The following is a 47955-nucleotide window of genomic DNA, read 5'->3' as shown; positions in this document are numbered from 1 at the left end:
GGCGCGAGCCGCTCTGACACGCGCGCCGCCTGTCGGCGACGGCGAACCGGGGCCTCGTTCAGACTTGCGAGAACTCCCACATCAGCCGGGCGCTGGCCAACGCCCCGCGCTGGAAGGCGTCCAGACTGAACCGTTCATCCGGGCTGTGCAGGCCGTCGCTGTTCTGGCCCCAGCCGAGCAGCAGCACCGGGCAACCGAGCGTTTCGCCCAGCGCCCGCACCACCGGGATCGTGCCGCCCTCGCGGATCATCACCGGGGCCGTGCCGAAGGCGTGCTCGACCGCTCGCTGGGCGGCCTCGAACGGGGCGGAGTCCGTGTCGAACCGCACCCCGGGGGTGCCGTGGAAGGGGGTCACCTCGACCCGCACGCCCGGCGGGCAGAGGCTCTGCACATGCTCGCGGACGGCGGCGAGGATCGCGTTCGGGTCCTGGTCCGGCACGAGGCGGAACGAAATCTTCGCCGACGCCTTCGCGGGGATGATCGTCTTCGGCCCCGGGCCCTGATAGCCGCTGGTCAGGCCGTTCACGTCGCAGGTCGGCCAGCCCCAGCGGCCCTCCAGCACGGTGGCGTCCGGCGGGGTGACCGGTTCCGGGGCGCCGGTCGTTTCGAGGAACGCCGCCTCGTCGAACGGCAGGTCCGCCCAGGCGGCCCGTTCCTCGTCGGTGGGGGGAATGACGGCGTCGTAGAACCCGGGCACGGCGACGCGGCCGTCGGCGTCGTGCAGGCCGGCGACGATCTTCGCCAGCGCGTTCGCCGGGTTCGCCACCGCCCCGCCGAACAGCCCGCTGTGCAGGTCGGCCTTCGGCCCGGTCACCGTCACCTCACAGGCGGTGATGCCCCGCAACCCGTAGCAGATCGCCGGCACGCCGGGGGCGAACTGGCTGGTGTCCGAGATCACCGCCGCGTCGCAGGCCAACTCGTCCTTGTGCGAGGCGAGGAACTCGTCGAGGTGGTCGCTGCCCACCTCTTCCTCCCCCTCGATCACGAAGGTCACGTTGACCGGCGGCCCGCTGGCGGCGGCGTGCCAGGCGGCGACGGCCAGCGGGTGGGTCAGCATCTGCCCCTTATCGTCCGTCGCCCCCCGGGCGTAGACGTGCTCGGTCCCGCCGGGGCCGGGCCGCACCGCGGGCTCGAACGGCGGCGTCGTCCACAGGTCCAGCGGGTCCGGCGGCTGCACGTCGTAGTGCCCGTAGACCAGCAGCGTCGGGGCGCCGGCGACCGGGGGCGTCTTGGCGAAGACGATCGGGTGCCCGGGCCGCTCCGCCGTGCCGGTGTCGACCAGCTCCGCGGTGCAGCCGGCATTCTGCAAGAGGTCCCGCACCCACCGGGCGGCGGACCGGCAGTCGTCCCGGTGGGCCGGGTCCGCGCTGACGCTGGGGATGCGGAGCAGTTCGAACAACCGCTCGCGGTTCGCCTCCGCATCGGCGGACAGGCGATCGGCGACGGGGGCGAAGTCTTGCGCCATAGGGGAAAAGGGAAAGTCGTAAGGGATAAGAGCGACAGGGGCGTCGCCCACCTTACGCCTTACGCCTCCCCCCTTCCCCCTTAGATTCAGATCGGCACGACGTCCGAGGAGCTGTCCGCCCCGGGTTCGCCGCCCGGGGGGACCGCGTCGGCGACGGTGGGGGCGATGGAGACGACGCCGCTCTGCGAGCCGTCCTGCACGGTCTCCAGGCGTTCCAGCCGGTAGCCGACGTCGCCGATCCGCAGCACGTCGCCGGGGACGAGAGGCGCCTCGCGGCGGACCGGGCGGTCGTTCACCCAAGTGCCGTTCAGGCTGCCCAGGTCCCGCACCCGCACCCGGCCGCTGGCCTCCGCGACGCAGCAGTGCCGGCGGCTCACCTTGGCGCTGCCCTGCGGGGAGACGTCGCAGTCCGGGTGCCGGCCGAAGAACAGCACCGGCCGGTCCAGCGGCACCGCCCGGTTGACCGGGGGCCCGCCGTTCGCCGGCGGCAGCGGGGTGAAGACGAGGCGCACGGCGGGGGCGGGGGAGGGCGGGGTCGGGGGAACGCGGGGCGGGCGGAGCCGACGCTCCGCATTATGCCTCCCGCGGGTCGCCGAGGGCGTCGATCTTCGCGGCGAGAATGAAGTCGTTCTCCGTCAGCCCGCCGACGGCGTGCGTCTTCAGCACGATCGCGGCGTGCCGGTAGCCGGTCAGGTGTAGGTCCGGGTGATGGCCCTCCGCCTCGGCGATCTCCCCGACGCGATCGAAGAACGCCAGCCCCTTCGAGAAGGAGCCGACGTTCCACTCCCGGCGGATCGCGTCGCCGTCGTCGGTGGTTTCCCACTCCGTCAACAGCTTGAGGCGTTCGGCGACCTCGCCCCGGGAGAGCGTCGGCACGCCGCCCTCGCAGGGTTTGCAGTGTCCGGACTTGAGCGAATCGAGGGTGGGCGGGGCGGCGTCGGCCATGGGGAAACTCCTGAGTGCGGGGACTTTGCGGGGCGAATTCCGAGAATCGGGCCGTTTTCCGACGAACCCGGGCTTCGGGGACCGGGTAAGTCTGTCGTGCCGGGCGTGCTTTCGCCCCCGCCCGGTACGCAATCGTCCGTCGTACCGAACCGCCCCGCCGATGACACTCCGACCGCTCGCCGCAGTCCTCACGCTCGCGCTGGCCCCGCTGCTGTCCGCCCCCGGCGCCGGCGGCGGGGGGGCCTACGCCGCGGAAACCGGCGGGGAGCCCGTCCGCGGCAACGGCGACGCGGCGATCATCGCGGAGATCGACCGGCTGATCGCCCGCAGCTGGGAGGACAACGCCGTCGAGCCCTCCCCCGTCGCCAGCGACTCGGAGTGGCTCCGCCGCATCTGGCTGGACCTCGGCGGCCACATCCCCGACGCCGACACCGTGGTCGAGTTCCAGCGGAACCGGTCGGAGAACAAGCGGGCGGAGATGATTCAAACCCTGCTGGACAGTCCGGATTACGTCCGGCACTTCAGCACCGTCTGGACGAACCTCGCCATCGGCCAGGGCGAACCGGAGAACACCAGCCGCCTGGGCATGCGGCGGTTCTTCCGCAACGCCTTCGCCCGCAACCTCCCGTGGAGCGAGGTCGTCTTCGAACTGATCACCGCCGAGGGGCACTTCGAGGAGAACGGGGCCACGAACTTCCTGCTGGCCCAGATGGTCGACAACGACGACGGCGTGCAGGCGACCGCCAAGGCGACCCGGCTGCTGCTCGGCATGCAGGTGCAGTGCACCCAGTGCCACAACCACCCGTTCAACGACTGGAAACAGGACCAGTTCTGGCAGTTCAACAGCATTCTCAAGTCGGCCCGCCGGGTGGACCACGAGGAGTTCGACGAGTCGACCGGCCAGAACGAGTTCGTCTACGCCGAGCTGGTCCGCCGCCCGCTGGAAGGTCCGGTGTTCTTCGAGAAGCGCAGCGGCCTGATGCAGGTCGCCTTCCCCGAGGCGTTCGGCAAGACCTTCGGCGAGGGCCGGGACACCGACCGCCGGGCCGCCTTCGCCACCGCCCTGACCGGGCTGGAGCCGGACGACGAGGGCTTCCCGCAGGCCAGCGAGTCCGCCCAGACCGTCACCGACCAGGTCGCCCGGGCCTTCGTGAACCGCACCTGGGGCCACTTCCACGGCTACGGCTTCACCAAGCCGGTGGACGACATGGGCCCCCACAACCCGCCCAGCCACCCGGATTTGTTGGATTTCCTGACCGAGAAGTTCATCGAAAGCAACTACGACGTCCGCCGGCTGATCACTTGGATCACCAACTCGCAGGCCTATCAGCTGACCAGCCGGTCCACCAAGGAGAACGAGTTCGACGACCCCGCCGCCGGCGAGCTGCCGCTGTTCAGCCACATGGCCGTCAAGCGGATGACCGCCGAGCAGCTGTACGACTCCCTGCTGATCGCCACGGAGGCCCAGAAGGCCGGCAACTCCGACTGGGAGGCGATCGAACGGCAGAAGCGCCAATGGCTCCAGCAGTTCGTCACCGCCTTCGGCACCGACGACCTGACCGAGTCCACCACCTTCAACGGCTCGATCCCGCAGGCGTTGATGATGATGAACGGCGAACTGACCTCCAAGGCGATCTCCGCCGAGCCCGGCAGCTACCTGAACCGCGTGCTGGGCTCGACGAACAAGCCGGAGGAGGCCGTCGACCGCCTGTTCCTCGCGGCGCTGGGCCGTCAGCCGACGAGCAAGGAGAAGTCCGCCGCCGCCCAACTGATCCGCGGCAGCGAAAAGCCCATCTACGGCTACCAGGACCTGTTCTGGGCCCTGCTGAACAGCAACGAGTTCGTGTTCGTGAAGTGAGTTCGGAACTCACGTCGCCCGCCGGACGGGACTAGCGAACCCGCTCGGCGTCCCCTGTCCCCCGCTCACTTCCCGATTCCCGTTTTCCGAAAGTCCGCCCCGATGTTCGCCACCGACCAGACCTCCCGTCGCCACTTTCTGCGGCACATGGCCGCCGGGGCCGCGACCGTGCCCGCCCTGCAGTTCCTCTCCCACCTGGAGGCGAACGCGCAGGAAGTGCGGCGGAACGGCAAGGCCGTGATCCTCGTCTGGCTCGGCGGCGGCGCCCCCACGATCGACATGTGGGACCTCAAGCCGGGCACGAACACCGGCGGCGAGTTCAAGCCCATCGACACCAAGGGCGACCTGCAAATTTCGGAGCACCTGCCGAAGACGGCGATGGTGATGGACGAGCTGTCCGTCGTTCGCTCCATGAGCAGCATCGAGGCCGACCACGACCGCGGCCGGTACTTCATGAAAACCGGCTACCGGCCGGAAGTCACCGCCACGCACCCGCACTTCGGCAGCGTGGTCAGCTACGAAATCGGTGCCCAGCGGCCGCAGTTGGAGATTCCCGCGTTCATCTCCATCTCCTCCGGCGGCGGCCAGAGCGGCTACCTCGGCATGCGGCACGCCCCGTTCGAGGTCTCCTCCAACGGCCAGATCCGCAACGCCTCCCTCGACCGCTGGACCAGCCCGCAGCGCCTCCAGAACCGGCTGGCGATGCTGAACGTGCTCGAAGAGAACTTCATCAAGAGCGGCCGCGGCGACGCCCCCCAGGCGCACGCCGACGTCTACGACAAGGCCGTCAACCTGATGACCTCCTCCCAGATGGACGCTTTCAAGGTCGAGCAGGAGGACGAGAAGACCCGCGAGGCCTACGGCACCAGCGGCCTGGGCCGCGGTCTGCTGATGGCCCGCCGGCTGGTCGAGCGGGGCGTCCCGTTCGTGGAGGTCGGCTACGGCGGCTGGGACCTGCACAACGACGTGTTCAACTCCCTGTCCACCGACAAGCTGCCCACGCTGGACGCCGGCCTGTCCGCCGTCACCGCGGACCTCAAGCAGCGCGGCCTGCTGCAGGACACCGTCGTCGTTTGCATGGGCGAGTTCGGCCGGACCCCGCGGATCAACCAGAACGTCGGCCGCGACCACTGGGCCCGCAGCTGGTCGGTGCTGATCGGCGGCGGCGGCCTCACCGGCGGCATCGCCGTCGGCAAGACCTCCGAGGACGGCATGCGGGTCGACGGCCCCAGCTACCTGCCGGGCGACCTCTGGGCGACCGTCGCCCAGGCGATCGGCATCCCGCTGAACACGGTCCACACCTCCAAAACCGGTCGGCCGATGAAGCTCGCCAACGGCGGCCGCCCCATCGCCGAATTGATCGGGTGATCGGGAGAGTCGACGTCGGGTCCGCTGTGCGGACCGCGAATCTCAATTCGCGACCGAATCTGCACGGTCCGCAGAGCGGACCCTACAAATGATGCACGAACCCGACGAGCAGTTCCTCCGTGACTTCACCGCGTCCCAGCGGCGGCTCTTCCTGACGATCCTGTCGCAGGTCGGCCGCCCAGCGGACGCCGAGGAGATCTTGCAGAACGCCAACCTCGCCATCTGGCGGAAGGCCCACACCTTCGAGCCGGGCACCAACTTCGCCGCCTGGAGTTCCACCGTGGCGACCTACGAGGTGCTGAAGTGGCGTGAGAAAAAAGGCCGCGATCGGCTGCGGTTCTCCGACGAGTTCGTCGCCGCCGTCGCCCGGGAGGCGGAGGCCGACCCCGGCCTCTGGGAGGAACGCCGCCGCGTGCTGGAGACCTGCGTGGAAAAACTGTCCGCCAAAGACCGCGACCTGCTGACCCGCCGGTACACCCCCGGCGCCGATGGGGAGGAGGTCCAGGGCAAGGACGTGGCGGCGATGCTCGGACGGCCGGTCAACGCGGTGTATCAGTCCCTCGGTCGAATCAAGAAAACGCTGGCGGAATGCGTCCGCCGGGAACTCACCCAACTCGGCGCCCCGACGACGGGGGTGGCGACATGAACCCCCTCTCCCCCGCCGATATCCCGAAAGAACTGGCCGACGCCGTGCACGCCCTGCACGAGGGGCGGCTGGACGAGGCCGGTCTGGCGGAACTGGAGGCCCGGGTGCTGGGCGACCCCGCGGCGATGCGGGCGTATCTCGATCTGACCGCGGTGCACGGCACGCTGTCGTACGCGGCGGGCACGCTCTCTTCCACGGCTCTGCCGGCCCTCACGCTGGCGGAGAAGACCCCGGAATCCCCCGAGCCGGCGAAGACGGCCCGCTGGCGGACGCCGCTGACGTTGGCGGCCTCCCTGGCGCTGCTGTGCGGGCTGACTTTCTTCCTGCGGCCCGCCGACGACGGCCCCCCGGCCGGCGTCGCCGCGGTCGCACCGCAGCCGGCGCCCGACGAGCCGACGCTCTCTCCGGCCCCCGGCGCGGCGGTCGCGGACGTCGAACCGCCCGCCCGACCGACGCCGGAGCTGTTCCCCGAACTCCACGGCGCCCCGGCGACCGACCCGGCGCCCGGCGCCCCGGCCGCCCCGACGACGCCCGCGGTCGCCTCGCGGGACGACGGGAAGGTCGTGCCGCCGGAGGAGGCCGCGGCGGCGATCGACGCGGCGCTCGCCCACGGCTGGGCGGAGGCGGAAGTTCCCCCCTCCCCCGAGGCCGACCCCGGCGAGTGGCTGCGGCGGGCGTGGCTGGATCTGGCCGGGCACGCCCCGCCGCCGGACCAGGTCGCCCGGTTCCTCAACGACGACCGCCCGGGCCGGCGGCAGCGAGAGTTGAACCGCCTGCTCTCCGGCGAACGGTTCGCGTCGCACCTCGCCGAACGCTGGACGACGGCCCTCGTCGGCCGGGCCCCGCGGCCGGGCGTGGACCGGGCCGGGCTGCGGGCGCACCTCGCGGACCAGTTCGAGCGGAACGTCGGCTGGGATCTCGTCGCCGCGGAGCTGATCGCCGCCACCGGCGACGTGCGGCAGTCCCCGGCGACGAACTTCCTCGTCGCCCACGTCAACAACCAGGCGGTGCCGGCGACGGCGGTCACGGCCCGGGTGCTGCTCGGTACGCGGGTGCAGTGCATGCAGTGCCACGACCACCCGCACAACGGCGGGGAGGAGTGGTCGCAGGAACGCTTCTGGGAGTTGAACGCCTTCTTCAAAGGCGCCGACGTCGTGCAACGGCCGACGGCCGACGGCGACCGCGTCGCGGCGCTGGAGTCGCGGGCGGAGGGCGGGCCGACCTTCTTCGAGGACCGCCGCGGCGTCATGCAGGCGACCTTCCCCAAATACGCCGGGGAGACGGTCGAAGCCGCGGACGGCCGCCGCGAAAAACTCGCCGAACTGCTGCTCTCCGACGACCGCCGGCTGCCGGCGAAGGCCTTCGTGAATCGGGCGTGGGCCCACCTGTTCGGGGCCGGGCTGGTCAATCCGGTGGACGACCTCGGCCCGCACAACCCGCCGTCGTACCCGGCGGTGCTGGAATCTCTCACCGACCGCTTCGTCGCCACCGGGTACGACGTGCAGGATCTGTACGCGACCCTGACGGCGACCCGGCTGTACTCGCTCAGCGGGGCGGCGACGGAGGAGAACGCCGTCGACGACCCCGCCGCCGGCGTGCCGCTGCTGTTCACTCGCTGCTACCCCAAGCCGTTGACGGTCGAGCAGACGTTCGACTCGCTGGCCGCGGTCTCCGGCCGGCCGCTCGACCTGCGGGCCCGGGACGCCTGGGTCGCCGGGTTCGTGCGGCCGCAGGCCAACGACGAGAACGGCGAGGACCTCGCCCCAGTGACCGACATCCCCCGGGCCCTGGCCCTGATGAACGGCGAGGCGCTCAGCGCCGCGGTCGCCGCGGCCTCGAAGAACCAACGTCCGAAAGACTTGGACGACGTCTTCCTCTCCGCCCTCTCCCGGCGCCCCACCCCCCGGGAGCGGCGCCGGCTGGCCCCGCTGGTGCGGGTCGACGGCGGACTGGAAGACCTGCGCTGGGCCCTGCTGAACAGCGGCGAGTTCGCCACCGTGCCCTGACGGACGCAACGGTCCGGGGCGGAGGCGGATACGGCGAACGCGATCCGGGCTCGGTCGCACGGCGGCGGGAGCGGGCGGTACATCGGAACGCCTCTTCGCCACCGCTCCCCCGCGGCTCCGCCCGATGACGACCGCCCCGCCGTCCGACGCGTCCCCCGCCGCCCCGACCGGCCCCGCGGCTCCGTCCGAGGCGGAGTTGAAGTCCGAGCTGGACGCCTTCCGCGAGGATTTCGCCCGGCTGCGGGCGGAGGTCGGCCGGGTGATCGTCGGCCACGCGAACATCGTGGACGGCACCCTCACCGCCCTGATCGCCGGCGGCCACGTCCTGCTCGAAGGCGTGCCCGGGCTGGGCAAAACGCTGCTGGTCAACACCCTGGCCAGCGCGTTGTCCGTCACCTTCGGCCGGGTGCAGTTCACCCCGGACCTGATGCCCGCGGACCTGGTGGGCACGAACGTCGTCACCGAGGACGAACACGGCCACAAGCGGTTCGAGTTCCAACGCGGCCCCATCTTCGCCCACGTCCTGCTGGCGGACGAGGTGAACCGGGCGACGCCGAAGACGCAGTCCGCCCTGTTGGAGGCGATGCAGGAAAAGAGCGTGACCGTCGGCGGGCACACGCACAAACTGCCCGCGCCGTTCCTGGTGCTGGCGACGCAGAACCCGCTCGAAATGGAGGGCACCTACCCGCTGCCCGAAGCCCAGCTGGACCGGTTCTTCGTCAAGCTGCTGGTCGAGTTCCCCACCGCGGAGGACCTCGGCGAGATCCTGAACCGAACCACGGCGATCGACGTGCCGGCCGCCCGGCCGGTGTTGGACGGGGACCGCGTGCTGGCGATGCGGGACCTCGCCCGGCAGGTGCCGATCGCCGACGAGGTCCGCGACCGGGCGGTCGCGATGACCCTCGCCACCCACCCGGAGCACCCCTCCGCCCCGGAGGCGGTGAAGAAGTACGTCCGCTTCGGCAGCAGCCCCCGCGGCGCCCAGGCGCTGGTGCTGGCCGCGAAGGTGAAGGCGATCCTCGACGGCCGCTTCCACGTCTCGAAGGACGACCTGCACGACGCCGCCCCCGCCGTTCTGCGGCACCGCCTGATCTTGGGCTTCGAAGGACAGGCCGAAGGCGTGCGGGCGGACGACGTGATCGCCGACGTCGTGAAGGCCCGCTGAGATGGCCGCCGCCCCGACCGCCCTGTTCCCGCCGGATTTTTTGCAGCGGCTGGAGTATCTGTCCCTCCTGTCGAAAAGAGTGTTCGCCGGGCAGTTGATGGCCCAGAAGCGGACGCGGCAGCTCGGCGGCGGGGTGGAGTTCGCGGACCACCGGCAATACGACCCCGGCGACGACTTCCGGCACCTCGACTGGAACCTCTACGCCCGACACGGGGAACTGCTGCTCAAGCGGTTTCAGGAGGAGCAGGATCTACACGTCTATCTGCTGATCGACGCGTCGAAGAGCATGGCTCACGGGGCGCCGCCGAAGTTTGATCTCGCCCGGCAGGTCGCCGCGGCGCTGGCCTACATCGCCCTGGCGGACTTGGACCGGGTCGCCGTCGTCGCCTTCGCCGGGGGCGTGGTGGAAGAGATGCCGCTGACCCGCGGCAAGGGGCGGGCGCTGGCGCTGCTCCAGTTCCTCGAAAAGCTGGAGGCCCGCGGGGAGGAGACGAACCTGTCGAACCTCGTCGCCGAGTTCCTGCTCCGGGGGCGGCGGTCGGGGCTCGTCGCGGTGCTGAGCGACTTCTACGACCCCGCCGGCTTCTCGGCGCCGCTCTCCAAGCTGCGGCACGGCGGGCACGAGCCGCACGTGGTGCAAATCTACGACGCGGCGGAGGCCGACCCCGGCTTCCTCGGGGACGTGGAGCTGACCGACGTCGAATCCGGCCGGGCCGTCAAACGGACCGTCACGGAGAAGGATCTGCGGCGCTACCGGGAGGCGTTCGACGGCTTCCGCAAGGAACTCGCCGCCTTCTGCCGGAGCCGCGGCTGGGGACACACAACCAGCCGCAGCGACGTGCGGTTCGACGACCTGGTGGTGTCGATGATGCGCGGCGCGAACCTGGTGCAGGCATGACCGCCCGCCCCGCTACCGTCGTCGGCCCCGTCCGGTTCCGCCGACGCTCCGCCCCGGACACCGGCGTGCGAGACTGGCTGCTCTCGTACATCGATCAGGCCTTCCGCGACGTGTCGCTGGAGCTGGGGATGACGATCTACGCCGGCGAGGCGATGGACCGTTACGGGGACGACGAAGAACTGCGGCTGTCCCGACAGGCTGAGCGGCAGGACTGGCGCCGCGTCCCGCCGTCCTGCCTGCACGAGCGGCCGGACGCCCTGTGCTACCTCGACGCCTCCGCCTTCCGCTTCTACACGCCGGCGATCATGAGCACGGTCGTGCGGGGCGAAGACCTCCACGGACGACTGACTGACGTCTTTCTCTGGCGCCTGCACGGCGTCAGCCTCCGCGGGGAATACGACGGCGGGCCGTACCGCCAGTTGTTCAACCGATCCCAGCGGGCCGCGGTCGTGCGGTTCCTCAAGTACCTCTCGCACAACCTGCGCGGCGGGGGCGACTGGGTGACGCCGGGCACGGTGGAGGGTCTGAAGCAGCACGGTGAAGCGGCCCACAACGGAGCGGACGCATGAACTTCGCCGCCCCCTCGATGCTTTGGTGGCTGGCCCTCGCGGTCCCGGTGATCGCGTTGTACGTGCTGAAAGTCCGCCTGCGGCGGGTGCCGGTCAGCACGCTGATGTTCTGGGACAAGGTCTATCAGGAGAAGGCCCCGCGGAGCCTGTTCGAACGCCTGCGGCACCTCGGGTCGCTGCTGCTTCAACTCCTCCTCGTCGCCCTGCTGGCGTTCGCCCTGGCGGACCCGTTCACCGACGCCGAGGCCCGCAGCGCCCGGCGGCTCGTGCTGGTGATCGACGCCTCCGCCAGCATGGCCGCCCCCGTCGATCCGGACGAGCCCGGCGCCGGCAGTCGGCTGGAGGCGGCGAAGGCCCGGGCCGCGGAGTTGGTGCAGGGCCTGCGGCACCGGGACGCCGCGGCGGTGGTCGTCGCCGGCGCCGCCGCGGAGGTCGCCTGCGGGATGACCGGCCACCCGCCGACGCTCGCCGAGGCGATCGAAGCCATTCCCCAGACCGACGCCCCCGGCGCCGTGGCGGACGCCCTGGCCCTCGCTGAACGGCTGGTGGCGAACCGGGAGAACGGCCGCGTGCTGCTGTTCTCCGATCGGGAGCCGGAGGGGGTGGAACTGGCGGAAAACGTCACGCTGCTGCCCTTCGGCGCCGCCGGGGGGAACGTGGCGATCACCGCGTTCCAAACCCGCCGCAGCCTGACGGACCCGATCGGCTACGAGATCCTCGCCGAGGTGACGAACTTCGCCGACGAGCCGATTTCCCTCCGGTTGGACTTCGACCTCGCCGGGGCCGGGATCGATGCCGTCCCGCTGGACCTCGCCCCCGGCGAGACGTGGCGACGGACCTTCGAGAAGACCGATCAGGCCGGCGGCGAACTGGTCGCCCGGCTGGTGTTCGACGAGGCAGACGACGAGGACGAAGCCGCGGCCCCCCCGGCGAACCTGCTGACCGCCGACGACGAGGCCCGCGCCGTGCTCCCGCCGCGGGAGCGGGTCCCGGTGGCGCTGGTGACGCCGGGGAACCTCTTTCTGCAACAGGTGTTCGCCGCGAACCCGCTGGTCGACCTGACGGTGACGGGCGAGGTCCCGGAGGAACTGCCGGCGGGGGCGATCGTCGTGCTGCACCGCGTCGTGCCGGAGGAACTGCCGGACCGGCCGGTCTGGTTCATCGACCCGCGGTCCGACGCCGCCGGGTTGTTCGCCGTGGGCGAGGAGGTCGTGGCCCCCAACGTGCGGCTGACGGAGGAGGCGGAGGGGTCCCCGCTGCTGGCGAACGTCCGGCTGGACCGGGTCGACCTGCCGAAGGTGCGTCCCGTCGCGCCGGCGGCGGACGCCGACGCGACCGTGCTGGCGGAGGTCCTCCCGCCGGGCGCCGAAGGCACGGGGGCCGAGACCGGCAATCCGTTGCTGGTCGCCCTGCGGCGGCCGCTCGCCGGCGGGGAGCGGGGGAAGGCGGTGGTGCTGGCGGTCGATCTGGACGCCACCGACCTGCCGCTGCGGACGGCGTTCCCGATTCTGGCCGTCAACGCGCTGACCTGGTTCACCGACGCCGCCGGCGAACTGCGGCCCGCCGCCGCGACGGGCTCCACCGTCTCGGTCCCGCTGCCGGAGGGGGCGGAGAGCGAACGGTGGAGCGTGTTCGCCCCCTCCGGCGCCGCCCGGTCGCTGCCGGCCGGGCTGACCGCGGCGACTCTCGGCCCGCTGGCCGAAGCCGGCCTGTGGCGCCTCGCTCCCCTGCCGCCGCCGGGCGAGACCGCGGAGGGATCGACCGACGCGGCGCCTGACTGGCCGGCGGCAACGATCCCGGTCGCCGTGAACCTCACCGCCCCGACGGAGAGCGACGTCCGCGTCGTCGCCCCCCCGTCCGAGGGCGCCGATCCCGCCGGCACGGCCGGCGGCCGGCCGTGGTGGGTCTGGCTGGCGGCCGGGGCGCTCCTGCTGGTCGGCGTGGAATGGTGGCTCTATCAGCGGCGGTTCATCCAATGACCAGCTTCATGACGCCCCTCGCCGATACGGCCTCCGCGGGGAGGAACGCCGCCGATCTGTCCGCCTACGCCCTCGATCTGCTCCGGCCGGAGTGGCTGTTCGGGCTGATTTTGCTGCCGGCGCTGTGGGCCCTCTACCGCCGCAGTCTGGTGGACTTCGACCGCGGGCAGCGGATCGCCTCGCTGGTCGTGCGGTCGGCGGTGGTGGTGTTGCTCGTGCTGGCTCTCGCGGGGCTCACCCTGCTGCGGCCGACGGACGAACGGTACGTCGCCTTCGTCGTGGACGAATCGCTTTCGGTCGGCCGGGCCGACGGGGCGGACCGGGTGCGGACCTTCCTCGAAGCCGTCGGGGAGCCGCCGGCGGGGACCGAGGCGGTCGTGCTGCCCTTTGCCGCGGAGGTGGGGGAGCCGGTCTCGCTGGCGGAGTACCTCGCCCCGCCGGAGGAGGCTACGCCGGGGGGCGCGCCGCCTCGCGGCGACGGCGAACCGGACAGCACGCAAGAGGACGACGAACGGTTGCGGGGTACGGACATCGCCGCGGCGATTCGCACGGCCCTCGCCGCGGCCCCGCCGGACAAGGTGCGGCGGGTCGTGCTGCTGTCCGACGGCAACGAGACGGCCGGCGACGCCGTCGCCGCCGCCCTCGCCCAGGCCGGTCGCGGCGGGACGGGGGCCGGCCGGGGGGACCGCATTGACGCCGTTCCTCTGCCCACCCGGGAGGAGCCGGAGGTCGCCGTCTCCGAGGTGCTCGTTCCCGCCCAGGTGGCCCGCGGGGAGCCGTTCTTCGTGGAGGTCGCCGTCGACGCCAACCACGCCGACGAGGCGACGGTCGAAGTCTTCCGCGGCCCGTTGAAGGTCGTCTCCCAGCGGGAAACGCTCGAACCGGGCGAGAACCGCTTCCGCTTCCGGCAGACCGTGGAGCGGGACCGGCTCGCCGAATACACCGTCCGCATCAGCGGGGCGAAACAGGACGCCCTCGTCGACAACAACGCCGCGACCGGGTTGGTCTACGCCGCCGGCAAGCCGCGGGCGCTGCTGATCGACTCCGCCCCGGACGCGGCCCGCAGCTTCGTCTGGGCGCTGGGCGAAGAGGACGTGGAGGTGGACGTTCGCCCGCCCCGCGGCGTGCCGGAGGACGTGGCCGATTTGCAGAACTACGAGGTCGTCCTCCTCGGCAACGTGCCGGCGACGGACCTGTCGAGCCGGCAGATGGAGGTCATGCGGACCTACGTGCGGGACCTCGGCGGCGGGTTGATCATGCTCGGCGGGGACCAGAGCTTCGGTCTCGGCGGGTACTACCGCAGCGTGCTGGAAGAGGTGCTCCCGGTCCGCTCCGACTTCGAAAAGGAGAAGGAAAAGCCCTCCCTGGCGATGGTGCTGGTGATCGACAAGAGCGGCTCCATGGGCGGGATGAAGATGGAATTGGCGAAGGACGCCGCCGTCGCCGCGGTGGAGTTGCTGGGGCCGAAGGACCAACTCGGCGTGGTCGCCTTCGACGGTTCGCCCACCTGGGTGGCGGACGTGCGGCCGGCTTCCGACAGCGTGGCCCTGAGCAACGGCATCGCCTCCATCGCGGCCGGCGGCGGCACGAACCTCCACCCCGCCATGACCGAGGCCCGCGACGCCCTCCGCCGGGCCGCCGCCAAGCTCAAGCACGTGATCGTCCTCACCGACGGCCGGAGCGCCCCCGGCGACTTCGACGGCGTGACCCGCGACCTCGTCGCCGACCGGGTGACGGTCTCCACGGTCGGCGTCGGCGAGGGGGCGGACATGAACCTCCTGGAGCAGATCGCCCGGACCGGCGGCGGCCGCAGCTACTTCACCGACGATCCGGGCAACATCCCCCAGATCTTCGCCAAGGAGACGATCACCGCCTCCAAAAGCGCCATCAACGAGGAACCGTTCGTCCCGCAGGTGATCCGTCCCACCGCCGCCCTGAACGGCGTGGACATGGAGACCGCCCCCTTCCTGCTGGGCTACGTCGTCACCCGGCCCAAGGCGACGGCGGAGGTGATCCTGGGCACCGAAACCGGCGACCCGCTGCTGGCCTGGTGGCGCTACGGGCTGGGCTGGAGCGTCGCCTTCACCTCGGACGCCGGCCCCCGTTGGGCCGCCGAGTGGCTGCCTTGGGAGGGCTTCGGCCCCTTCTGGGCGCAGATCCTGCGGCACACGATGCGCAAGGGGGGCGGAACCGGCTCCACGGTGCAGATGGCTCGCACCGGCGACACCGTCCGGTTGACGCTCGACGCCGCCGATCCCGCCGGCGGCTGGCGGAACGACGCGACCACCGAGGTGACGGTCATCGACCCCGCCCTCGGCTCCCGGACCGTGCCCGCCCGGCAGACGGCCCCCGGCCGGTACGAGGCGGAGTTCGAGGCCCCGGAAGACGGCGCCTACCACGCGGAGATCGTGCAGACGGTCGACGGCCGCGTCGTCGCCCGGCAGAGCCGCGGCGTCACCGTCGGCTACCCGGAGGAGCTGCGGCTCCGTCCCACCAACGAAACGCTGCTGAAAGCCGTCGCCTCCGCCGGCGGCGGCACGTTCGACCCGGCTCCCGCGGCGGTCTTCGCCCCGGACGACGCCACCGCCCCGGACCCGTTGCCGCTCTGGCCGGACCTGCTGGCGACGGCGCTGGCGCTCTGGCTGCTGGACGTCGCCCTCCGCCGCGTCGACGTCCCGGCCCTCTGGAGCCGGCTGCGAACCTAGCCCATTGGCGACCGCAACCGCGGTACAATCCGCCGGTCCGCCCCCCCTCCCGGCCCGCACCGATGACCGACCGCGCCCCGTCGTCCGCCCCCGCCGGCGCCGTTGCGAACGACGCGATCGCCGGGCCGCTGGCCCGGGTTCGCACCCGGCAACGCCTCGCCCGGGCCGGCCGCTGGGCCGCCTGGGGGCTGGTCCCCTCGGCCGTCGTCGGGGCGACGCTGGGCGTGTTGAACGTCACCGGGGCCGCGACGATCCCCCCGTGGGCGGCGCTCGCGGCGCTGGCCGCCGGGCCGGTTCTCGGCGGGCTGGCCGGGCTGCTGTGGACCAGCGGCCTGCACCGGGCCGCCGCGGCGGTGGACGCCCACTACGACCTGAAGGACCGGGCGACGACGGCCCTTGCCTGGTCGAAGACCGATTCCCCCTGGGCCGCCCTGCAACGCTCCGACGCCGCGGAGCGGCTGAAGACGATCGAACCGGCCGCGGTGGTGCCCTTTCGGCCGGGTCGGCGGTTGGCGGTCGGCTCGCTGGCGGTCGCCGCGGTGGTCGGACTCGCCCTCTTCCCCGCCCCCCGCCAGGCGTCCGCGGACGTCGCCGGTCCGAACGAAGACCTGCTGGCCATCGCCGCGGACGTGGAGGCCCAGATCGACGAACTGGAGGAGGAGATCGCCGAGCAGTCCACGCCGGAGCTGGAGGAACTCATTGAGGAACTCCGCGAACGCGTCGAACAGATGAAGGAGCCGACCGCCGACGCCCGCGAGGTGCTGGCGGAGCTGTCCCGGATGGAGGAGTCGATCCGTCAGCGGACCGACGAGAGCGGCGCCGCGGTGACGGCCAACCTGCAGGCGCTCGCCGCGGCGATGGAGGCCGCCGAGGCCCTGCGGCCCGCCGCCGAGGCCCTCAAGCAGGAGGACTTCGAACAAGCCGCCCAAATGCTGGAGGAGGCCGCCCCCGCCGACGCCCCCCGCCGGGAGCGGAAAGCCGCCGCCGAGCGGATGCGGAAGGCCGCCGGGGCGATGTCCGCGGCCGGGCTGAGCCGGATGTCGCAGGCCACCGAGCAGACGGCCGACGGCATGAACGAGGGGAACGCCGCCAAGGCCTCCAACGGGGCGAAATCGCTTGCCAAACAGATGAAGCAGGCCGCGACCCGCCAGAAGCTGAACCGGGCCCTCCGCCGCCAGCTCGACCGGCTGGGCGAGTGCAAGGGGCAGTGCGCCGCCTGCATGTCGCCCGGCGACAGCGAGGGGAACGGTTCCAGCGCCGGACGGGGGCAGGGCAACGGCAACAGCTTGGCCCGCGGTCAGGGGAACCGCTCCGACTCCCCCTCGAACAACTTCGGGATGAAGGACGCCGGCAACGTGAACGACCCGGCCTCCCTGCTGAACGGCAACCGCACGCAGGAGGAGGTCACCGGCGTCGCCGGCGACGGTCCCAGCGATTACGAGACCTCCAAAAGCCCCGAGGGCCGCGAAACCGCCCGCCGCGGCTACGCGGAGCGGTACTCCGAGTACCAGAAACGCTCCGAGGAAGTCCTCGAAAACGAGGCGATCCCGCTGGGCCACCGCCGCCTGATCCGCGATTACTTCGAGGCGATCCGCCCCACCGCCGCCGACCGGGCGGCGCTGGACGCGGCGGAGTGACGGCGGCGGACGGGGTTCAGTCGTCTGCCGCGGCTTGCGCCTCCTCCGCGAGCGTCCCCGCCGCCGCCGGCAGGGCGCCGTAGCCGACGACGTCCTTTTTCTGACGGGCGTACTCGGCCATCCGCTGAAGCTCCGCGGCGAGTTCCCCGGTCGCCCCCGTCGCCGGAGCCCGCAGCGCCGCCTGCGCGAGCAGCAGATTCGTCCGGAAGGCCCGTCGGGCGGTCTTGCCCAACGCGGAGCGGTGGGCGAGTTGCTTCTTCATCGCGGCGCGGTACTCCCGTTCGGCGTCCTCCCGCACCCGCACGGCGGCGGCGAGGGCGGCCGGGACGTCGGTCGGCGCCCCGACGAGCAACCGCAGCGTGTGGGCGCGGACCGCGTCCAGGTCCGGCGGTACCACGTCGCCGTCCTCGCCCGCCTGCTCGGGGTCGCGTTCCTCCGGCGGGGCCGCCGCCCGGGCCGCGTCCGCGGCGTCGAGGGCCGCGACCAACTCGTCGACCCGCCCCGCCTCCTTCGCCGTCCGGGCCAGGGCGACGGACAGCCCCGTCACCGGCCGCACCGCCGCGGCGCTCCTCTCCGCCGCGGGTTCGTCGGCCCCGTCCGCGACGGCGCCGTCGGCGGGCTTCGTCTCCGGCGTCGCCTCCAAACCGCGGACCGTGCCGGGGGGCAGACCGTCAGGGGCGACGGTCCACTTCAACAGGGCGTCGAACCGCCGATCGGCGGGGGCCGTCTCCAGCGCCGCGAGCAACTGGGGAACCGTCTCGTCCGGGGCGATCAGTTCGTCGGTGCGGCCGTCGTCCGGCAGGCGGAGGAGTTCGTCGAGCCGCTCCAGGGCGAACAGCCCCGCCCCGGCCCGGGCCGACTCCTTGACCGCGGCCGCGAGGGCCGACCGCGTGGACCAGCGACTCCCGCTGCGGTCGTCCCGCAGCGACTCCGACACCGACCGGGCGAGGTAGCGCTCCGCGGCCTCGGCGTCGCCGGCCCGGTAGGAGACGCGGGCCATCAGCGGCAGGAAGTTGCGCGGCGGCCCCTCCGTGGAAAAGTTCTCGGCGCCGGCGATCAGGGCGGCGGAGGCCGCGGGCAGGGCGACCTCCGCGTGCAGGGCCGGCAACGCGGCGTGCAGGGCCGCCACCGCGTCGGGGCCGCCCAGTTCAGCGCGGCGGGCGAGTTCTTCGAGGGCCGCGGCGGCGGCTTCCTCATCCCCCTCGGCGACCGCCAGCCGGGCTTTGATGAGAGACGCCGCAGACGCGGCGGCGGTGCGGCCCGCCGTCCGCTCCCGCAGCGCCGCGGCGGCGTCCGCCCGGAGGGTCCATTCGATCAGCGGGCCGACCGCGTCCCGGGGAACGGCGCTCGGTTCGGGGTCCGGCAGGCCGGCGGCGTAGGGGAAGGCCTCCGTCGGCCGGGACGCCGGGAGGACGACCTCCCGCAGCGTCGCCGCGACGGCCGCGGGATCCGCCTCGGCCTGCGTCCACTGCTCCGACAGCGTCCGCAGGAACCCGGCGATCTCCGTGTCGGAGAGCGGTTCGCCCCCCTCCTCCGCGGGCGCCGCGGCGGCGACGCTGCCCCCAAAGATCCCGCCGCCACCGCCGCCCGTGGCGGTCATGAACCCCGAGGAAAAGCCGAGGTGAACCGTCTGAGCCGCCGGCATCCCGCCGGTTCCTGTTCCGCCGCCCAGCGGGGGGCCGCCGCCGAGGGTTTCCCGCACGGCCCGCAGGCTGAGGTCGGTCAGGCCCTTCTCCGCGGCGAGTTGGGCCAACCGCAGCGCCCGCCGGGCCCGCGGACCGGTGGTGACGGGAACCGACGGGGGGGCGTCCGGGTCGTCGAGCGCCGCGAGGGCGGCGATCAGCAACGCTCCCCGCACCCCGACCGCGCCCCCGCCGGGCGCGGCGCCGGGGGTGAGAGCGGCGCCGGATTCGCCCGGCGGCGGGGCGTCGGCATCCCCGGAGAGGTCCCGGCCGAGCAGATCGCCCAGCAGAGCCGTCCAATGGGCTTCGGCGGCGGCCCGGTCGCCGCGGTCGAGGGCGGCCCGGCCGGCGGAGATCCGCAGCGCCACCAGCCAGGTTCGCGGCAGGGCGTCGGCGGCGGCGAGGGCGGCGTCGGTCAGAGCCCGACCGTCCTCCGCCGTCGCCGCGTGCCGCGTCGCCTCCGTCCCGACCAACCACCAGGTTCCCACGGCCGCGGGCTCCGGGGCGTCCGACGCCGATCGGGCGAGGCGGAGCGCCGCCGTCACGGAGGGCGCCGCGGCCTGCGGGGCGTCCGCGTCGAAGGCCAGCAGGGCCGCGGCCGCGTGCAGGGAGAGGTCGTCCGGCCGCAGTTCGATCGCCTCAGCGAGCAGCCCCCGCACCGCCGCGGCCCGCTCCTGCGGAGAGGGTTCCTCGGCGGACGGCTCCGGCGCGTCGGGCCCCGGGGCGTCGGGCGCCGTCGGCGGGGCGTCGAAGGCTGAAACGTCGGCCGCCTCGGCCATCTCCTCGGCGTCCTCCACGTCCTCCGTCGCCACGTTCGACCCGTCGGCGGCGGGGCTCACGAGAGCGTCGAGCAGGTGGCTGGCGATCGCGGCGTCCTCCAGGTCGTCCCCGCCGTCGGTCGCGGCGACGAACAGGTCCAGCGTCGGCCCGGGTTCCAACGGGTTGTCCGCGGCAAGCGCCGCCCGATCCGCCTCCAACCGAGTTCTCAGCAGGCCGGCGACGTCCCCGGCCGTCACCGCCTTGCGCACTTCGGCGACGGCCTCGTTGAGCTCCCGCAGTTCCCAACTCGTCCCCGGGATGCCGCCCCGCGTCGCCTCGTCCACGGCGCCGTCCAGCACGCGGAGGGCGTCAAGCGGGCGGCCGATCTCCGCCAACCGGCGGCCGATCTGGGTGCGTTCCTGCACGACCCGCTGGGCGAGGTAGCGGGGGTTCTGCTGGAAGACACCCCGGTTCGGCGCCGACTCCTCCGGCGGGTCGAACGCCTGCTCGAGCAACAGTGCGCGGGCTTCGTCCATCCGCTCCGCCTTGATGAGCAGGTCGATCAACCGGCGGCGGGGGGAGTAGTTGTAGCCGTTGCCGGACCACGGCGTGGTCGCCCCGACGGCGACGACCCGCTCCATCAGGGCGAGGGCGAGGTCGGCCAGTTCCTCGTCGCGGTCCAGCTCGATGCTGAGCGCCCACAAGGCCAGGCCGGGCGGGGCTTCGTCCTGCGGCAGGGCCCGCAGCGCCTCGACCTGCTCCCGGGCGGCGTCGGCGTCGCCGGCGGCGGCGCGGACCGCGGCGAGCACCAGCCGGCCCGGCTGCCAGTCCGGCGCCGCCTCGCGTTCCCGCTCAATGCGGGCCGTCAGCTCCTCCAGGGCGCCCCGCTCCTTCGCGGCCTCCAGCGTGCGGTGCAGACGGGTGATCGGGCCGTTGTTCCAGGACCGCGTCTCGCTCAACCGGTCCCAGTCTGCCCGCCCGCCGCCGGGGCCGGCTGCGGCGTCGCTCGTCAGCAGGCGCTCCACGGCGTAGTCGTACACGCCGTCGGCGCCCATCAAGGCGTTGCCCTCAGCCCGGGCGAACAGTTCCTCGCGGAGGTCCGGGTGGCGTTCCCACAACTCCTCGAAGGCGGCGACGGCGACCTCTTTGGCGTCGGAGTCGTTCGCCCCCTGTTGGAGCAGGTAGGTCGTCATCTGACGGTAGGGGCCCCAGTCGGCGGGGTTCGTCCGGCCGACGGCCGCCATCAACTCCGCCGTCCGGTCGACTCGTTTGAAGGTCTGGAAGAGCTGCCCCACGTTTCCGCCGACCGCCTGCGGGTCCGCTTTCAGGGCCTTGAGGTAGAAGTCGGCGGCGGCCGCGGAGTCGTTCCGGGCGAGGGCCGATTCTGCGGCGGCGACCAGGGCGGCGGGATCGCTCCCCGCGGGGCCGGCGGAGCGGAGCAGTTCGACCGCCTCGTCCCTCCGGCCGGCGTCGTTCAGCACGGCGACCAGTTCGTCGCGGACCGTCCTGGCGTTCGGATTGCGCTCCAGCTTCGCCCGCAGGTCGGCGAGGACCGGTTCAAGTTCGCCCAACGCCTGCAGAGTCCGCACGGCCTCTTCGCGGGCCGTCTCGGTCTGCCGCTGGGCGGCGGTGCGGCCGCGGTTCGGCGGGAGGTTCACGGGACGGAACCGCGTCAGCACGGCGCGGGCAATCTCCGCGGCGGCGGCGTCCTCCCCGCGGAGGCGGTGCGTGACCATCAGCCCGCTGAGGGTCTGCGCATCATTCCCCGCGGACCGCCGCATCCGGGCCAGCACGGCGGCGGCCTTCTCGCCCATCCCCAGCCGCTGCATCGTCCGGGCCAATTCGAGCTGTTCCTCGGCGCTCAGTCGCAGGCCGAACAGCCGGTCCGCGGCGGCCCGGGCCCGGTCGAGGTCCCCGGCCCCGGCGGCGGTCCGCAGGGCGAGCAGTTCCCGCTGGCGGAGTTCGTCCGGGTCGGTCGGCTCCACGGCGTCCAGCAGGGCGAGGCCGGCGGCGGCGTCGCCGCGATCGGCCTTCGCCGCCGCCACGACCCGCCGCAGGTTGCCGTCGTCCGGCGACAGGGCCAGCGCCGCCTCCAACGACCCCACCGCCGCCTCCGGATCGCCCGCCCACGCCTCCAGGCAGGCGAGCCGCAGCAGCTCCCGCCCCCGGGCGGCGCCCTCCGTCGTCTCGACCCGCGACTCCAGATGGGCCAGCAGCGGGGCGACCCGCTCCGCCGGGGCGGATTCGGGCGTGGACTCGTCAGGGTCGGACGCGTCCTGTTCCCCGTCGTCGTCCCCGTCCCGCAGCGGAGCGAGCAGGTTCGGTTGGGCGAGCCACATCGTTTGGGAACGCAGCAGCGCGACCTGCTCGTCCTCGATCGGCAGCGCCGGTGGGGGGAAGCCCGACTCGGTGATGTACCGGGCGAACCCGCCGTTCCCCTGCGGGACCCAGACGGCCAGGCGGCGTCCGGCGTCGACGGCGGTTCCGGCGCCGCCCGCGGGGTTCCTCTGCGCTCCCGTCGGAGCGGCGGCGGCGGTCTCGGCGTGGAGGTCGAGCAGTCGGAACGCCTCCTCCAGATCGCCTGCCGCGGTGCGGTCGGCGGCGAGTTGGACCAGCACGTTCGTCGGCGGCAGGGCGGCGGCCCGCCGCTCCGGCGGCAGGGCACGGGCCTTGTCCAGCAGGGCGGCGAGGTCCTGCGGGCGCCCCGGCGCGTTCCCGGGGCGGTTGGCGCCGCTGAGCAACTGGGCCGCCGCCCGGATTTCCTGCGGCTCGTCGGCCTCCGCCACGATCGCCGCGACGCGTTCCCGGACCCGCTCCGTCTCACCGGCCCGCTCCAGTTCGGCGAGCAACAACCCCTCGCCCATCGCGGCGTACCCGACCCCGACGCCCGCTTCTTCCTCGGCGGTCAGCCGGGCCGTTGCCCGTTCCAGCAGGTCCAGTTCCTCGGCGGAGAGCGGTTCGAAGTCCTCCGTCGGCTGCGAATAGAGCCGGGCCCGCAGCGTGTTGAGGTACGCCATCGACGCCGCCAGGCCGGCGTCGGAGCGGCCCGCCAGCGCGGCGGTCAGCCGCCGGACCGTCTCCGCCGCGTTCGTTCGCACCGCTCGCGGGAGCGGCCTCCCGTTCGTCCGTTGGCTGAGGGTCGTCAGGTGGTAGGCGTCCCACAGCGCCCGCTCCGCGGGGTCGGGGTTCGGGGCCGGGGCGTCGTCGGCCGGGGCGTCGGAGTCGTCCCGCAGATCGACGCCCGCCTCGGCGAACACCCGACGGGCAAAGGCGTCGTCCCGCGACGCCAGCCACGTCGCCGCGAGCAGACGGGCCACGCCGTAGTCCTCCGGATCGAACCGCGGCGTGCCGGACGCGACGCTCCGCAACGAGTCGAGGAGATTCAGCTGCGCCAGGCCGGGAAGAACCTCCCGCTCGCGCAGCATCTCCCGGGGGACGCGCGGCCGGGCCGGGCCCGCGGACGTGCGGCCCGTGCTGCCGGCCCGGCGGGATCGGGTCCGCGCCGCGGCGGCCTGTGCGGCGGCGCTGGGGGCGTCGGCGGGCAGGTCCAGGTCCCACACCCGTCGCAGGGCCGCGTCGGCGATTCGGAGACGCGCCTCGCCGTCCAGCGCCTCGTCCCGGGGCCGCAGGGGGGGAAGGTCCAGCGAAGACGGGTGCGTCGTCAGTTCGTCGTCGTCCGCGGCGACGGCGGCGAGGGCCAGGCGGGTCAGCAGTTCCCAGTCGTCGCCGTCGCGGGCCAGGCCGGCGTCGGCCAGGCGGAAGGCGACGCCCTCCCGGCCGGCGGCCAGCAGGCGGTCGATCGCCCGCACCCGCTCCGCCGGGTCCGTCTGCCCGCTGAGCAGTTCGAGGAAGAACGGCTCCGCCTCCGCGTCGTTCCCGGCGGCGGTCAGCAGGCCGGCCAGCCGCATCCGTTCCGCCGGGGCGTCGCCCAGTTCGACCACCCGCCGCTGAAAGCCGATCGCGTCCTCCAAGTCGCCCGCGGTCTCCGCCAGCGTGGCGAGGCGAGCCAGCAGGGCGGCGTCCCGCGGATCGCGGGCCAGCAGCGGTTCGAGCGTCGCCCGGGCCGCGGCGGCGTCGTCCACGGCAAGGTGGGCCTCGGCGAGCAGCAGCGCCGTCTCCCGGTCCGGCCCCTCCCCCGCCCCGCCGAACCCGGCCCCGCCGGCCCCGCGATCGCCGGAGGCGAGGCGTTCCAGCTTCTCCAGGAACGGGTCGAACCGCCCCTGCCGCTGGGCCAGCGCCGCCAGTCGCCGCACCACGATCGCTTTGTCGTCGAATCCGTCCACGGCCACGAACGCCCGCCAGAGCAATTCGACCGCCTCGTCGGTGCGGAAGCGGTCGGCGAGAGCGTCGGCGAGGGCCAGCAGCGGGCCGGCGTCGCGGGTCGCAGTGCGGGCAGCCCGGCGAAGGGCGTCGAACCCGGCGTCCTCGTCCCCCGTGCGGAAGGCGACGCGGGAGAGGAACGACAGCGCCTCCGGGTTGCCGGGGGCCCCGGCGACGACCTCGCGGGCCGTTCGCATCGCCTCCGCCCGCTGCCCGAGCCGGAGCTGCAATTCCGCGACGCGCATTAGATGTTCGGCCCGGCGGGGGCGGTCGGCGTCCGCGAGGCGGCGGGCGGCGGCGATCGCGTCGGTCAGGCGGCCGGCCCGCTCCTGCAACTCCGAGAGCGTCGCCAGCGCCGTCACGTCCCGCGGGGTCAGGGCCGCCGCCCGCTCCGCCGCCTCGGCCGCCCCGGCGGCGTCGCCGGCGGCGTCGCGGTAGAGGGCCAGCCGCAGGTGGGCGTCGGCGTCCTCCGGGTTCGCCTCGACTTTGCCTTCCAACTCCCCGATGCGGCTCTCCAGCCGGTCGGCGGCCTCGTCGGCGTCGATCGCGGCGTTCAGGGCCGCCCGGCGTTCCTCCGCCGTCACGGCCAGCGCCTCCGCCTTGGCGATCTGGGCCTCGGCGGCGTCGTCCCGGCCGGCCCGGCTGAACAACTCCGCGAACCGCATCCGGTCGGCGAACTCCAGCGCCCCGGCGGCGGGATCGTCCGACCCCGCTTCCTCCGCGTCGAGAGCGTCCGCCTCCGCGGCGGCGGCGGCGGCCCGTTCGTCGTAGCCGAAGCCGCCCAGCACCTCCGAGAGTCGGGCGAGCGTCTTCACCCCGCGGTTCTCTCCGGCGGCCAGCTCGTTCCAGACGGCCACCGCCTCCTCCGATTCACCCAGCACGTGCAGGTATTCGCCGAGGTACTCCCGGTAGCGGGGGTCCTCCGGGGCGAGCTCCACCGCCCGGCGGTACAGCGCCTTGGCGCCCTCGGCGTCGCCGGCCTGCCGCAGCCAGTCGGCGACCCGCGTCACGGCAATCGGGTCCTCGCCCCGCTCCGCCAACAACCGTTCCCAGACGGCTTTCGCCTTCGCCAGCCGCTGCTCGTCGGGGAGCGACGGGTCGCTGAGGAACACGGCCCCCCAGTCGCGGAGGGTGTCGGCGTCGCCGGGGGTCTGTTCGTTCAGAACCTCGAACTGCTCCGCGGCGGCGGCGTACTCCCCGGCCCGCAGCAGTTGGGAGATCAGCGCCCGCCGCAGCCGCCCGTCGCCGGGGGCCTTCTCGACGGCCCGCTCCAGCCACCGGCGGGCCTCGGCGTCGCGGTTCTGGCGGTCCAGCAGTTCGCCCAGCCGGGACATCGCGGCGACATCCTCCGGGCGCTCCTCCAGCCAGCCCTCGTAGTAGGCGGTGAGGCCGGCGAGGTCGTCGGTGCGGAGGAAGGACCGCTCGATGCCGCTCCGCACCTCACGGTACAGCCAGCTGTCCGGGTTGAGGTTCGCCAGTAGCTCCTCGAAGTCCTCGACCGCCTCGTCGGTGCGGCCGAGGCGGACCTTTAGTCCCGCTGCCTTCAGGCCGAAGGCGATGCGGCGGTAGTCGTCGGTCGTCTCCGCCGCGAGGGCCTCGTAGCGGGCGAGGGCGGCGTCGAAGTTGCCTTCGGCTTCGAGCACCGCGGCGATCTGCTCCCGCACGGCGTCGTCGCCGGGGAATTGCTCGGTCAGCCGGTCCCAGACGGCGGCGGCCTCCTCGGCCTGGCCCCCGCGGGTCAGCGCCCGGCCCAGGCCGGCGAGTAGGTCCGGCAGATCGCGGCGGGCCGGGTCGCGGGCCAGCGCCGCCTCGTAGGCCGCCGCCGCCTCGCCCGGGCGGCCGGCCAACGCCAGCGTCTCGGCGAGGCGGGCGCGGGGGTTCGGATCGTCCGGCGCCCGCTCGGCGGCGGCTTCGAACGCGGCGATCGCGGCGTCGTCGTTGCCCCGCCGGGCTTCGATCAGCCCCAGGATCGCCGGGGCGGCGGCGTCCTCTGCGTCCTGCTTCATCCGCTCCCGCAGGTCGTCCGTCAGCGCGGCCAACTCGCCGCGCTCGGCGTAAAAGGCGTAGGCCCGATCCAGCGCCGTGCCGGGGCGGGGGTTGCGTTCGAGCAGGGAGAGGAACCGCTCGGCGATCTGCCGTTCCCGGGCGATCTCCGGCGATTCCTCCGCGGGTTCCGCGGCGGGCGGCGGGTCGTCCTGCCGGGCCAACGCTGCGGGGGCGAGCAGGCCGACGAGCAGGGCCGCAAACAGTCGGCCGGGCGAACGACGTCGCGGCGCCGGGAGAGGGGCGGAAGCCATGCCGGAGCGTTCCGTGGGAGGCGTGCGGAGCGCCGCCGAATCCGCCGACGGCGATCCGTCATCGTCAACCGCCGCCCCCGCCCTGTCCACCGCCGCCGGAGCCCCCGGCCCGCGTTCGCCGGCCGGGGTTCAGAACGCCACTTCGAGCCGGGCGTCGCCGGCGTGCAGCACGGACTGTTCGGTCAGCCCGGCCCGGTAGGCCGCTGTGAACCGCACCGGCCCCTCGCCGATCGCCAGACCGGGGCCGAGGACCAGACGGTCGGCGCCGAAGTCCGTCCCGCGGACGACGAACGCCGAGCCCGGCGCCGCGACGAACGCCGCCCGGCGGTCGGCCGTCGCGGCGGCGCTGAGGTCGCGGCTGAGGAAGGCGTCCAGCGTGAGGCTCGCCGGCACGGGCGTCGGCAGGGCGAGGGCCCCGCGGGCGCCGATCCGAACCCGCAGCTCGGACAGCGCCCCCTCCTCCACCGCCAACGCGGTGACGCCGCCGGTCTCGGCGAAGCCGTCCTGTTCCGACCGCACGAACCGCAGGCCGATCAGCGGCGCCCAGGCCAGCTCAGCCCCCGTTCCGATCGAGCCGTCGAACAGCCAGCCGGCCTCCGCGTCCGCCGCGGCGAGGGCGCCGCCGAAATCCGCGGAGAGGGCGTCCCGAACCGGCAGGTTCGCGTTCTCCACGACGACCGTCCGGCGAGCGTCGGTCTCGGTGAACCCGACGAATCCGGCGGCGCTGACGTACGCCCGCCCCGCGGACGCCGCGGCGCTGAGGCCTACACGGTGCGCGTCAGTCGAGGCCTGGGAGCGGACCGCCTCCAGCCGGGTCGTCAGCGATTCGTAGCCGTAGAACGCCCCAAGCTCCGCCCGCGGCCCGGTCGTGCCGAACGACCGCGTCAGCCCCACCGCCGTGCCGACCGACGAGAGTCCCACCGCCGCGGCGTTGCCGTCGCCGGCGATCCGGCCGCCGGCGCCGAGCGTTTCGATCCAGCCCCGCAGCCCCGCGTGATCGGCGAAGGCGGCGTGCCGTTCGCCGCAGCGCCGGCAGAGGTAGGGCAGCCCGCAGGCCGGGGCCCGCACGGAATCGAGAAACAGCAGCGAACCTCGGTTCGTCGCCGTGAGGTGGGCGGCGTACAGCTCCCCGCTCAGCTGGGACAGGGCCGAGCGGACCGCGGCGTCCGTCGGCAGGGTGTCGAGGGCGTCCCGCAGCGGGCCGATTGCCGCGACGTTCGCCCCCCCGCCGTTCGACGCCGCGTCCAGCGCCCCGGCGACGGCCGTCTGGTTCGTCGTGCGCCCCAGCGGGGCGAGGGCGCCGTCCCGGCCGACGGCCAGCCCCAGCGAGTTCGCGGTGACGACCGGCACGAACCGCAGCCCGGGCAGCGGTTCGACCACCGTCGGCAGCGCCCGCACCGTCAGGCCGCCGCCGGCGGTCAGCACGTCGTACCGCGTGCCGACGGCGAAGTCGGCCGAGGGACCGAAGGGGAGCGCGTTCAGCGTGCCCCCGTCCAGAACCGCGGCGCCGCGGACGGCGATGCGGTCGTAGTCCACCCCGGCGACGGGCGCGGCGCCGGGGGGCGTGGCGACGAGTTCGATGTCGAAAATCGTCGTCGGGGCGAAGGTCGCGGCGCCCGCGATCGTCATCACGCCGGGGCTGTTGCCGGGGGCGATGCGGCCGCGGACCGTCAGGCCGTCGCCGCCGGTCGTGTGCAGCGTGCCGGCCCCGGCGAGCGTGCCGTTCTCGTCAATCACGAGCGACGGCGCCGCCAACGCCCCGTCCAGTTGCACGTGCGAGTCGAACAGCGAGGCCCCGGCGAGCCGGAAATCCCCGCCGGCGACGACGGTCAGGTCGCTGTTTTCGTGAGCGTCGAACGAGTCCGCGGTGACGAGCCCGCCGTCGATCGTCAGGGCCCCGCCGGCGGCGAGGGCGACGGCGTCGGCGGCGACGGCCCCGCGGCCGGTCGCGTCGCCCAGCACGGTCAGCTCCCCGGCGATCGACAGGTCGCCGACGGCGAGGGCGCCCGTGTTCGTCACCGTCACCGCCCCGCCCTGCTCCACGGAGAGCGCCTCCCGCGGGCTGTCCGCGGCGAAGTCGGTCGCGGTGCGGGCCTCGCCGGAGACGGTCAGCGTTCCGCCGTCGCGCACCGTCACGGCGCCCAGGGCGGCGGCGCCGTCGACGGTCAGCGATTGGGCAAACAGCGCGCCCGCCGGTCGGGCGGTCGCCGCGGCGACGCTGTCCGGGGGGGCGGTTCCCAGCTCGACCCCGGCGCCGACGGTCAGGGCGCCGCTCTGCCGGATGTGCACGGCGTCCGCAAACAGGCGGCCGGCGGCCGTCACGGCGACGGTTCCGTCGACCGTCAGGCCGCGGGAGTGGCTGTCGAACAGGGCGCTCCACGCGGCGCCGGTCGTCGTCAGGCCGGCGACGGTCAGGGTCGAATCGGCTCCGACGAAGGTTTCGAATAGCCCGGCGGAGCCGTGCACCGTCAGCGCCCCGCCGCCCTCCAGCCGCGTGCCGCGGGGTTCGGGGCCGGTCTCGTCGCCAAACAGGTGCAGGAAGCCCCCGTCGGCGACGGTGACCTGGGCGCCGCCGGTTACGGTGAAGGTCTCGGCTTCGAAGGCGTCGCCCACGGTTGCCGTCGTGGCGGCGCCGTCGAACAGGACGGCCCCGGTGAAGTCCGCCTCGCCCCCGAAGGTCGCGGCGCCGCCGGTCATCGTCAGGCCGACGGGGTCCGGGCCGGCCCCGTGCAGCCAGCCGGAGGAGGCCGTCGTCAGCGTGCCGCCGGTCACGACGAGCGTTTCGCTCAGTCCCAGTTCCCCCGCCAGATCGAACGCCCCGGCGGTGGAGAGGGCCGAGGCGAACAGCGAACCGTCCTCGGTCACGGTCACGGCGCCGGCCTCGCCGAGAGTGAAGGCGTGCAGCGGGCGGGCGGAGTCGTCGTAGTCGTCCCGGGTCGAGGCGCCGCGGGCGACGATCAGGGAGCCGCCGAGCACCTGGGTGGCGGACAGGCCGGCGGAGTCGTTCAGCGTGAGCGTGCCGCCGGCGACCGTCGTACCGCCCGCGACGGCGAGCCGCTCGCCGGTCAGGCTCCCGCCGGACACGACCAAGCGGCCGAAGGCGGCGGTTCCCTCCCAGGAGGACGCGCCGTCGGCGAACGTCGCGTCGCCGGCCACCTCCAGAGACTGCCGGGACTCCAGCGTGCCGCCGGCGACGGTCAGCGCGTCGAGGCTCGCCGTGCCGTGGAACAGGGCGTCGCCGGCCTGCAGCAGCACGGCCCCGGCGGTCAGGGCGCCGGTCTCCTCGATCCGCAGAGTCCCCGCGTTCTGCAGGACGCCGGTTTGCAGCAGGCCGCCCGCGGCGAGGGTTCCGTCGGACAGCACCGTCGCGGCGCCGAGTTGGGCGGAGCTGTCGACGGTCAGCGTGCCGCCCGTCGTCCCGTCGCCGATCCGCGTGGAATCGACGGTCAGTTGGCCCTCGACGGCGACCGTGCCGCCCCGCTCCACGGCGAGGGCGCCGGCGGTCAGCGAGCCGCCGCCGCGGACGTGGACCAGCCCGCCGTCGACCGTGAGGGCCAGCGGGGTCTCGCTGGCGAGGAGGTTCGAATCGGTCTCCGCCTCCCCCTCGACGTGCAGCGCCCCGCCGGAGACGGTCGTGGCGCCGAGGGCGGCCCGGCCGGACAGCGTGACGGATCCGCCCTCGATCCGCGTCGCGTCGTTCACCTGAAGCTCCGCCCCGTCCGCGGCCGTGACGGTCCCCGCGGCGACGGCGAGACGATCGACGGTCGCCGCCCCGTCCAGGGCCAGGGCGCCCCCGTTCGTCGTCAGGTCCTCAACCGTCGCGGTCCCGCGGAACGCGGCGTCGCCGGCCTCCAACAGGAAGGAGTCGAAGTCGGCGGTCCCGTGGAGCGCGGCCGTGCCGCCGCGCAGCGTCACGGCGTCTGCGGTGATGGAAGTCGCGCCGTCGGCGTCGAGCCGCCCCTCGGTGACGAGGTCCGCGACCGTCAACTGTCCCGCCCCGGACAGGTCGACGGCGCCGCCGGCGTGCACGGTGAGGTCTCGCAGGACGCCGAGGGCGTTGCGGGTGTCGGCGGTCCCGGTCACGCCGAGGCTGGCGCGGGCCCGCAGCAGGGTTTCGCCCAGGGAGGCCGTGCCGTCGACCCGCACGCCGGAGTCCTCCTCGTCGCCGTCGGCCCCGATCACGGTTCGCTCGCGGACGTGCAACGCCCCGTCGGCGGCGCCGTCGGTCCTGGCGTCCACGGCGACGAGAGCGCCGCCGGAAACGGTCAGTTCGTCCGCCTCCAACCGCCCGTCCTGGGCGACGGTCAGCGAGGAAAACGGCCCGGCGGCGGAGACGGCGCCCTCGACCTCCGCGGCGCCGGCGATCGTGGCGGCGGCCGCGTCGCGGACCTGCAGGCCGTCGGCGTGGAACGTGCCGCCGGTCACGTGCAGTTCCGCCCCGGCCCCGGAGACGGCCGCGTCGCCGTGCAGGAGCGTCGTCCCGCCGAGGTTCGCCGTGCCGTCCGTCACCGACAGCGAGGCCGCCTCGAAACGGCCGGCCGGTTCGAGGGTGAACGTCGCGTCGGAGACGGTCGCGGCCCGTTCGACCGTCAGGGCGCCCTCCGCGGTGAAGGTCGAACCGGTCACGGCGAGGCGTTCGAACGCCGCGGCGGAGCCGCCGTGCAGCATCGTGGCGCCGGAGGACGTCACGGCGTCCGCCTCGACCCAGCCGCCGTCGAACAGATCGAAGGTTCCGGCGGAGGCGAGGTCCCCGGTGACGAGCGTCCCGTAGACGGCCAGCGCCCCGTCGGCATTGGCGACGGAGGAGGCGGTCAACCGGCCGGAGCCCGGGGCGTCGAACGCCCCGACCGACAGCGTGCCGCCGTCCGTGAGGCTCACCGCCCCGGCGGTGGCCGCCCCGCCGGCCGCGATCGTGAACTGCGTGTCGGCGCCGGCGACGGTCACGCCGCCGTCCGCGTCCGCGGTTCCGCCGACCGTCAGCAGGGCGCCGTCGGACAGGTCGAATCGCCGGCCGGCGAGGCGCCCGGCGGCCGACACCAGGATCTGCGTCCCGGCGTTCCGGGCCCGGACGGCGCCGCCGGCGGTCGCGGCCCCGCCGACGTGAAACTCCCCGCCCCCGAAGAGGTCGAAGTCGCCCACGACCGACCGCACCGCCCCGTTCGAGAAAACGGCCAGCCGACCGCCGGCCAGCGTCACGTTGCCGACGTCCGCGATCAGGCGACCGTCGACGTCCGCGGCGCCGCCGGACTCGAAGCGGACCCCGCCGGCGGTCCGCACCGTGCCCGCGGTGGCGACCGCCATCCCGCCGCCGTGCACCAGCACGCCGGCGGCCGCGTCGACGTCGCCGTGCGTCTCCAACACGCTGTCGTGGCCGAATTCCAGTTGCCCGTCGACCGCAACCGACCCGGTGTCGGCCACATGGAGGGAACCGCCGGCCAGCGAGGCAAGGTCGCCGCCGACGTTCAGGCGGCCGTCAATTTGAGCGACGCTCCAGTTTTCGAAGTCCAGCCGCGCGTCGAACCGGCCGCCTTTTTCAATATCGATCTCGCCCAGGTTGCGGACGTAGGTCGCGGTGAGGAAGCCGGGACTCCCGCCGGAGGAGCCCCTCACCGTGAGCAGCGCCTCGTCGGAGCCGCTCGGGGCCTGCACCGTGACCCGATCGACCGTCTCCGCCGAGTCGACCACCCAGTGGACGCCGGCCGGCACGGTCTGATCGGCCGCCCGGCCCGTCGCCGCGGAGAGCCCGGCGAGAAGGCAGAGCCCCCCCAGCGCCAGACGGCCGCCCCCCCGACGGGGGCGGCGGTCGGCGGGGCGAGCGGGCGGGGGGGCGGGTTCGGGCATCCGTGCCGATGTGGGGCGCTGACGCGAGGGCGGGGCGCCGGCGCGACGCCGTCGTCCTCCCTCGGCTCCCACCCTTTCGGCCCCGAACGATCCCCGGGATGAGGACGATCGGACCGAATCCGCAAAAGTTTTCGCCCCGCCCAACCGACGAGCGCCCCCTGCCGACGGCTCACCGACTACGGCTTCGCAGGAAACTCGCTGACGACCTGCCGCAACCGCACGTCGCCGCTGACGGGCTTGCCGGCGACGACGTCCGCCTCCCGGAAAGTCGCCGTGAGGATCTGCCGGGCCCCGGTGCGGCTGCGGTCGTAGATCACGCGGATCAACCCGTCGTCGGTCTGCTGACCGTCCGGGTAGGAGACGCCGCTCCGCTCGTCCAGTAACAGGCCGCCGGTCCAGGTTTCCCCGTCGTCGTCGGACAGAAACGCCGTGAGGTGCGAGCGGCCGGTGCGTTCGTCAATCGGCCCGTGCTTGACCAGCAACAGCTTGCCGGAGGCCAGCCGCCGGACGAAGAAGCGGGCGCTGGGGTGGGCGATCCGCGAGGGGGTCAGGTCCGGCCAGGTGCGGCCGCGGTCGGTCGAGACGCTCTCGCCGATGCCGTAGTTCGTCCGCACCAGCATCCAGAGGGAGCCGTCGGCGCGTTCGACCAGCATGTGCTCGTCGAAGGACCGGTCCTCCGCCGGCACGTGACAGGCGCCGCGGAGGGTCCAGGTTGCGCCCTCGTCCGCGGAGACGATCAACCGGGCGCTGTCGTCGGTCTTTCGCCAGGTGGAGGCCGGCAGGACCCATTCGCCGGTGGAGAGCACGGTCGGCTTGCACATCATGATTCCGTCCGTGAGCCGGCGGGGTTCGCTCCAGGTCGGCCGGGCGGCGTCCGGTTCGTCCGTGTGCACGCACCAGACGCCGGCGACCGTGCCGTCGTGGCCTTCCGCCTGGGCCCAGAAGACGTACAGCCGGCCGTTCGGGGCGAGCCACAACTCCGGGTCGAAGGCCCGCACCGGACCGGGGCCGTCGGGGTCGATCACCAGCGTTTCCTCCCAGGTCGCCCCGTCGTCGCCGCTGGTGGAGAGGACGACGTAGTTGTTCCGGTCCTCGCCCGGCGTCGGCCCGGCGTACCAGTTCGCCCACTGCCGCCCGCCGGGGGCGACCGCCAGGCTAGGGATGCCCTGAAACTTGCGGCTCGACAGGGCGTGGACCGACTCCTCCGGCGGCCCGACGTGCCGCGGCGGGGCGAGAAACGGCTCGGCGGCGGCTTGGAGCTCGGTCAGCGCGGCCTTCAACTCGGCCGCCGCCGCGGGGTTCGCCGGCAGGGGCTCGTCACGCAGGGCCGGCAGGATGTGCTGCCAGACCAGATCGAGCTGCGTTTGCAGGGTCCGAGTCTTCGCCGTCATCACGACGACGGCGTCCTCCTCCGGCAGCACGACGCAGAACTGCCCGTCCTTGCCGTCGCCCCGGTAGGCGCCGTGCCGGCAGCGCCAGAACTGAAAGCCGTAGCCCTGCCGCCAGTCCGGATTGCCGGCGCTGGGGGCCTCGTCGTTGTCCACCTGCTTGGACGTCGCCTGTTCGACCCACTCCGCCGGCACGAGTTGCCGACCGTTCCACTCGCCCTTTTGCAGGAGGAGTTGGCCGAACTTGGCGACGTCCTCCGTCGTCAAAAACAGCCCGTAACCGCCGATCGACTCCCCCTGCGGGCTCTGGTCCCACCGCGGTTTCTCAATACCCAGCGGCTCGAACAGGCGCGACTGGAGGTAGTCCCGCACCGTCTGCCCGGTCGTCTTCTGCACGATCGCCGAGACCATATACGTCGCCGGCGTGTTGTAGCGGAACGTCGTGCCCGGCTCGTGCGGCACGGGGTGGGCGAGGAGCTGCCGGACCCACACGCCGTCCGGCGTCAGTTTCGGCTCGGTCTCGTGCCCGGCGGACATCGTCAGCAGATCGCGAACCCGCATCGCCCGCAGGTTCGCCGACGGCTCGGCGGGGGCCGCGTCGGGGAAGAAACCGAGGACCTTGTCGTCGAGGGCGAACTTCCCGTCCGCGATCGCCAGCCCGGCCGCAGTGGAGGTGAAGCTCTTGCTGAGCGACCAAAGCACGTGCGGCTTCTCCGGACCCTCCTCGCCCCACCAGCCCTCCGCGACGACCTGGCCGTGCCGGAGCAGCATGAAACTGTGCATTTCGTCGACCTGGGCGTCCGCGGCCTCCACGAAGGCCCGCACGCCGGCCGAGTCGACCCCCTGGGCCTCCGGCGAACTCCGCGGCAGCGCCGTCTCGGCGGCGAGGGCCGGACCGGCCGCCCACGACGACCAACAGAACAGCAGGGGGGCGACGAAGCGGAGCACGGCGGAGCGTCTTCAGGGGGCGGAACCGTCGCCGCCGCCGACGCCCCCGGCTCGGCCCGTCCCGAACGAAAGCGTGCCGGCGGCCGGCGATCGCGACCGCCAGCCGACCTTCCGGAGACGGTTCCGGCCATCCTCCCGCCGGCTCGCCGCGACTGTCAACCAGTCCGATCCGGCCCCGCCGGGCCGCCCCGGGCAGGTTCCCGGCCGCCGCCCGTCAGTCCCCCGCCGCGGACGGCACGAGGACGGGGGCGAGGCGGCCGATGGGTCGGCTTGACGGTTCGGTCCGGCCGCAGGCACGCTGAGGAACGCGGCTCCGATCGGGCCGCATCGTTCCGCCCGCCGACGTTGCGCCGCCTGATGTCACTCTCCGCCCTCCGTTTCACGCTCGCGGTTCTCGTGGGCGGATCGCTGCTGACCGCAACGGCGGAGGCCGCTCCCGCGGACGCCGGCCCCGCGGACGCCTACGACGTCGTCGTCTACGGCGGTACCAGCGCCGGCGTCGTCGCCGCGGTTCAAGCGAAGAAGATGGGCCGCTCCGTCGTGCTGATCGAGCCGACCCGGCGGCTCGGCGGCCTGACGACCGGCGGGCTGGGGCAAACGGACATCGGCAACAAGCAGGCGATCGGCGGTCTCAGCCGCGAGTTCTACCGCCGCGTCCGCGAACACTACGCCGACCCCGCCGCCTGGACTTGGCAGAAGCGGGAGGACTACCGCGACGGCGGGCAGACGAAGACCGGCCCGAACGAAGACGCGATGTGGACCTTCGAGCCGTCCGTCGCATTAAAAATCATGAACGACCTCGTCCGCGAGCACGAGGTCCCGGTCGTTTATCAACAGCGGCTCGACCGCAGCGGCGACGGCGTGCAAAAAGAGGAGACGCGGATCACGGCGATCCGTATGGAAACCGGCGAGGAGTACCGCGGCAAGACCTTTATCGACGCGACCTACGAGGGCGACCTGCTGGCCGAGGCGGGCGTCTCCTACGTCGTCGGCCGCGAAGCCGTCGACGAATACGGCGAGTCGTTCAACGGCGTGCAGACCCGCGGCCCCGGGGTCGACAATCACAACTTCGTGAAAGGCGTCGACCCCTACGTTCAACAGGGCGACCCCTCGAGCGGATTGCTGCCCTATATCGACCCGGAGGGGCCCGGCGAGGAGGGCTCGGGCGACCGGCGGGTGCAGGCCTACTGCTTCCGGATGTGCCTGACGGACCATCCGGAGAACCGCATCCCCTTCGCCAAGACGGCCGGTTACGAGGAACGTCACTACGAATTGCTGCTGCGGAACTACGAAGCCGGCTACGCCGGCGTCCCGTGGATTAATTCCGCCATGCCGAACCGCAAGACCGACACCAACAACCGGGCCGGCTTCTCGACGGACTTTATCGGACAGAACTACGACTACCCGGAGGCGAGCTACGAGGAGCGCGACCGCATCGTGCAGGCCCACCGCGACTATCAGCAGGGGCTCATGTGGACCCTCGCCAACCACCCGCGGGTGCCGGAGCGGGTTCGCAACGTCGTGTCGCGGTGGGGCACCTGCAAGGACGAGTTCGCCCGCGAGGACGGCTGGCAGGAGCAGCTTTATATCCGCGAAGCCCGCCGGATGGTCGGTCCGCTGGTGATGACGCAGGCTCACTGCGAGGGGAAAGCGGTCGCGGAGGACTCCGTCGGGCTGGCCGCCTACGGGATGGACTCGCACAACACGCAGCGGTACGTCACCGCCGACGGGCACGTTCGCAACGAGGGCAACATTGAGACCCGCGTCGCCGGTCCGTACCCGATCGCCTACCGCGCGATCACGCCGAAGCGGGAGGAGTGCACGAACCTGCTCGTGCCGGTCTGCCTGTCGGCGACGCACATCGCCTTCGGCAGCATCCGGATGGAGCCGGTGTTCATGACGCTCGGCCAAAGCGCCGCGACCGCCGCCGCCCTCGCCGTGGAGCGGGACGTCCCGGTGCAGGACGTGGACTACGCGTCCCTCCGCGACCGCCTGCTCGCCGACGAACAACGCCTCGACCCGGCGGACCGCGGCGGGGCCGGCGGTCGCTGAGGCGCCGGGGGGCTCGACCCGCGTCAAAAAGTTCCCAGGTCCCCGGAATCGACAGACCCGGCCGGCGAATCTATAAGACGCGACTTGGCTGCGGAGCGCGTCGTTTCTTCTCTGGCTCCGCCCCCCCTCCCCCCTCTGACGCTGAGCGTCTGCCGACCATGCACGTGAAATCTGTCTCGCTGAACGTTAACGCGCAGACAGTCCTGGGAGATCTGGCTCACCTCCGGCGAGAGTTGGAAGAGCGTTGCGGCGGGATCCCGCTGCGGTTCTCCGCGATCGAAAGCCGCGGCGAAACCGTGCGGTGCGAGGTGGAAACGGCGTTCGGGTTCGAGGGGGCGGAGTTCCCGTCAATCTTCCAGTGGCGCCGCCGGGGGCCGGAGCGGGTCGACGCGCTGAACGCCGTCATGCTGGTGCCGACCGGGGTCGACTGCACGATCGGTGGGCACGCCGGCGACGCCACCCCGGCCGCGAAAGTCCTCGCCGAGGTCTGCGACCGGCTCGTCCTGCACCCCAACGTGGTGAACGCCAGCGACGTCAACGAACAGCCGGAGAACGCGCTGTACGTCGAGGGCAGCCAGATCTGCCGCCTGCTGACCGGCGCCGCCGGCCTGCGGCGGGTCCGTTCGAACCGCGTGCTGGTCGTCACCGACCCGGCCGAGCCGGAGGGCGCGGGCTTCGAGGAGGACGGCGAACTTGGCTCCGGCTGGGTGCTGGATCAGGTGGTGAACTGCGCCTCCACGGCCCGCGCGACGATGGGAATCGAGGTGCCCGAGGTCCTCATCGCCCACGGCGGGCTAGGCGTCCGGATCGAGTACTCCCCCGCCGGCCGGGCGACCGGGCGGATCGACTCGCTGGAACCGCTGGTCCGCCTGCTCCGCGGCCGCCGCGCCGAGTTCGACGCCGTCGCCGTGGCCAGCAAGATCACGCCGCCGGTCGACTCGCTGGCCCTGCACGCGGACTACTTCAACGGCGATCGGCCGAACCCCTGGGGCGGCGCCGAGGCGGCGCTGACGCACACGCTCTCCTCCCTGCTGGAGGTGCCCGTCGCCCACGCCCCGACGATGTCCGACCTGTCGCTGCGGACCGAGCGCTACGGCCGCGTCGATCCCCGCAAAGCCGCGGAGGTGATCTCCGTGACCTACCTGATGTGCGTGCTCAAGGGGCTGCACAAGGCGCCGGCGCTGGTGCCCGGGTCGGCGAACTACGACCCCTCCGAACTCCACGCCGAAGACGTTTCGGCGCTCGTCGTGCCGGACGGCTGCCTGGGCCTGCCGGTCCTCGCCGCCCGGGCGCAGGGCATCCGCGTGATCGCGGTGCAGGAGAACGAAAACCTCATGCGGAACGACTTGGCCGATCTGGGCTGGGCCCCGGGACAGTTCTACCGCGTGAGCAGCTACCTGGAAGCCGCCGGCCTGCTGGCGGCGATCAAGGCGGGCGTCTCGCCGGAGTCGGTCCGTCGGCCGATCGCCGCGACCCGCGTCCGCCACGGCGGGGCTCCGAAGGTCACGCCGTTCCCCGCGAGCGCCCCGGACGTGTCGCTGCGGCGCGCGGACGCCCGGAACGGCCACTGGGTCGGCGTGAACTGAGCGGCCGCTCCGTCGGGGCGAACGGCGGGCAACGCGGGGACACGGCGTGCATCGCGCCGACCCGCGTCGCCGTCGTCCGCCGCCCCGGGGCCTGCCGGTTCCTCTGAACGACGTTTTCAAGGCGTTTCCCGTGTCTGCCGAGCCGCTCACCGGTCGCGGGGCGCCGCCCGCCGACCGCGCCCCGCTGCTGGACGCCCTGCTGGCGTACGCCGACCGCGGCGTCCGCGGCCTGCACACCCCGGGCCACAAGGGCGGGCGGTTCGCCCCCCCGCGGATGCTGGAGGCCCTCGGGCCGGCGGCGTTCCGGCTCGACCTGCCGGCGATGGGGGCGACGGACAACACGTTTCACCCCCGCGGCTGTCTGGCCGAGGCGGAGCGGTTGGCCGCGGACCTGTACGGGGTCTCCGCGACCCGGTTCCTGGCCGGCGGGGCCACGCAGGGCCTCCTCGCCGGCGTCCTCGCGGCCGTGCCGGAGGGGGAGTCGCTGCTGCTCAGCCGGATCGCCCACCGCAGCGCCTTCTCGGCCCTCGCCCTCTCCGGGGCGGTCCCGCGGTATCTGATGCCGCCGTCCGCCGACCCGGCCGCCGCCGCGGACCTGACCGCCGCGGACGTCGCCCGTCATCTGGACGCCGACCCGCGGATCCGTGCGTTGCTGCTGACCCGGCCGAGCTACTACGGCGTCGCGGCGGAGCTGGACGCCCTGCGGGAGGTCGCCGCCCTCTGCCGCCGGCGGAGCGTGCTGACGATCGTCGACGAGGCTCACGGCGGTCACTTCAAGTTCCTGCCCGCCGGGCGCGGGCCCGGGTCGGCGGTCGACGTGCCGGTCGACCTCGTGATCCAGAGCCCGCACAAGACCCTCGGGGCGCTGGTCGGCGGAGCGTGGGCCCACTTCCCCCGGGGCTCCCGGCTGGACCCCGCCCGGTTCGCGGCCCGGTTGAACCTCCTCCAGACCACCTCCCCCTCCAACCTCGTTCTCGCCTCCCTCGACGCCGTCCGGCAGTGGCTGCACGGCGCCGGCCGCGACCGTTTCGCCGCCGCCCTGCCGGAGGTCTCCGCCCTGCGCGCGACGCTCGCCGCCCTGCCGGGCGTGCGGCTTTCCGGACCGGGCTGCGACCCGGCGGACTTCGCCGCGACCGACCCGTTCCGCCTGGCGGTGGACGTCTCCGGCACGGGGGCGGACGGCCCGGCCGTGGAGCGGGCCCTGAGGGAACGGGCGATCGAACACGAGTTCTGCGACCGGACGCACGTGGTGTTCGTCCTCGGGCCGGACGACGACCGATCCGCCTGGGCCGGCCTGGTCGACACGTTCGCGGCGCTGCCGCCGGGCCGGCCGGGGACGGGCGGTCACGGAAGCGGCGCCGAACTGCCGGAGCCGCGGGTGCGGCTCTCCCCCCGTCAGGCCGTCCCGCGGCCGACCGAAGCCGTCCGGCGGGCCGACGCGGCGGGGCGAACTGCCGGCGAGGTGATTGCGGTCTACCCGCCCGGCATTCCGCTGGCCTGCCCGGGCGAAGAGGTCACCGCGGCGGTCCTGCGGGCCGCCGACGCGGCCGCGGCGGCGGGGCTGTCCGTCCACGCCGCCGACCCCACGCTGGAGCGGATCGTCGTCCTGACGGACTGAGAACCCAATCCCACCGCCGGAACGGCAGGCTCACCTCGATCAGGAGAGGAAGCCCCGCGAAAGCGTCACCGCGCCCGACCGACCGGATCTTGGACGCTCTTCCCCGGAAACACGGCCGATCGGCCGACGCCCCATGGAAGAAAGCGACGCGACATCCGCCCCCGGCGACCATCGCCCAACCCCGTCGCCCCACATGGGCGAGTACCGCAAGTCGCATGTTCAGCCGGCGTTACGTCAAGTGCCCGGGAGAGGACTCGAACCTCCACGGGGTTGCCCCCACTGGCACCTGAAGCCAGCGCGTCTGCCAATTCCGCCACCCGGGCGGGCACTTGTTCCCCTCCGACACGCGACCGGGGCCGTGGGTTCGGCGGGGGAGCGAGAATCTATTCGCCCCGCGGGCAATCCGCAAGTGCGTCGCCGTCGCCTTGGTGCTCGGCGGCGAACGACGCGGCGATCGCGTTCGATAACCGCCCGCAGATCGCCCCCTCCGGGTCCTGCGGGTGCGTCGTCAGGATCACCGCCCAGCGGCCGCTCCGCGGGTCGGCCCACATCACGCAGCCGGTCGAACCCCAATGGCCAAAGGCCTCCGGGGGCAGCAGATCGCCGAAGTAAGCGGCGTGGGCCGGCCAGACGCGGCGCCAGCCCAGGCCCCACGGGCGGCAGCGACGCTCTTCCTCGGGAATCTGCCGCATCGGGGCGAGGGCGTTCGCCGTCGCGGTCTCGACGGCGGCGGGGCTGAGAACCGGGCCGCCGCCGGTCGTCCAGGCGGCGCAGAAGCGGCCGAGGTCCGCCGCGGTGGAGACCGCCCCGCCCCACGGCGCCCCCAGCGATCGCCAATAATCGCTGTTCCACACGGAGACCCGCGTGCCCGCCGACGCCCGCCCCGGCGTGCGCACCGCCGCGATCGGCCCGTCCGTCGCCCCCGGCAGGCCGGCCGGGCCGAGGGCGGTCGCGGTCATGCCGAGGGGTTCGAGAACCCGCTCGACGAGCAGGCGGCCGGCCCGGGTCGGGTCGCCGTCGTTCAGGAGCGCCCAGAGCACGGCGAAGCCGAGGCTCGAATAGGCGACGCCCCGGCCGGGCTCGAAGATCAGCGGTTCGGCGGCGGCCCGGTCGAGGAACGTCTCCAGCGGGGCGCCGGCCTCGCGGAGCTCCAGATCGTCCGGCAGCAGGTCCGGCAGGCCGGAGGTGTGGGTGAGCAGGTGCCTCACGCGGACCGCCCGCTTCTTCCCCCCGCCGAACGCCGGGAGCCGGTCGACGACCCGCTCCCCCAGCGACAGCTCCCCCCGCTCCAAGGCGGCGAGGACCAGCGTCGTCACGATCGGTTTCGTCAGGGAGGCGACGGCGAAGCGGGTCTCCGGCGCGGCCGGCGGGCCGGCGGGGGCGACGGCGCCGGAGGCGAGCGGCCGCAGGGCCGTGGCGCCCCGGCCGACGCAGAGGGCCGCGGCCGCTTCGCCGCAGAGGCGTGCCGTCAGCGGGGCGACGCGGGCCCAGCGGGCCGGGTCGAGGCCGACCGCGGCGGGGTCGTCGGTCCAATTCATTCCCGACGCCCTCAGCGCGACGGTGCGACGTCGACGTCGTGCACGCCGAGTTGGCGGTCGAGGTGGGAGACCCGCAGCATCTCGCGCACGTCCGGCGTCGGGTTGAACAGCAGCACGCGGACGCCCCGCCGCGTCAACTCCGGCAGGCCGCCCAGCAGGCCGGGCGGGTAGCGTTCGAGCCCGGTCAGATCGACCGCCAGCGCCTTGGCGTCGGCGCCGGCGGCGAGGTCGGCGACCTCCCGCAGGAACTCCTCCGGATCGGGGTCGATCTCCGCGGCGCCGTCCCAGCCGACCGCCGTCACCTCGCCGTGGCGGTACAGGGTGAAGGTGGTCGGGTGGTTCAGCCCCTCGGGGAGGGGCTGGTCGGCGGGGTCGGAGTCCGGGGCGCCGGGGACGGTGCCCCGCACCGGCATCGCGGGGGAGAAGGAGGGGGTCAGGGAGTCGGAAAAATCGGTCATGGCGGGTTCCGGACAGAGCCTACCGTAACCGTTCCGCCCGTCGCACGTCGTCCCGGGCGCGTCGCCGATCGGCGACGGCGAGCCGGGGGAGCCTCCGCCGGCTACCGCACGCGGGTCTGAAACGTCAGCTTGCCTTTCTCGCCGCCGTCCAGGTCTTCGGTGAGGACGAAGCGGACGATGCCGCTGCCCTCGCCGTTGGGGGTGACCTGAATCTCGCCGGCGATCGTGGCCTCGGCGCTGCCCTCGACGTAGTCCAGCCGGGGGGTGAGGTTGTCGAGGATCACGATCTCCGACAGCGGTTTCTGGCCCTGGTTCTCCACGGCGATGGTGAAGGTGACCACGTCGCCGGGGGCGGCGAAGGCTTTGTCGGCGTACTTCCGCACGCACAGCAGGCCGGGTTTGCGCTTGTCCTCCACCCCGACGATCACCTGCGGCCGGGTCGTGCCGACGGCGGTGGCCGTCGCGGCGCCGACGAAGAACGTGACCGGGTTGTCGGCCCGGGTCCAGACGGCGGCGGCGTCCTCCTGTTCGGCCAGTTCCGCGGAGGAGACGCCGGTGCGGAGGTTGGCCTGCTCGTTGGTGATCGCCTTCAACGTCTCGACGTACCGCACGTTCTGCTGACGGCGGATCACGTCGGAGAGGGCGCTCCAGGGGGCGTTCACGGCCAGGCCGGAGGCGCGACTGCGGACGCGGGCGGCGTCGGGCCGCACGTCCTGCCGGACCAGCCCGGTGGGCACGTCGATCACGTCCACGCTGCTGCGGGCGGTGCGGGCGAGGTCGGCGGGGCCGGAGTAGCGGGTGTCCGCCACGACGCCGAACAGCGTGCGAACCTCCGCAAACCGGGGGGCGTAGATGCAGACGCGGTTCGTCGGGCAGACGTGCAGTTCGCCGTCGGAGCCGCGGAAGCGGACCACCGCGTCCTCCGGGTCCAACCCGCCGAGGCCGCCGAGGTAGTCGGTCGTGCCGGCGGGACGCCGCCGGTCGCCGCCGTCGCAGAGGTATTCGTCCTTCGGCCGCACCTCCGGCGGGCAGAAGGGGCCGGGCACGCGGCAATCCAGCACGGCCCCGCCGACCGGCGGCAGCGCCCCGTACCGCACCCCGCCCGGCGGGCAGTGCACCGGCGGGGCGAACCGCGGCGCCGGGCGGGCCGCGGGCGGGCAGTCCTCAACGGGACAGGCCTCGACCGGCGAGCCGAGGCCCAGCGCGGCCCGGCCCTCGGGACGGGGAACGCCGGGGCCGACGATCTCCATGACCGGTTCGACCGCCTCGAGTTCCGGCGCCGGCTCCACGGCGGAGACCTGCGTGACCGCGTCGGTGACCGGCGGCAGCGGGGGCAGGTTCACGTCCGCCGGGGCGGCCGGCAGGACGGGGCCGCCGGTGCCGTAGAAGGAGCGCTCCGGCCGACGCAGGTCCGGCGTCCGGCCGCCCAGCCGCACCACGGCGATCACCCGGCCGCGGGCGTCGCCCTCGGCGAGGGGGTCGGCGTTGGGCGGCAGGTCGGTTCGCCGCAGCGGGCCGCGGAACCAGGTCGTCGGGGCGAGGTCCGGGTCTTCCAGATAGATCACCTTGGTGATCAGCGCCCCGGCGGCGGCCTGGGCGGCCTCCTCCGGCGTGATGCTGACCGGCAGGGGGAAGGCGCTGGCCAGCCCGTCGGGCGGGTGCAGCCGATCGACCAGTTCGATGCTGGGGAACAGCGTGGTCTCGGGCGGCAGGTCGGGGATGTCGGCGATCCGCATCCGGTAGGTGCGCCCCACGCACAGCCGGACCAGCGAGCCGCCGGCCTCGCCCTCCGGGGCGGCGGGGTCGCCGCCGACGGGAACCGGCGGGGCGAACGGTTCGGCGTAGATCTCGACGTTCCCGCCGCCGGCCGCGGAGACGTTCACCGTCATGAACCCGCGGCGGGCGGGGTCGAGCAGCACGGCCCGGGCGCCGAGGGCGCCGGCGGGGGTGTCCGCCAGGGGGGGCAGCGGCGTGCCGTCCTGCGGACGCCGCAACCCCTGAGCGGACGCCGCGGAGGTCCCGCCGACGACGCACGCCGCAGCGAGGGTCAGCAGGGCCGCGGCCCGCAAGTCGGAGAGGGACGGGCGGGGCATGGGGGAGACCGGCCGATTCGGGCGGGGACGGGCGACGGGCGGAACTTTCGCCGACTCCCGCCGGACTCCCGGCGACGGCCCGCGGTCTCCGCCCGACTCTCGGTTGACTCTCAGGTTGACTCACTGCCGCAAGCCGGGAGCCCCTCGCGGGACTCCCGGCTCACGGGCCAGCGGTGCGGGCCGCCGGCGGAAACTTCACCTCTCGCGTCTCGATTCGACTCGCCTCCGGTCCGCCCGAACGATCGGGCGGGGGCCGGACTCACCCGGACTCACCGGGCTCACCGGACTCACCCGGACTCAGTGGTGGTCGTGGTAGTCGTTGCGAACCGGGGGGGCGCCGGCGGGGCCGGCCGAGTACGGGCCGACGTTGAAGCCGGTGCCGTGCGGGGCGGGCGGCATCGGGGTGCCCGGGGAGACCAGCGGGCCGGGATACTTCACTTCGCCGGCGCTGTAGTGCGGGTGGTTCTCTTCGTAGTAGGTGTAAGCCACGGGATCCGGCAGGCTCAGGCCCGGCTTGTGCTTCACGTCGTGGAGCTGATGCTCGACCGGACGGGGCAGTTGCACGTCGGTGAGGTTCCGCATCGTGTGGCTCTGGAGGCCGGCGGGGCCGCCGTAGGGCAGGTGCGGCGGGCCGGGCAGGCCGATCGGGGTGCCGACGTTGGGAATCCCGTAAACCGGCAGGGTGGCGGGCTGGCCGGGGCCGGGGTAGCCGACGCCGGTTTCCGCGACGATCTGCGGGGCGGGCACGCCGATCGGGCCGGTGCCGGTGGTGGCGATGGGGATCGGCGGGGCGAACTCGCCCAGCTCGCCCTGGTAGCTGTAGTCCACCTGCTCCACGCCGCCCTCTTCACCCTCGAAGCTGACCGGGCTCACGCCGCTGCCGGGCAGCGGGCGGCTGGGCATCTCCAGGTCGATGCCGCCCATCCGGAAGACCGCCAGCAGGGTACCCCGCTGCTCGGCCAGGGCGACCGGGTCCTGACCGGGATCGAGGCGGGTGGAGACGAGGGTTTCCACGCCGACGATCGCCAGGTCCTGGTATTCCGCGTCCGGCAGGTAGACGACCTTGGTGACGAAGTTGTTGCTGCGAACGTTGTCCAGGTCCTCGGCGGTCACTTCGACCGGCACCGGCACGTGGGACAGGTAGGCGGCGGTTTCCGGCTGGGCCGGGAACAGTTGCAGGGTCGGGTAGAGCGTCAGCCCCGGACGGCCGGGGATATCGCTGAGTTTGAGCCGGTAGACGGCGGCCTGCGGGAAGTTATAGCGGGCCGGGGCGACCAGCTGGTCCTCGGCGTAGACGGCGCCGCTCTGCCAGCCGATCGTCATCCCCGGGGGGTTGACGAAGCTGACCTGCGTAGTCGCCGGGGCGCCGGGCAGGCCGCCGGGGGCGGCGGAGCCGTAGCCGCCGGCCGGGCCGGCGAGGCCGGGCGGGCAATCGGCGGGGCACTGGGCGGCGGTCTGCCGGATCGGGCCGGCCATCGGGGGCAGGACCCCCGGGCCGGGGCCGTCGATCATCGGGCCGGGATGCTGGAGCATGGCCGCGGGCGGGGCGACGTATTCCTTGCCCCGGTGGGAACCCGGCGTGTGGGAACCCGGCGTTCCGTCTACCGCGCAGCCCACGCAGACGACCACGGTCGTGGCCAATCCGAACAGGTAAAGTTTCATGGGAACCCCTCCGAGGGTTGAGTTTGGACGGTGCGTCAGTGCCCGCCGACGGTTGTTGCGAATGGTTCTCGGACGCGACCCGGACCGTCCGGGAACCGGCCTCCCCGGGGCTCCCGGAGCGGCCGGGGGCCCGGAACGACCGGGGGTTCGCGTGTCGTGTCGTCCCCGCGGGCGGGCGTGCCCGGGGCGCGGCGGTCGGGGGGCGGGGGAGCGACCGGGAAGGAACCCCCGCGAGACCGCGGGCCGTTCAAACCGTCTCGACCGATTCCGCCGGCGCCCCGTAGACTGCCGACGCGACCCGTGCATCAGCGCGGACCGCACCGGAGGAATCGGACGGTCAGCGCCGCGATCTTCGGTCCGAGTGTCGCCATCCGCCAAAACGGTTCAGTCGCACCCCCGCCGCGAGGCCCCCGCCCATGATCCCGCGACTTCTCGCCGCCTCGCTTCTCCTCTTTTATGCACCTTTGGTCGGAACGGCCCAGAATGCCGCGGGAGCGAAGGATTCGCCCCCGAACCCGGCGGGCGCCCCGACCGGCCCGGCGGGGGACGAAACGCCCGTCGCCGCCCCCCGTCCGGACACCCGCCGCACCGCGGGGCGGATCCTCGACGAGGCCCGGGCCCGGGTGAACGCCGTGCCGTCGCTGTCGGCGAACCTCCGGCAGACCGCGGTGGTCGGCGGGCACCGCTTCGACAGCGAGGGCCGCCTGCTGCTGGCCGACGGCGGGCGCGTGCGGTTCGAACTGAACCCGGCCCCGGAACAGCAGGAACTCGGGCCCTCCCTGCTTCAGATCTGCGACGGGGCGGTGATGCACACGCAGTACGGCCTGGACGAACGCGTCGCCGTGACCCGCCGCAACGTCCGCACGGTGCGGGCCGAGGCCGCCGCCCGCGCCAGCGGAGCGAGCCTCGCCGGGGATCTGGCCTGCGGGGGCCTGGCGGGCGTGCTGGCCTCCCTGCGGACGTCGATGCGGTGGGAGGAGCCCCGGATCGAAACGATCGCGGACCGCCCCTACCTCGTGCTGACCGGCCGCTGGACCGAGAGCGTGCGGGCGGTGTTTGCGGAGCGGGCCAAGGAACGCAAACTGCTGCCGGACCCGCCGCCGCCGACCGGCGTGACGGTCTACCTCGACGAGGAAACGCTGTTCCCGCACCGCATCCGGTACTGGTCGCAGACCGAGAACGGCCCGCGGATCCCGATGCTCACGCTGGACCTCTCCGCGATCCGGGTGAACGTGGCGCTGCCGGACGACGCCTTCACGTTCACCCTGCCGGACGACGTGGAGGTGGACGACCTGACGGAGCCGGCCGTCGTCCGGGCCCGCACCGCCGGCCTGCCGAATCCGGCGGGCGCCGCGGAGGACGAGAACGCCGACGGGACGAATTCCGAATGACGGCCCCCGCCCCCGGATACGGCGTCGCCCCGGCCGCCGGCCCGCCGACCTTCGCCCCGTCGCGGCGGGAGCGGTCCGGCCTGCTGCCCGGCTGGCTGACGAGCGTCGTGCTGCACGCCGCCCTGCTGGCGCTGGTCGCCACGCAACTGCGGAGCTGCGCCGGTTCGAATAGCGACGGCGAGGCCGCCGAGGGCTTCCGCGAAGTCGGCATCCGCCTGCGATCCGATGAGGGAACCGCGGACAGCCCAAACCCGGCCGCCTCCCCCGCCGAAGCGACCGCCGCCACGGAGGCCCCGCCGCAACCGACCGCCGACCCGCTCTCCAGCGCCGCGGAATTCGACGCTCAGGAGGCGAACCGCACCGCCGAGCCGACCAACGACGCCCCGTCGACGCTTGGGGCCGGCGTCGGCGCCGCGGCCGGTCCGCCCGCCGCCAGCGGCGGGGCCCTGGACGCCCCGCTCGGCCCGATGGCCGACCCCGGCAGCCTCGGCGGGGCCGCCAAGCGGGGGGTGACGGAGTTCTTCGGCCTGCGGGCGGAGGCGGAGACCTTCGTCTACGTGATCGATTGCAGCGGGAGCATGGACGCCGCCCACGAGTTTGCGATCGCCAAGCGGGAGGCCCTCGCCAGCCTCGCCACGCTCGGCCCGCGGCAGCGTTTCCAGATCCTGTTCTTCAACGACACGGTCAAGCCGATGACGGAGCGGGCCCGGATGGAGGACGGCTTCTACTTCGCCACCGGCTTCAACAAGACCCTCGCCGGGCAGTTCGTCGGCTCCGTGATCCCCGGCGGCGGCACCCAGGCGGTCACGGCTCTCCAGACGGCGCTAGAACTCGAACCGGAGGCGATTTTCTTCCTCACTGACGGGAAGACCGGCCTGTCGCCCGGGGAGCGCAGCACGTTGCGGCGCGTGAACAAGCACGGCACGCGCATCCACTGCGTCAAGTTCGGACACGGACCCGATACGATCCGCAGCGGCGAAGTCGCCCAACTCGCCGCCGAACACAACGGCGGCTACCAGTACCGCGACGTGCGGGAGCTGCGATGAGCCTGCTCGCCCCCCGTTGGAGCCGCGACCGTGAG

Annotated in this window: 25 protein-coding genes and 1 tRNA gene; 15 read left to right on the top strand and 11 right to left on the bottom strand. The window is 73.6% G+C overall.

Going from position 1 to position 47955, the window contains the following annotated elements; translation table 11 throughout:
* Positions 1-58: 58 nt before the first annotated feature.
* From ACG2DA_RS05335 to ACG2DA_RS05325, 3 genes are all read right to left on the bottom strand, one after another.
* Positions 59-1465, bottom strand: a complete 1407-nt coding sequence (locus tag ACG2DA_RS05335; protein WP_395254439.1) for a dipeptidase — start codon at positions 1463-1465, stop codon at positions 59-61.
* An 86-nt stretch (positions 1466-1551) separates the two neighbouring features.
* A complete protein-coding gene (locus ACG2DA_RS05330; protein WP_395254438.1) occupies positions 1552-1977 on the bottom strand; it encodes an FHA domain-containing protein in 426 nt (141 codons plus the stop codon).
* 61 nt (positions 1978-2038) lie between these two features.
* Complete coding sequence (locus tag ACG2DA_RS05325; RefSeq protein WP_395254437.1) at positions 2039-2410, bottom strand: 4a-hydroxytetrahydrobiopterin dehydratase; 372 nt, start codon at positions 2408-2410, stop codon at positions 2039-2041.
* Positions 2411-2570: 160 nt separating this feature from the next.
* On the opposite strand from ACG2DA_RS05325, the gene ACG2DA_RS05320 reads away from it, so the two are divergent.
* The 10 genes from ACG2DA_RS05320 to ACG2DA_RS05275 all read left to right on the top strand — a co-directional run bounded on the left by ACG2DA_RS05320 (position 2571) and on the right by ACG2DA_RS05275 (position 17241).
* Positions 2571-4268, top strand: coding sequence for a DUF1549 and DUF1553 domain-containing protein (locus ACG2DA_RS05320; protein ID WP_395254436.1), 1698 nt, complete (start codon positions 2571-2573; stop codon positions 4266-4268).
* Positions 4269-4370: 102 nt separating this feature from the next.
* A complete protein-coding gene (locus ACG2DA_RS05315) occupies positions 4371-5636 on the top strand; it encodes a DUF1501 domain-containing protein (protein WP_395254435.1) in 1266 nt (421 codons plus the stop codon).
* A gap of 88 nt (positions 5637-5724) precedes the next feature.
* Positions 5725-6282 carry a sigma-70 family RNA polymerase sigma factor gene (locus tag ACG2DA_RS05310; RefSeq protein WP_395254434.1) on the top strand — a complete coding sequence of 186 codons (558 nt, stop codon included), beginning with the start codon at positions 5725-5727 and terminating at the stop codon, positions 6280-6282.
* On the top strand, positions 6279-8288 hold the full coding sequence (locus ACG2DA_RS05305) for a DUF1549 domain-containing protein (RefSeq protein WP_395254433.1): 2010 nt from the start codon (positions 6279-6281) through the stop codon (positions 8286-8288). The genes ACG2DA_RS05310 and ACG2DA_RS05305 overlap by 4 nt, the downstream gene beginning before the upstream one ends.
* 124 nt (positions 8289-8412) lie before the next feature.
* Complete coding sequence (locus ACG2DA_RS05300) at positions 8413-9453, top strand: AAA family ATPase (protein ID WP_395254432.1); 1041 nt, start codon at positions 8413-8415, stop codon at positions 9451-9453.
* A 1-nt stretch (position 9454) separates the two neighbouring features.
* Positions 9455-10351, top strand: a complete 897-nt coding sequence (locus ACG2DA_RS05295; RefSeq protein WP_395254431.1) for a DUF58 domain-containing protein — start codon at positions 9455-9457, stop codon at positions 10349-10351.
* Positions 10348-10920 carry a DUF6714 family protein gene (locus ACG2DA_RS05290; RefSeq protein ID WP_395254430.1) on the top strand — a complete coding sequence of 191 codons (573 nt, stop codon included), beginning with the start codon at positions 10348-10350 and terminating at the stop codon, positions 10918-10920. Before ACG2DA_RS05295 ends, ACG2DA_RS05290 begins: the two co-directional genes overlap by 4 nt.
* A complete protein-coding gene (locus ACG2DA_RS05285) occupies positions 10917-12899 on the top strand; it encodes a VWA domain-containing protein (protein WP_395254429.1) in 1983 nt (660 codons plus the stop codon). Before ACG2DA_RS05290 ends, ACG2DA_RS05285 begins: the two co-directional genes overlap by 4 nt.
* Before the next feature lie 8 nt (positions 12900-12907).
* Positions 12908-15604 carry a VWA domain-containing protein gene (locus ACG2DA_RS05280; RefSeq protein ID WP_395254428.1) on the top strand — a complete coding sequence of 899 codons (2697 nt, stop codon included), beginning with the start codon at positions 12908-12910 and terminating at the stop codon, positions 15602-15604.
* Positions 15605-15666: 62 nt separating this feature from the next.
* Complete coding sequence (locus ACG2DA_RS05275; RefSeq protein ID WP_395254427.1) at positions 15667-17241, top strand: hypothetical protein; 1575 nt, start codon at positions 15667-15669, stop codon at positions 17239-17241.
* Positions 17242-17257: 16 nt separating this feature from the next.
* On the opposite strand, the gene ACG2DA_RS05270 is transcribed toward ACG2DA_RS05275, so the two are convergent.
* The 3 genes from ACG2DA_RS05270 to ACG2DA_RS05260 all read right to left on the bottom strand — a co-directional run bounded on the left by ACG2DA_RS05270 (position 17258) and on the right by ACG2DA_RS05260 (position 34476).
* On the bottom strand, positions 17258-26299 hold the full coding sequence (locus ACG2DA_RS05270) for a tetratricopeptide repeat protein (RefSeq protein ID WP_395254426.1): 9042 nt from the start codon (positions 26297-26299) through the stop codon (positions 17258-17260).
* 129 nt (positions 26300-26428) lie between these two features.
* Entirely contained in the window at positions 26429-32140 is a 5712-nt protein-coding gene (locus tag ACG2DA_RS05265) for an autotransporter domain-containing protein (RefSeq protein ID WP_395254425.1), read from the bottom strand.
* Between the two features lie 176 nt (positions 32141-32316).
* On the bottom strand, positions 32317-34476 hold the full coding sequence (locus ACG2DA_RS05260; protein WP_395254424.1) for a serine hydrolase: 2160 nt from the start codon (positions 34474-34476) through the stop codon (positions 32317-32319).
* A gap of 357 nt (positions 34477-34833) precedes the next feature.
* Here ACG2DA_RS05260 and ACG2DA_RS05255 point away from each other — a divergent pair, with 357 nt between their 5' ends.
* The 3 genes from ACG2DA_RS05255 (at position 34834) to ACG2DA_RS05245 (ending at position 39732) form a co-directional block, all read left to right on the top strand.
* On the top strand, positions 34834-36528 hold the full coding sequence (locus ACG2DA_RS05255) for an FAD-dependent oxidoreductase (RefSeq protein WP_395254423.1): 1695 nt from the start codon (positions 34834-34836) through the stop codon (positions 36526-36528).
* 158 nt (positions 36529-36686) lie between these two features.
* Complete coding sequence (locus ACG2DA_RS05250) at positions 36687-38114, top strand: DUF3326 domain-containing protein (protein ID WP_395254422.1); 1428 nt, start codon at positions 36687-36689, stop codon at positions 38112-38114.
* Positions 38115-38244: 130 nt separating this feature from the next.
* Positions 38245-39732 (top strand): aminotransferase class I/II-fold pyridoxal phosphate-dependent enzyme, encoded by a 1488-nt coding sequence (locus tag ACG2DA_RS05245; protein ID WP_395254421.1) that lies wholly within the window; start codon positions 38245-38247, stop codon positions 39730-39732.
* A gap of 239 nt (positions 39733-39971) precedes the next feature.
* Here ACG2DA_RS05245 and ACG2DA_RS05240 read toward each other — a convergent pair.
* The 5 genes from ACG2DA_RS05240 to ACG2DA_RS05220 all read right to left on the bottom strand — a co-directional run bounded on the left by ACG2DA_RS05240 (position 39972) and on the right by ACG2DA_RS05220 (position 45483).
* Positions 39972-40055: transfer RNA gene (locus tag ACG2DA_RS05240), tRNA-Leu, on the bottom strand.
* Positions 40056-40115: 60 nt separating this feature from the next.
* The gene (locus ACG2DA_RS05235; RefSeq protein WP_395254420.1) at positions 40116-41270 is read right to left on the bottom strand and encodes a serine hydrolase domain-containing protein; all 1155 of its coding nucleotides are present in this window, start codon (positions 41268-41270) and stop codon (positions 40116-40118) included.
* An 11-nt stretch (positions 41271-41281) separates the two neighbouring features.
* The gene (locus ACG2DA_RS05230; protein ID WP_395254419.1) at positions 41282-41728 is read right to left on the bottom strand and encodes a hypothetical protein; all 447 of its coding nucleotides are present in this window, start codon (positions 41726-41728) and stop codon (positions 41282-41284) included.
* A 101-nt stretch (positions 41729-41829) separates the two neighbouring features.
* Positions 41830-43821: a hypothetical protein gene (locus tag ACG2DA_RS05225; RefSeq protein WP_395254418.1), complete on the bottom strand. Its 1992-nt coding sequence runs from the start codon at positions 43819-43821 to the stop codon at positions 41830-41832.
* Positions 43822-44118: 297 nt separating this feature from the next.
* Positions 44119-45483 (bottom strand): hypothetical protein, encoded by a 1365-nt coding sequence (locus ACG2DA_RS05220; protein ID WP_395254417.1) that lies wholly within the window; start codon positions 45481-45483, stop codon positions 44119-44121.
* Positions 45484-45899: 416 nt separating this feature from the next.
* Here ACG2DA_RS05220 and ACG2DA_RS05215 point away from each other — a divergent pair, with 416 nt between their 5' ends.
* Positions 45900-46874, top strand: coding sequence for an outer membrane lipoprotein carrier protein LolA (locus ACG2DA_RS05215; RefSeq protein ID WP_395254416.1), 975 nt, complete (start codon positions 45900-45902; stop codon positions 46872-46874).
* On the top strand, positions 46871-47920 hold the full coding sequence (locus ACG2DA_RS05210) for a VWA domain-containing protein (RefSeq protein ID WP_395254415.1): 1050 nt from the start codon (positions 46871-46873) through the stop codon (positions 47918-47920). Before ACG2DA_RS05215 ends, ACG2DA_RS05210 begins: the two co-directional genes overlap by 4 nt.
* Positions 47921-47955 lie beyond the last annotated feature (35 nt).

The sequence above is a fragment of the Alienimonas sp. DA493 genome (genome assembly GCF_043951915.1).
Classification (GTDB): domain Bacteria; phylum Planctomycetota; class Planctomycetia; order Planctomycetales; family Planctomycetaceae; genus Alienimonas.
The sequence above is the reverse complement of the archived record's forward strand: the minus strand, read 5'-3'. Positions and strand labels throughout refer to the sequence as shown.

Coding starts and splice junctions, on each gene's coding strand:
- ACG2DA_RS05320 (WP_395254436.1), top strand. CDS start 2,571: ATGACACTCCGACCGCTCGCCGCAGTCCTCACGCTCGCGCTGGCCCCG.
- ACG2DA_RS05225 (WP_395254418.1), bottom strand. CDS start 43,821: ATGCCCCGCCCGTCCCTCTCCGACTTGCGGGCCGCGGCCCTGCTGACC.
- ACG2DA_RS05210 (WP_395254415.1), top strand. CDS start 46,871: ATGACGGCCCCCGCCCCCGGATACGGCGTCGCCCCGGCCGCCGGCCCG.
- ACG2DA_RS05220 (WP_395254417.1), bottom strand. CDS start 45,483: ATGAAACTTTACCTGTTCGGATTGGCCACGACCGTGGTCGTCTGCGTG.
- ACG2DA_RS05265 (WP_395254425.1), bottom strand. CDS start 32,140: ATGCCCGAACCCGCCCCCCCGCCCGCTCGCCCCGCCGACCGCCGCCCC.
- ACG2DA_RS05275 (WP_395254427.1), top strand. CDS start 15,667: ATGACCGACCGCGCCCCGTCGTCCGCCCCCGCCGGCGCCGTTGCGAAC.
- ACG2DA_RS05295 (WP_395254431.1), top strand. CDS start 9,455: ATGGCCGCCGCCCCGACCGCCCTGTTCCCGCCGGATTTTTTGCAGCGG.
- ACG2DA_RS05325 (WP_395254437.1), bottom strand. CDS start 2,410: ATGGCCGACGCCGCCCCGCCCACCCTCGATTCGCTCAAGTCCGGACAC.
- ACG2DA_RS05270 (WP_395254426.1), bottom strand. CDS start 26,299: ATGGCTTCCGCCCCTCTCCCGGCGCCGCGACGTCGTTCGCCCGGCCGA.
- ACG2DA_RS05290 (WP_395254430.1), top strand. CDS start 10,348: ATGACCGCCCGCCCCGCTACCGTCGTCGGCCCCGTCCGGTTCCGCCGA.
- ACG2DA_RS05305 (WP_395254433.1), top strand. CDS start 6,279: ATGAACCCCCTCTCCCCCGCCGATATCCCGAAAGAACTGGCCGACGCC.
- ACG2DA_RS05335 (WP_395254439.1), bottom strand. CDS start 1,465: ATGGCGCAAGACTTCGCCCCCGTCGCCGATCGCCTGTCCGCCGATGCG.
- ACG2DA_RS05300 (WP_395254432.1), top strand. CDS start 8,413: ATGACGACCGCCCCGCCGTCCGACGCGTCCCCCGCCGCCCCGACCGGC.
- ACG2DA_RS05215 (WP_395254416.1), top strand. CDS start 45,900: ATGATCCCGCGACTTCTCGCCGCCTCGCTTCTCCTCTTTTATGCACCT.
- ACG2DA_RS05280 (WP_395254428.1), top strand. CDS start 12,908: ATGACGCCCCTCGCCGATACGGCCTCCGCGGGGAGGAACGCCGCCGAT.
- ACG2DA_RS05285 (WP_395254429.1), top strand. CDS start 10,917: ATGAACTTCGCCGCCCCCTCGATGCTTTGGTGGCTGGCCCTCGCGGTC.
- ACG2DA_RS05315 (WP_395254435.1), top strand. CDS start 4,371: ATGTTCGCCACCGACCAGACCTCCCGTCGCCACTTTCTGCGGCACATG.
- ACG2DA_RS05255 (WP_395254423.1), top strand. CDS start 34,834: ATGTCACTCTCCGCCCTCCGTTTCACGCTCGCGGTTCTCGTGGGCGGA.
- ACG2DA_RS05310 (WP_395254434.1), top strand. CDS start 5,725: ATGATGCACGAACCCGACGAGCAGTTCCTCCGTGACTTCACCGCGTCC.
- ACG2DA_RS05235 (WP_395254420.1), bottom strand. CDS start 41,270: ATGAATTGGACCGACGACCCCGCCGCGGTCGGCCTCGACCCGGCCCGC.
- ACG2DA_RS05230 (WP_395254419.1), bottom strand. CDS start 41,728: ATGACCGATTTTTCCGACTCCCTGACCCCCTCCTTCTCCCCCGCGATG.
- ACG2DA_RS05250 (WP_395254422.1), top strand. CDS start 36,687: ATGCACGTGAAATCTGTCTCGCTGAACGTTAACGCGCAGACAGTCCTG.